Source organism: Ruminococcus sp. AM43-6 (assembly GCF_003461785.1).
Lineage (GTDB): Bacteria > Bacillota > Clostridia > Oscillospirales > Ruminococcaceae > Hominimerdicola > Hominimerdicola aceti.
Window position 1 is genome coordinate 57,672 of record NZ_QTXU01000007.1, and the last position, 44,514, is coordinate 102,185.

General features: G+C 44.2%; 34 protein-coding genes and 1 pseudogene (1 of these 35 cut by a window edge). 14 read left to right on the forward strand and 21 right to left on the reverse strand.

The features are described 5' to 3' along the window. From DW938_RS06105 to DW938_RS06145, 9 genes are all read left to right on the forward strand, one after another. A protein-coding gene (locus DW938_RS06105) for a hypothetical protein (protein WP_118124205.1) crosses the window boundary here: on the forward strand, positions 1 to 248 show its 3' portion. It extends 73 nt beyond the left edge of the window; only the last 248 of its 321 coding nucleotides appear in the window; the start codon falls outside the window, past its left edge; the stop codon is at positions 246 to 248. Then, positions 229 to 1,041, forward strand: coding sequence for a CD1107 family mobile element protein (locus tag DW938_RS06110; protein WP_118124206.1), 813 nt, complete (start codon positions 229 to 231; stop codon positions 1,039 to 1,041). Before DW938_RS06105 ends, DW938_RS06110 begins: the two co-directional genes overlap by 20 nt. Positions 1,042 to 1,059: 18 nt before the next feature. Next, on the forward strand, positions 1,060 to 1,332 hold the full coding sequence (locus DW938_RS06115) for a hypothetical protein (RefSeq protein ID WP_118124207.1): 273 nt from the start codon (positions 1,060 to 1,062) through the stop codon (positions 1,330 to 1,332). 84 nt (positions 1,333 to 1,416) lie between these two features. After that, a complete protein-coding gene (locus DW938_RS06120; RefSeq protein WP_118124208.1) occupies positions 1,417 to 2,511 on the forward strand; it encodes a DNA cytosine methyltransferase in 1,095 nt (364 codons plus the stop codon). Then, positions 2,504 to 3,526 carry a phosphoadenosine phosphosulfate reductase family protein gene (locus DW938_RS06125; protein WP_118124209.1) on the forward strand — a complete coding sequence of 341 codons (1,023 nt, stop codon included), beginning with the start codon at positions 2,504 to 2,506 and terminating at the stop codon, positions 3,524 to 3,526. The genes DW938_RS06120 and DW938_RS06125 overlap by 8 nt, the downstream gene beginning before the upstream one ends. Next, complete coding sequence (locus DW938_RS06130) at positions 3,519 to 3,938, forward strand: fibronectin type III domain-containing protein (RefSeq protein ID WP_242992410.1); 420 nt, start codon at positions 3,519 to 3,521, stop codon at positions 3,936 to 3,938. The genes DW938_RS06125 and DW938_RS06130 overlap by 8 nt, the downstream gene beginning before the upstream one ends. 42 nt (positions 3,939 to 3,980) lie before the next feature. Further along, positions 3,981 to 4,370: a hypothetical protein gene (locus DW938_RS06135; protein WP_242992411.1), complete on the forward strand. Its 390-nt coding sequence runs from the start codon at positions 3,981 to 3,983 to the stop codon at positions 4,368 to 4,370. A 20-nt stretch (positions 4,371 to 4,390) separates the two neighbouring features. Continuing rightward, a complete protein-coding gene (locus DW938_RS06140; protein ID WP_118124211.1) occupies positions 4,391 to 4,918 on the forward strand; it encodes a hypothetical protein in 528 nt (175 codons plus the stop codon). A 152-nt stretch (positions 4,919 to 5,070) separates the two neighbouring features. Beyond that, positions 5,071 to 5,301, forward strand: a complete 231-nt coding sequence (locus DW938_RS06145) for a hypothetical protein (RefSeq protein WP_118124212.1) — start codon at positions 5,071 to 5,073, stop codon at positions 5,299 to 5,301. A gap of 46 nt (positions 5,302 to 5,347) precedes the next feature. Here DW938_RS06145 and DW938_RS06150 read toward each other — a convergent pair whose 3' ends face one another. Next, complete coding sequence (locus DW938_RS06150) at positions 5,348 to 6,259, reverse strand: nucleotidyl transferase AbiEii/AbiGii toxin family protein (RefSeq protein WP_118124213.1); 912 nt, start codon at positions 6,257 to 6,259, stop codon at positions 5,348 to 5,350. Further along, on the reverse strand, positions 6,249 to 6,863 hold the full coding sequence (locus DW938_RS06155) for a DUF6088 family protein (protein ID WP_015558951.1): 615 nt from the start codon (positions 6,861 to 6,863) through the stop codon (positions 6,249 to 6,251). Before DW938_RS06155 ends, DW938_RS06150 begins: the two co-directional genes overlap by 11 nt. An 88-nt stretch (positions 6,864 to 6,951) precedes the next feature. On the opposite strand from DW938_RS06155, the gene DW938_RS06160 reads away from it, so the two are divergent. Continuing rightward, positions 6,952 to 8,967, forward strand: a complete 2,016-nt coding sequence (locus DW938_RS06160) for a DNA topoisomerase 3 (protein WP_118124214.1) — start codon at positions 6,952 to 6,954, stop codon at positions 8,965 to 8,967. A 53-nt stretch (positions 8,968 to 9,020) separates the two neighbouring features. On the opposite strand, the gene DW938_RS06165 is transcribed toward DW938_RS06160, so the two are convergent. From DW938_RS06165 to DW938_RS06180, 4 genes are all read right to left on the reverse strand, one after another. Further along, a complete protein-coding gene (locus tag DW938_RS06165) occupies positions 9,021 to 9,929 on the reverse strand; it encodes a radical SAM mobile pair protein B (RefSeq protein ID WP_038670735.1) in 909 nt (302 codons plus the stop codon). Next, positions 9,917 to 10,606: a radical SAM mobile pair protein A gene (locus DW938_RS06170; protein ID WP_118124215.1), complete on the reverse strand. Its 690-nt coding sequence runs from the start codon at positions 10,604 to 10,606 to the stop codon at positions 9,917 to 9,919. The genes DW938_RS06165 and DW938_RS06170 overlap by 13 nt, the downstream gene beginning before the upstream one ends. Continuing rightward, on the reverse strand, positions 10,603 to 11,040 hold the full coding sequence (locus DW938_RS06175) for a radical SAM mobile pair system MarR family transcriptional regulator (RefSeq protein ID WP_038670739.1): 438 nt from the start codon (positions 11,038 to 11,040) through the stop codon (positions 10,603 to 10,605). The genes DW938_RS06170 and DW938_RS06175 overlap by 4 nt, the downstream gene beginning before the upstream one ends. 125 nt (positions 11,041 to 11,165) lie before the next feature. Then, positions 11,166 to 11,495 (reverse strand): hypothetical protein, encoded by a 330-nt coding sequence (locus tag DW938_RS06180; protein WP_117923761.1) that lies wholly within the window; start codon positions 11,493 to 11,495, stop codon positions 11,166 to 11,168. Between the two features lie 126 nt (positions 11,496 to 11,621). Between DW938_RS06180 and DW938_RS06185 the strand changes: the two genes are divergently transcribed. The 4 genes from DW938_RS06185 to DW938_RS06200 all read left to right on the forward strand — a co-directional run bounded on the left by DW938_RS06185 (position 11,622) and on the right by DW938_RS06200 (position 26,318). After that, positions 11,622 to 12,134, forward strand: a complete 513-nt coding sequence (locus DW938_RS06185; RefSeq protein ID WP_117923763.1) for a hypothetical protein — start codon at positions 11,622 to 11,624, stop codon at positions 12,132 to 12,134. Further along, positions 12,131 to 12,826 (forward strand): hypothetical protein, encoded by a 696-nt coding sequence (locus tag DW938_RS06190; RefSeq protein WP_118124216.1) that lies wholly within the window; start codon positions 12,131 to 12,133, stop codon positions 12,824 to 12,826. Before DW938_RS06185 ends, DW938_RS06190 begins: the two co-directional genes overlap by 4 nt. An 88-nt stretch (positions 12,827 to 12,914) precedes the next feature. After that, positions 12,915 to 14,954 (forward strand): DUF4316 domain-containing protein, encoded by a 2,040-nt coding sequence (locus DW938_RS06195; RefSeq protein ID WP_118124217.1) that lies wholly within the window; start codon positions 12,915 to 12,917, stop codon positions 14,952 to 14,954. A 3-nt stretch (positions 14,955 to 14,957) separates the two neighbouring features. Continuing rightward, positions 14,958 to 26,318 (forward strand): YodL domain-containing protein, encoded by an 11,361-nt coding sequence (locus DW938_RS06200; RefSeq protein WP_118124218.1) that lies wholly within the window; start codon positions 14,958 to 14,960, stop codon positions 26,316 to 26,318. Between the two features lie 277 nt (positions 26,319 to 26,595). Here the strand turns inward: DW938_RS06200 and DW938_RS06210 are convergent, their stop codons facing one another. The 15 genes and pseudogenes from DW938_RS06210 to DW938_RS06280 all read right to left on the reverse strand — a co-directional run. Next, the gene (locus tag DW938_RS06210; protein ID WP_118124219.1) at positions 26,596 to 27,717 is read right to left on the reverse strand and encodes a cysteine desulfurase family protein; all 1,122 of its coding nucleotides are present in this window, start codon (positions 27,715 to 27,717) and stop codon (positions 26,596 to 26,598) included. Between the two features lie 8 nt (positions 27,718 to 27,725). Then, complete coding sequence (locus tag DW938_RS06215; RefSeq protein ID WP_117927143.1) at positions 27,726 to 27,935, reverse strand: hypothetical protein; 210 nt, start codon at positions 27,933 to 27,935, stop codon at positions 27,726 to 27,728. Beyond that, a complete protein-coding gene (gene brxL, locus DW938_RS06220) occupies positions 27,932 to 29,401 on the reverse strand; it encodes a BREX system Lon protease-like protein BrxL (protein WP_118124220.1) in 1,470 nt (489 codons plus the stop codon). The genes DW938_RS06215 and brxL overlap by 4 nt, the downstream gene beginning before the upstream one ends. A gap of 12 nt (positions 29,402 to 29,413) precedes the next feature. After that, positions 29,414 to 31,807: a BREX-4 system phosphatase PglZ gene (gene pglZ / locus DW938_RS06225; RefSeq protein ID WP_118124221.1), complete on the reverse strand. Its 2,394-nt coding sequence runs from the start codon at positions 31,805 to 31,807 to the stop codon at positions 29,414 to 29,416. Next, the gene (locus tag DW938_RS06230; protein ID WP_118124222.1) at positions 31,807 to 36,024 is read right to left on the reverse strand and encodes a hypothetical protein; all 4,218 of its coding nucleotides are present in this window, start codon (positions 36,022 to 36,024) and stop codon (positions 31,807 to 31,809) included. Before DW938_RS06230 ends, pglZ begins: the two co-directional genes overlap by 1 nt. Positions 36,025 to 36,041: 17 nt before the next feature. Further along, on the reverse strand, positions 36,042 to 38,408 hold the full coding sequence (locus DW938_RS06235; RefSeq protein ID WP_118124223.1) for a phosphoadenosine phosphosulfate reductase family protein: 2,367 nt from the start codon (positions 38,406 to 38,408) through the stop codon (positions 36,042 to 36,044). Between the two features lie 19 nt (positions 38,409 to 38,427). Next, positions 38,428 to 40,875, reverse strand: coding sequence for a hypothetical protein (locus tag DW938_RS06240; protein ID WP_118124224.1), 2,448 nt, complete (start codon positions 40,873 to 40,875; stop codon positions 38,428 to 38,430). Between the two features lie 370 nt (positions 40,876 to 41,245). Next, entirely contained in the window at positions 41,246 to 41,461 is a 216-nt protein-coding gene (locus DW938_RS06245; RefSeq protein WP_118124225.1) for a hypothetical protein, read from the reverse strand. After that, positions 41,451 to 41,633: a hypothetical protein gene (locus DW938_RS06250; RefSeq protein WP_118124226.1), complete on the reverse strand. Its 183-nt coding sequence runs from the start codon at positions 41,631 to 41,633 to the stop codon at positions 41,451 to 41,453. Before DW938_RS06250 ends, DW938_RS06245 begins: the two co-directional genes overlap by 11 nt. Continuing rightward, positions 41,633 to 42,040: a hypothetical protein gene (locus DW938_RS06255; protein WP_118124227.1), complete on the reverse strand. Its 408-nt coding sequence runs from the start codon at positions 42,038 to 42,040 to the stop codon at positions 41,633 to 41,635. Before DW938_RS06255 ends, DW938_RS06250 begins: the two co-directional genes overlap by 1 nt. Before the next feature lie 4 nt (positions 42,041 to 42,044). Then, a complete protein-coding gene (locus DW938_RS06260) occupies positions 42,045 to 42,749 on the reverse strand; it encodes a hypothetical protein (RefSeq protein WP_118124228.1) in 705 nt (234 codons plus the stop codon). Between the two features lies 1 nt (position 42,750). Then, entirely contained in the window at positions 42,751 to 43,701 is a 951-nt protein-coding gene (locus DW938_RS06265) for a ParB/RepB/Spo0J family partition protein (protein WP_118124229.1), read from the reverse strand. Beyond that, on the reverse strand, positions 43,698 to 44,042 hold the full coding sequence (locus tag DW938_RS06270; protein WP_118124230.1) for a hypothetical protein: 345 nt from the start codon (positions 44,040 to 44,042) through the stop codon (positions 43,698 to 43,700). The genes DW938_RS06265 and DW938_RS06270 overlap by 4 nt, the downstream gene beginning before the upstream one ends. Next, complete coding sequence (locus DW938_RS06275) at positions 44,042 to 44,266, reverse strand: hypothetical protein (protein WP_117923808.1); 225 nt, start codon at positions 44,264 to 44,266, stop codon at positions 44,042 to 44,044. The genes DW938_RS06270 and DW938_RS06275 overlap by 1 nt, the downstream gene beginning before the upstream one ends. After that, positions 44,260 to 44,514 (reverse strand): annotated as a pseudogene (locus DW938_RS06280) (hypothetical protein); the annotation flags it as partial. The pseudogene DW938_RS06280 and the gene DW938_RS06275, both read right to left, overlap by 7 nt.

Consider the following 44,514-nt stretch of genomic DNA (forward strand, 5'->3'; position numbering starts at 1 on the left):
ATACAGAGGAACGCAGACGGCTTCTCTCCGAAATTACAAGGCTGCGTTATCTCTCACTCTGCGAAAAGCTGAACTGTGATGGAGAGGAATTAGAAACCGTGCTTGCCAGAGAACATGAGCAGATTCAGAATATGAAAGCTCGTGGTCTGACCGATGATGAGATAGACGATCTCGGCAAAAGCGGCAAATACGAAGAACAAATGAGATTTTACTCTGAGGAGGACGATGATGAAAACAAGAATGATTAGTGCTGTGATGGCTGCTTTCATGCTTGCAACAGCAAGTATTGGCGGTATTACCGCTTCTGCCGAAGTAGGAACAGCAGAGACTACGGAAACAACCGCTTCTGAACCTGCGGACGAAAGCTCTGTTGATATGGAGAAGTTCCGTGAGGTCATGAGTGAGCTTGCCGAGGCAGATACAACCGATGTTGTTACCGACTATGACGGCGATCCCTATTACGATACTGACGGCAACGCCACCCTTATCAAGTCGGAGCAGATCATCTACAATACCGAGGAAATGCAGTTCATCGCTGTGACCACAAAAGACGGTCATGTGTTCTATGTGCTTATCAATTACACCGCAGACAATGGCGAGGACAATGTGTATTTTCTGAACAAAGTTGACGATTATGACCTGTATGCTTTGCTTTATGCCGGAACTGAGGATGAGGATGATGCCAAGAAGATCACTCCCGAGCAGGCAGCTCAAGAAGCAGAAAAGGCGAACGGCAGAGTGCAGTCCGGCGGCAGTGATAATACTGACGATGCTGAAGATCCCGCTGAGAACGGCGAGAAATCGTCTGAGTCAGCAGCTCATACAAAGAATGTTCCTATGAATAAAAACAGTATGATCCTTGTTTTTGGTGTGATTGTTCTGATCGGTGTTGGTGCCGCAGGCTTCTTCCTAATGAAGAAAAAGAAAGGCGGCAATAAGACTGCGGATCAGTTTGAGCCTGAGTATGACGATGATACAGAGATCACCGAAGAATCTGAGGACGATATGAAATTCTACGATAATCAGGACGATGAAAAATAAGAAAGAGAGGGCAAAAGAATGAGAAAGATGAAGAAGATCGCTGTATGTGCGGCAGCGGTGGCAGGGGCAGCCGGAATTGCAGGCGTTTCAGCAAGGGCAGTTGAGGGCGTGAGAAAGAAGTGGTTTCTTCGTGGATTTGAAGCAGGACAGTTTATCGGCGATTTGACCGCTGCGGAGAACTTCGCCCATGAAAAGAATGTTATCCAGAAGAAGTATGACAAGCTCTGCGAAGAGTTTGAGGAGCTTCAGGAGAACTATAACGATCTTTTTGATGACTACTACGAAGTATGATCAACTTTGAACCCAGTGGATTCAAAGTTCCCGACAACAGAACAGACAACATAAGACAATGAGAAAAGAGAGAGAATTTGTCTAATGAAGGTACTCAGCTTATTTGACGGCATTTCCTGCGGTATGCTTGCTCTGCAAAGGGCTGGCATTCCCGTGGAGTGCTATGATGCATTTGAGATCGACAAGTATGCCGTCACGGTCTCAAAGCGTAATTTTCCCGTAATCGTTCATCACGGGAATGTATATGACGGCGATTTCACGCAGTTCAAAGGATATGACCTGCTGCTCGGCGGTTCGCCCTGCACCTATTGGTCTATCGCCAAAAAGGACAGAGAGATCGACTGCGACGGAGAAGGGTTCAGGCTCTTTCAGGAATATGTGAGAGCCTTAGAGGAGTCGGGCTGTCAGTATTTCCTCTACGAAAACAACTATTCCGTACATCAGAACATCAAGGACGAGATCACAAGGGTTCTCGGTGTAGAACCGATCATGATAAACTCTGCACTTGTATCGGCACAAAACAGAAAACGCTGTTATTGGACGAATATTCCTTTTACTTCTTTTCCGAAAGATAAGGGCATTTTATTGAAAGATGTGCTTGAAAGCGGTGTCACTTGGCAGGACAAGTCCTACTGTATGACAGCACGTTACCCAGGGGCTGTTTTGTTCAACACGCTTGAACGCAAGCAGCGAACTATGGTCGCTGAACCTGTCCCGATCAATACATACTGCAACGGCGAAACAATGCCTATGGGAGCCGCCCAGCGTGGAAGATATGTTGACGGCGAAAAGACCGAACAGCATATCGAAATTCGTGAGGACGGTAAATCTAACTGCCTGACTACGGTGCAGAAAGATTCTCTTGTATGTTCTCCTGTTCGTATCGGACAGTATGGCAAGGGCGGACAGGGACAACGTATTTACTCCGTTGTCGGTAAATCTGTCACACTTTCCGCAAACGGCGGCGGTCAGGGGGCTAAGACAGGTCTATATAAGATCGACCTGCCTGACGGTGATTATATTATCCGTAAGCTTACACCCATTGAAGCGGAGCGTTTGCAGACACTTCCCGATAACTACACGGCAGGCATTTCCAATACCCAGCGATACAAGTGTATCGGCAACGGGTGGACGGTCGATGTGATCGCACACATCTTGGGAGGGCTTCACGATGTTTGATGAAGTCCTGAACAAGTGTGCAGAAAACAACAACTACACCATTTATACCAGTATGTGCAAAGCACAACGCATACTGATGCGGTCTTATGATCCTGTATGCAGTATCAGCGGCGGTTCTGACAGCGATATTGTCCTTGACCTGATTCACAAGGTCGATGAGGACGGCAAGGTCAAGTATTTTTGGATAGATACGGGACTGGAATACTCCGCTACAAAGGAACATCTAGACTATCTTGAACAGAAATACGGCATTACCATTGAGCGTGTCAAACCCGATAAGCCTATCCCGACCTGTGTGAAGCAGTATGGTATTCCTTTCCTGTCGAAATATGTTTCCGAACAGATGATGCGTTTGCAGGCTCACAGATTTCAGTGGGAAGACGAATCACTTGAAGTGTTGTTGCAGAGATATCCTCGGTGTAAGACGGCTCTGCAATGGTGGTGCGGAGAGCGATACTCTGATGAAGACGGTGTTCAGAAAATCAGCAGATTCTCGATTTACCGCAACCGTTTTCTGAAAGAGTTTATCATGCAGAATCCGCCGGATTTCTCCATATCCAACAAGTGCTGTGAATATGCGAAAAAGAAGCCCGCAAAGCGTATCGTCAAGGAACATGATGCAGACTTGGATATAACAGGTATCCGACAAGCTGAAGGCGGTATCCGTTCGGCGGCTTATAAGACTTGTTTTTCTGAGAGCAAGTCTAAGGGGTGCAACACATTCCGTCCGGTATTTTGGTACACGGACGGTGATAAAAAGGACTATGAGCAGTTATTCGATGTTCAGCACTCCCGATGCTACACGGAATACGGTCTGCGGAGAACAGGCTGTGTAGGCTGTCCGTTCAGCAAGCACATCAATGAAGAACTTGCAATCATCGAGGAACATGAGCCGAATTTATACAAGGCTGCCGTCAACATTTTCGGCAAGTCCTATGAATATACAGCGAAATACCGTGCTTTCGTGAAAGAAATGAAGGTAAAGGAAAAGGAGCAGAAAAAGAAAGATGTTTGATCCTGACATACAGAGGAAAGCGATTAGCCTTATCATGGGCTTTATTATGGAGTTTTCGGGAGTACCTTCCGAACCTGAACTGATTGAGCTGACAACAGATAACCTGAATGTATCGACGATTTCTGTTTCCTGCTTGAAAGTATCATGGGATTCTGAGCCTGACCGTGATTATTCTGTGAGCTGCACGGCTCATGATGATAACTATGCTTTCAGCGATAATATGTACTTTGTGTTCAAAGGCAATGACCTCTGCTACATAACAGGTCTGCGTGAGAATACAGAGTACACAGTGACAGTCGAACCTATTCTTTCTGCGGAAGAAACAGACGGATATTCCGTAACACCTTCAACCGCTGACGGCAAGACCGAAACGGTTGAGGTCATATATGACTTTCCGTATGAGGACGGCTAGACAAACTGCTTTGCAGGCGAAAGAGCTTCGGGGCTGACGGCTATGCCCAGTTCAGGGGCAATATACGGTTCAAAGGTCGATACCATAACAGGAACCGGAATACGCCGTGATGAGTACGGGGATTACTGTTGTGCAATGGGCGTATGGTACGGATACTGCGGAGATCGTTTCCTGATCAAGCTTGAAAACGGTACGCAGTTTACTACAAAGATATGTGACAGTAAGGGCTATGCCGATGATGGTGAGGGAAAATATCACAACTTCGGCGGCAGCGGTAAGTGTATCGTTGAGTTTATCTATGACGATCATCACTTACCGTTCTGCGTGGCATTTAGCGGTAGCTGTGGCTACTATAACTGGAACGGGCTTGATCTGAGTTCCAATATCAAGTCCATCAAGAAAATCAACTACGGTGAACCCGTGGAATACTGAAAAATGTGGAGGTTTCTATTATGAACGTAAAGAAGATCATCAAGGGAATTGTCGGACTCGGTGCTATGGCAGGTGTTGCATACGCTGCATATAAGTTCGGTGAAAGCAATGGCAAGATCAACGAGCGTTTCCGTGAGAAGTACGGCGATGACGAGGACGATATTGAGTTTGACGATAATGAGGACGAGTTCAGGTTTTATGACAATTACGATGAGCCTGACGATGCGTGCCTTGCACCTAAGACGGAGAATAAGCCTTCTTTCTCTGTAAGCATACATAAATTTGCTCCGCTTGATTCTGTTAAGGTTGAGGGCATTTCGGAGAAAGATATGGATATGCTTATCTATCATATCTCGCATGACAAATATACCTCGAACAAGCAGATTCGTGAGTGGCTTGAGGTTGACAAGGATACCGCTGCAAAGGTTATCTTTGCACTCAGAAAGACCGGATATATCGGGGACGAGTATTCCAACTATATGATTCCGGTCAACATCACAACTGAGGTGTATTTTCGACTCAGGTCGTACAACAATTCTAAAAAGTAAAAGCACACTCCCCCTATCAGGAAATGTGCTTTGATAATCAGATGCTTTTCTCCTATTTTGATATGAAATTTAGGAAAAAGGCGTTTATTTCCTGTTTCCCAAACTTGTGAATTTTTTAATTTTGGGAAATAAAAAAGATAGAAAGTCGATATATGTCAATTTTGATCGTTGGCGAAAAGCCCAGTGTAAGCCGTGCAATCAGTGCTGTGGTCGGAGCTTCCTCCGCACACAAAGGCTACACCGAAGGAAACGGCTATATTGTATCGTGGTGTGTCAGTCATTTGGTGGGCTTAAAGTTCCCGAATGATTATGGCAACGGGTGGGAACAGAGATTCAGACATAAGGTCTACATCAAAAATGTGGAGCTTACAAAGCTGATCTGAAAAAGACAAGGCACAGTTCTTGTCGGGCTGTGCCTGTATAACTATATCAGAGCTTTTCAAAAATGCCGTTGTGAAGAATACTCTCTAACGCTGTGATCGCTGTATCATAGGGAACGGTTTCAAACAGCAGAGGTGCGGTTATTGTATCGTAGTCCTCCTTATAGATCTTCTTATCAATGATCTCTCGGAGAATATCGGTGACATTTGCACCCTCTTGAACAGAAAGGCACATTTTATGCGGTCTACGCTCCTCAGCGACAGATAATGCAAGTTCTTTCAGCGTATCATCGATCGTTACAATCTCATACAGTTTGTAAATATCGTAGATGTGCCTTGAGTGTTCCGTTGTGGTATTTAGCAGATAATAATCTGCCAGAGCATACATCTTGTCAAGCATTGTTCGTTCTGCGGTCTGAACATTCAGCGTAAACGGCTCTAAATCATATTGCTTAATAAAAGCATCGTATCCGTTTTCGTGAAGATATTGATAGATCAGGCTGTCTGCTGTCATTATCTTCGTAGGATAGGCTCTTTGATAGATAGCTGTTTCAACGATAAGCTGTTCCTTCAGATAAGCAGCGGACAGTGACGAGGGATAGTCAATGATATATCGGTTGTAGTCTCTGCGGCTTTTGATCGAATCGGCATTGGTAAGCCCAAAATCTAAATCACTGATAATTTTCGTGATATTCGCTTTGAGCTGCTTTCTCTTGCTTTCAGACGGTTTCTTCTTGGACTGAACATTCAGGTCAATATCCTCAGAAAAACGCTTGATGATATGGTAGCACTTTGACAGTGATGTGCCGCCCTTAAAAACGATATCCGGCATAACAGCGGCGATCCGTTTCAGAAAAATGGTCACAAAATAGTCCTTCTCAACGATCTCTGCCTTGACTCCGAGATAGTCAGAGGTTCGCAGTACAAGCTGCTCAAAGGTATCCTTTTCATTATGCAACATAATAGATCACTCCGCTTTCTATGAGATTTCTCAAAGCCTTGTCAGGGAAAAACGGTGCATATTTTGTAACAAGCTCCTGAGAGATATTGCATTTCCTGATCCAGCTTTTGATGACAGCTTTTCTTTCATCGTCAAAATAACCTGACGAGGTACTATTCATCATTTCAAGGAACTGCAAAACAAATATATTGTCGTTGTCTATCTTGACTCTTGATTTTCGCAGGATCACTTCCTGATTTCCTACTTTCACTCTGCGGAGCTTTGAGTTTTCGTTATTCGTTTGTATCTCAGGAATGTTTGACATCTGTGTAGAAAGTCCTGCCTGCTGCAATGCCGTGATGCCTGTATAGAATCCGATACGATTTCCTTTTTCGGATAAATACTTTCGTTCGATGATCCTGTTGGGATTCAGAATGCTGTTTCCAAACGGTGTTTTAACAGGGATATAATAGATACCTCGTTCGTAGCGAATGACCTGACCGCTTTCACACAGCTTGGCAAGCTTCTTTTTGAGCCAAATATCAGAGTAGTCCTCATAATGAATATCCGAGAGAAATATCGGTTCATTCTTTCCAAATATTTCAAGAAGATAATCATACAGCATATTCAACACCTCCCATGTTGTACTGAATATATTATACCACATTTGACCTAACAAGTCAATAGTGATATATATCGAAAGGAGAAATTTTATGTCAATTTTGATCGTTGGCGAAAAGCCAAGTGTAAGCCGTGCAATCAGTGCCGTGGTCGGAGCTTCCTCCGCACACAAAGGCTACACCGAGGGCAACGGCTATATTGTATCATGGTGTGTCGGTCATTTGGTAGGCTTGAAGTTCCCAAATGACTATGGCAACGGTTGGGAACAGAAGTGGAGCTTTTCTCAGCTTCCTATGATCCCCGACAGCTGGCTGTTCCATGTCACGGACAGCACAAAGGCTCAGTACGATCTTCTGAAAAACCTTATGAATAAGGATGAGGTAACAGAGATCATCTGTGCGACTGATGCTGACCGTGAGGGCGAGTGCATTTTCCGCTATGTCTATAACATGGCGAACTGCAAAAAGCCAGTCAAGCGACTGTGGGTTTCTTCTCTTGAAGAATCCGCTATACGCAAGGCACTTTCTATTATGAAGCCAATGTCCGCATACGATAATCTTTTCAATGCAGGCTATGCCCGTGCCAGAGCTGACTGGCTTGTGGGTATGAATGGCTCTCGGCTGTTTTCTGTCCGATATGGCGGTAAGCTCAATATCGGCAGGGTGCAGACTCCTACTCTTGCAATGATCGTTCAGCGTGATGCGGAGGTCAATGGATTTATCAAGCAGAAGTATTACACGTCAGACCTCAACTGCGGTGGGTTCATTCTTTCTTCTGCAAGAATTGACGATGAAAATGCCGCCGATACGCTTGTTTCTGCCTGTGACGGCTGTACGGTCACAATCAGCTCGGTCAAGCGTGAGGTCAAGACCGATAAAGCTCCGAAGCTGTATGACCTGACAACCTTACAGCGTGAAGCAAACAAGGGTTTCGGGTACACGGCACAGCAAACACTGGACTATACCCAGTCGCTCTATGAGGGCAAGCTCGTCACTTATCCCCGTACCGACAGCCAGTATCTCAGCGATGATATGGCACAGACAGCTTTTGATGTTGCAAAGCTCTGTGATACCTATTTCGGGTTCGGTATCTTCCATACTCCCGATATTGCAAAGGTCATCAACAACAGTAAGGTATCGGGACATCACGCAATTATCCCCACAAGCGGTATCTCAACGGCTGACCTTTCTTCACTACCGACAGGTGAGAAAAATATCCTCACGCTGATCGCCACAAAACTCATCTGTGCAACGGCTCCGGCACACAAGTATGAAGCGGTCAAGCTGACAGGTATCTGCAACGGTACGGAGTTTACGGCAACAGGCAGAACCATTCTTGATATGGGTTGGAAAGCTTATGCAAAGCAATCCGACAAAAAGAATGATGAAAAGTCTCTGCCTGCGGTTTCTGAGGGACAGACCTTCATTGTAACTGCAAGCAAGGGCGAACACTTCACTTCTCCGCCGAAGCCCTACACGGAAGATACGCTGTTATCTGCTATGGAGAGAGCCGGAAACGAGGACTATGACGAGGACACGGAGAAAAAGGGACTCGGTACTCCTGCGACACGAGCCGCAACCATTGAATCACTTGTGAAAAACGGTTATGTGGAGCGTGTCGGCAAACAACTCAGGGCAACAGACAGAGGCAAGGAACTTGTCAAGGTCGTTCCCGATGAGGTGAAGTCCGCAAAACTGACGGCTGAATGGGAATCAAAGTTACAGCAGATCGAACACGGCAGCCTGCCCAAAACGGTGTTCATGTCGGGCATTCAGCAGTTTATCGCTGAGATGTGCCGTAAATACGGTGCGGTGGATAAGTCAGTTTCTCTTTCTGACGGCGGTCATGAGCCTATCGGCAAATGCCCGAAATGCGGTGCAGATGTAGTCAAGGGTAAATTCGGCTGGTACTGCAAGGGCAAATGCGGTATGAATATCGCAAAAGTGTATGGGATATCTCTCTCCGATGCTCAGATCAAGGGACTGCTTGACGGCAAGTCCACAAGCTACACCTCTAAGGGCAAAAAGACTATTGTCCGCCCTGAGACCGTGGAGAATCCGTACAATGGGAAGATGTACTATCAGTGGAAAACGGAGAGGGGTAAATAAAAAAAACAGCAAGGGTGTCCTTGCTGTTTGAGTGTAGTTCTACAAACTGGAAGTTAGCGATTTCTTTTTCCGGTATTCTCTGTCCCACGGATTTCCTCATGATAGAAATAATCTACGATCACCGGATGCCCCTGCGGGACTCTGCCATAAGGCATTTCATTATCCACAAAGGGACAATCATACTTCTTAGCCATTTCCTCAGCTTTTACTTCAAGTGCTTCAAAGTAGCTGCGGTTATGCTTGTTATAGATCTCATCGTAAAGCGGTACAAGATCAGGATGTTTTCCGGCGATATAATCCATAATCGTCTTCTTGAAACCGCCTCGAAGATTGAGATTTTCGAGCCAGAACAGATCGCACTGATCCTTTACCCGCTCAAAGATCGCTTCAAAGTCCGTGATACCGGGAAATACCGGGGATACGAAACAGACTGTACGGATACCTGCATCATATACCTGCTTCATAGCAGCGATGCGCCGCTCAATGCTCGAAGCAGAGTCCATATCGTTCTTGAAATTTTCATCCAGTGTGTTGATCGACCATGAAACGGTTACTCGTCCAAGGTCCTTCAGCAGATCAATATCCCGTACCACAAGATCAGACTTTGTGCAGATCAAAATATCTGCGTCACTGCCGATCAGCTGCTCCAGAAGTTTTCTGGTATTCCTGAATTGCTCCTCCTGTGGATTGTAGCCATCTGTCACAGAACCGATAACCACACGCTGTCCGGCATATTTCTTCGGATTTTTAATTTCCGGCCAATGCTTCACATCAAGGAAAGTGCCCCATTCCTCCGTGTGTCCGGTAAAGCGCTTCATAAAAGAAGCATAGCAATACTTGCAGGCATGTGTACAGCCTACATAAGGATTGACCGAGTAACCGCCTACCGGCAGACTGGACTTGGTCATGATGTTCTTTGTTTCCACCTCACGAATGAGGATTCCATCGATTACTTCTGCCATGATCTCTGCACCTCCAACACTTTGTTGAATTCCTCCGGCATTTCCTGAATCATATTTTCATTCCCTATGATAGGGACAAGGTCTTCCTTCATAAACACCGGAATGCCGAGTGCGTGTGCCTGATCCGTCAGAGACCATGCCCATTCCGGCTCCGTATGAATCTTCCTGCTCTGAGCTCCGGTCATGGTGCCGACAACGATCCAATTGATTCCGGAAAGGTCAACTGTGCCGGGATCGTCGAATAACGGCTCAAAGGTAACATGGTAATGTTTTGCTCTGACGTTTTTCCGAAGGGCGTCGATACGCCACAGTTCGGCTTTCCTCGTCACCGTAACGCCAAACCATGCGTTTTCCAGATCGGTATCAAAATCCAGCAGATCAGGTCGTTTGGTCAGAAACAGGAACTGATGCTGTGGATTTTCACGGATCTTTGCAAATACCTCGTCTCTCCATTCCGGCTCCCATCCGGAGAGATCGCTCATGCCGGTAAGAAGAAAGTTTTGCGGACGTTTCTTTTCCATCATCTTGAGCTTACCCGGAAAGAATTCAGGGTCAGCGAAGTCATCAATCATATGCCAGCGTTTCACGTTGTTGCGGGCATAGCAATATGTACACCCCACTGTGCAGCCAATGACGATATTCATGTTCTGAATCTGATCTTTGATACAAATACTCATGACTTCTGCCACTCCTCAAGATTCTTTCTGATGCGGTCGAGGCATTCCTCAAACCGGGTTATTTCTTCCTCTGAAAAACCTTTGTAGTAAACACTGCCCATCTCATCAGATACAGAATCGTACTCGCCCTTTAAGGCATGTGCTTTCTCAGTCAGAAACAGAAGGGTTTTCCTTTTGTCCGTTTCAGACTGAACACGGCTTATCAGCCCTTGATTTTCCATTCTTTCCAGCATCGTCGTAAGAGATGTTATCGCTAATCCGCATTTAGTCGAGAGTGACCTGATTGAGATACCATCCTCCTGCCACAGCACATAAAGAATGCGCCCCTGGGCTCCATTGAACGCATCAATATTCTTTTCGCTGAGAATCTTCTCAAAAATCCGGTCTCCAAGTTGTTTTATTTTGGTGACAAGAAATCCTCCATTCATTTCCATACAAAAGCTCCTATATAGTAGTTTATTAGATTATACTATATAGAAGCTTTGTTGTCAAGAGCTTATATGTCTTAATAGGTAAATTCCGTTTTTTTTAATTCTCCAAACTGGAAGTTGTTACTCAATCAAATTCCGTAATGAATAATCCATTTATTTTTGTCCAATGCCTTTTTTAACAGTTTTTTTAATTCGCACAATTCAGGAATATCAGCAATGCTATCAATAAACGCCTTTAATGAACAGGGCGGAACAAGTGTAACACCACAATATGCAAGCCCTTTGCCTTTAACAGAAAGTGTATGCCAATAGAAGTCAATGGATGAAAGTCTTTCAACAACACCTTCTAAATCTTTATTATCAACAGAAATGCATTCGTATTTCCACGGTTCATATTCGTCATATCGCTCGCTCTGCCGAGGAGTATTCATCATAATTCCAAACTCATGTTTTGCCATATACCATCACTTCCGCAACTTCCGATTTGTAGGGCAGTCGCCCAATCACTTATTTACTCTATTATAACAAACCGCCCCGAAAAAGTCAATCGCTTGCGGGGCTGAATCCAGAAAGGAGTGTTCTTTATGAACAATAACCAGCTTGCGGAAGTCGCAAAGATCCTCGGTGTCTCCGAAGACAGCATTTCCGTTATGAACGATGAAATCAAAAACAGTATGACGGCAGTTTTTGAAACTGTTGCTATCAGAAATGACGAGGACAAAAAGATAGTCTTTGAAGCACTGGACGATCTGTGGCAGAAAGGCTCGGTATATATCGGGCTTGATGAGGTTGCAAAATCAACTGGCATTTTGCTTGTGACACTTCGCAGCCTTGATTACGATACGCAGCAGACTATCGTTTACGAGTACATGATGGACAGCTCGCAAACAGAGCGTTTCTATGACCTTGTGAACAAGGCACTTGCAGTTTCAGAGCTTGGCAATGTTGCAAAGCTGATCGGTGTTCCTGTGCGTGAGCTGAGGCCACTCCCTCGCCGTATTCAGGAGAATATCTGCGGTGCGTACACAATGGAGTACGATGCCGACAGCACAAACACCGACCTGATCGATCATATCAGGGAGATGATCGCACCGTGACAGAGTTTTCATATATCGCAGGCATAGATGTTACTTCTATCGCCAACAAGGAGTTTATCCGCTTTAATACGGATAAGGCACAGGAGATATGCGTAGCCCTCGACAAAAGCGGTATTCCTTTTTCAGCCCGATACGGTGAAACCGAAATGGTGCTGACCTATGACGGCAGCTGCAAGGAACAAGTCGAGGATATTATCGCAAAAGCGGAGTCCGGCAACTATGAAGCATTGCTCCGTGAATTGCAAGCATACAGAGAACCTGACGGTTACTATCAGCTTTTGGGCGAAGTCGCAGAACTATTGAACACAACGATCGGTGCGCTGCAGAACCGTCCCGATGAGGTCCAGCTTGCCCTCTGCAAGACCTATGTGGATTTTTGGCTTTGCGATACTCCCACGCTTCAGCGTGAGCTTGACCGTGTGATCTCCGTGAACGGCAGAACGATGTCGGATATTCAGGAACATGAGAAAATCAAGGAAAAAGCGAAAGCACCTACTGTTCCTGAACAGCGTGCGGCGGATACAGTTCCGACTTTGAATGAGCTGTTTGACAATTATTTTCGCCGTAACAGTCATTCGCACTTTTCAAGAGAAAGACATCAACACTTAGCTGAAATCGCCAGTCGCAGACAGCAGAGTGAAGAGGAACGTAGCATTCAGAACGAAGAAAGAGAAAGGAAGTTCAGACCATGAAGAAGATCATTGTAATCGGAAGTGCCGTTGTTACCGCCGTGACCGCAGCGGTTATCATCATCGTGAAGTACACAAAGTGAGGTAGCCTATGCCAGTAAAGGATAATGACGATAAGAGAACCGCCGACCAGCCTGCGGTCGATGCGGAAGAACTGAGAAGAAAACAGGCTCAGTCTCGGGAACAGCAGCAGGACGAAACCAGCGTTCAGAAGTCGGGAAAACTTCTTCCTCTGCTGAATGCAAAGGCAGAACATCATCAGAGCCGTATCGACTCTCTTGATGAAAAAATCGCCAATCAGACAGATAAGATCGACCGCAACAAAGCGAAGATCGAAGCTCTTTCCGCAAAGGCTGATAAGCTCGAAGATACCAACCGTATGCTGAAAGCTACGATCGGCAATTTGCCGGGTATCGGTGCTGTTATTGCCCTTAACGAGAAGCGTATTCAGGCTATCCGTGAGGAGAAGATTCCTGAGCGACAGCAGAAGATCGACCAGGGGTGGAAGAAGATCGACAAATTTACAGTAAAGCGTGACCGTATCGAACACAAGCTCAACCGTGTTATCGCTCTGAACGATACGATCAAGAGCTTTTCTATCGGCTTTAACAAGGAACGCCGTGAAGCTTTTGCCAATGCAATGACAAGGTTGAATGGTGCAACTGTTGATTGCCTGAGCGATAAAAAAGCAACACTTGAAGCGAAAAAGCAGAAAATCCTTGATACTTACAATGATCCTGCAACAAGTGTTGTTGACAAATATAATCTCTCCGAACAGCTCAAAGATGTGAATGAGCGTATTTCAGCACTTGATGATAAGATCATGAAGCTTGCCTGTCCTGAAACACACTATGAGGAGCAGGTCAATGATCAGCTCGATGCTTCTATGAAGCTGACCGGAGATAAGCTCGGTGAAATGGTTCAGAAAGGCAATATTGATATGCCGACACTTGCTGAGAGTGCTGTTCAGGCGGCACAGAAGGTCGAAACGCTTGACCGTTCTAAGGTCGCTGAACTTGCAGATCAGTTGAATATTCAACCCCTTGCCAATGTGGAGATGCAGCTTGAAGATGATTACAACATAATCGACGGTATCATCAACAACGGCTCTAAGGAGGACATTGACAAAGCAAAGGCAGAGCTTGCGGAAGGTATCAAGTCTATGGAGAGCCTTGCAGAAAATCCATTTGTTCCGCAGAAAATGAGAGATAATGCAGTTGAGGAGCTTGCTAAAATGAAAAGTCAGCTTGAGCTTCTCAATATGCACGATGAAGTTGAGGTCGATAGCTGGCTGTCGGATATGCTTGATAAGGGTGATGCTGTTTTGACTGATGACGGCGGTTTCAAGGTGAACCCTGATTATTACAAGGAATTGCCTCGAAATGACCGTCATGTGGAGACTATGACGGAAATTCAGGCTGTTGAGGTCATGTCGGCTCTTATGTCGGCAGGCGTACAATTTTCCGCTGCTACTAAGGGTGAGGATAAGGTCGGAATTACCGTTTCAAAGACCGATGTACCAACCCTGAATGATGTGATGTATGCTTCTATCGGAAAGATCGCACATACCGAAGCAGCAAAGGAGAACGGCGGTAAGGGCGAAAAGGGCAAGTATGAGACAATCAACCCTGAATACTACGCTTCACTTGGCAAGGAGGATAAGCACACCCGTGTTGAGCCTATCGGCACTGCACGGAAGATCGTGGCAGAGCTGCAAAAGCAGAATATCCCGTATTCTGCGGTTGTCCGCAAGAATGACACGGTAGCGGTCACGGTATCTAAGGCGAATGCTCAGGCATACAAGCAGATTGAGAGTGCTGTCAAAGGCGAAAGAGCCGTGGAGTATGTCAATCCGGACTTTTTCAAGTCACTTCCAAAGCAGGAGCGTTTTACGCAGCGTATTGACGAGGGGCAGGCTCGGAAAAAGTCGGCAGAGCTGACCGCAAAGGGCGTGGAACATTCCGCTGTGTTCGGCGGTGAGAAGTCTGCGGTCACGGTCGCAAAAAAGGATTCCAAAAAAGCTTTCTTTTCCCGTGGCAAAATGCAGAGAGATGCCCAGCGTATCAGCGGCCGAGGCCAGCAGAAACCTCAGCAGACACCCAAAAAGAGAAATGATCAGGGGCTGGAATAACAGATGAGAATTACTGATGAGCAGAAAGAAAGGGCGAACCTCGTCAATCTTCCTCAGTTCCTCATGTCTCACGGCTTTGACCTGAAAAAGGTCGGCAAAGAGTATGTGTGGAAGGAACATGACAGCCTGCATATCAAGGATAACGGTCCGGGAGAACGTGGTCAATGGTTCAGGTTCAGCGAAAATAAGGGCGGCGATAATATCGGCTTACTCCGAGAATATATGGATATGTCCTTTCTTGATGCCGTCGAAGCTTTGACCGGAGAACACGTTGACCGCACCTATACTCCGTCCCGCACATACGAATCGAAACCTGTTCAGCAAACGGCAAGAGGGCTTTCCCTTGCCGAAGCTGATAATTGCAGGCGTGTGTTTGCGTATCTGTGCAAGACCAGAAGACTTGACTATGATATGCTTTCCGCACTTGTAAAGAAAGGCACTATCTCTCAGGAAGAAAAGACAGGCAATGTACTTTTCAAGTATTATGACGATCGGGGCAAAGTCATCGGTGCGGAAAAGGTCGGCACATCAACGGAGCATAAATTCAAAGGCATTGCAACAGGCTCGGCTGGCGGTCACGGATTTGAGGTAGTATGCGGCACTGGCGAAAAGGCTTTTTTCTTTGAATCGGCAATAGATATGCTTTCCTATCTGCAAATGCACAGCAAAGAGCTTGATAATTGCAGGCTTGTTTCCATGATGGGTGTGAAGCCGAGTATCGTCCTTGATACGATGCTCCGTCATAATATCGCTCCTGAGAATGTGTTTTTATGCTCCGATAACGATACGGCAGGTAACAAATTTGCTCGGCGTTTGCAGGAGCAGTATCCCGATATGAAGCGTATCGTTACTCCCGATATATATAAAGACTGGAACGATATGCTCAGGGATATTCCAAAACAGATAGAAGTAGAACAAGAGACTAAGACAAAGGAGGTTAACAGCGTGGCTGACATTATTACATACGGCAACAAAATGTGGAATAATGCGACAGACAACAGAGATAAGTCGCTGATATCAATGCATCTTGCAGACTTTCAGCGTGTGCGAGATACACTTGAAAGATCGGGCATCAATTACTATGCCTATGAAATGAACGGTACTGTTCGTATGGCGGTAAATGATAAAGACACCGACTGGCTGAGAAATATCCTCGGTAATGTCAATATTACAAAATCCAACAGACCTTATTCTCCGCCCGAAAAAAACATCTTCGGTAGTGCGGAGTATCGTTATATCTCAAACAAGGAGTATCTCTCCGCAGATCGTGACCTTGTGCTGAAAATGGCTGAGATCATGGCAAAGCGTGGTATGCAGTTTTCGGGCAGAGTCTATCCGTCCGGCAAGGGTACGCTGACTGTAAGTCACGCTGACCTCTTTGCTGTCCGCAACATCAGGGACGAAGTTGTGAATATGCGTAAGCAGTTTGCAAGTCCCGATAAGGCGCAGGAAGTCGGCAACCGTGACTATCGTGCGAATCGTGATACTCATTATTATATGAGCAAGCTCACACCTGAGCAGTTCAGAGAGGTCAAGCCGTTCCTCGAAACAAATGTGAGCTATCATGCTGTTGTCCGTGACGGAAAGGTCGCATTTGCGGTCGATAAGGAAAATGCTCTTGCATTTCACAGAGCTTTGGAGAACGCTGTCCGTGAGACGAATATGCTTCGCAAAATGGCTGACCTCGGTCTGCCTATGGAGCAGAATATCGCACTTTCACACGTAGTTCACCGTCTTGCCGTTGAGGATATGAAGCTTGACCTTGCTGATTTCTTTGACAGCAGATACGATGAAGCACAGTTCGGTGAGATGCTTTCGCTTGTGAACGCATATATCGCTCAGACACCGGCTGAACGATACGGCGAAAACAGCAAGCTGACCGATATGCTTGAAGCAAAGTCGAGCTTTGACCGCAGTATGGAGCTTTCGGACTTCTTTTCTCAGCACGACTTTTCCGATGAACAAAGGGCCGCTATTACGGCAATGTTCGTGGGCGATGTTACAAGAGGACAGATCGACAGTATTGACGAAACTTTCACGGCTGAGGATATTCAAGCGTATGATGAGATTCTGCATAATGCATTGCAGGAATCCGATGTTGCAGACTTCCTGACTGCCCATAAGCAGACGGTCATTGACCGTGAGAACGCAAACAGAATTCCCACTGAGGAAGAAGTCCTGTTTCCGAAGGCTGACCTTGCCCGTTTCCTTGCGGAGCATACTTTGTCCTCCGATGATTGGGAAAGCATGGCATATCCGCTGTTTGAACGGGGTTATCTTGAAAAGCACCAGCCCAGCGATAATTCTTCTTTCGGCTATCATCTGCCCGAAAAAGAGCTGTATGCACTTGCGGAGCGTTATCATCAGGGTGATGATATTCGCCGTGAGCTTGCGCTCGGTCTGATGATCCACGCTTCTGACAATATCGCTGACAAAGACAGGATAGAGTTTGTCTTTGAGGACGGAAAGATCTCTGACCGAACCTATTATTATGCCGAAAATCTCCGTCACTCTCTGCATTTGGAGATGACAGATGACGGCTACAACTGTTCATTCGGTGGTATGGAGCGCTTTGTTTCCTTAGAGGAGATCGGGCAGGCATTTCTTGACCGCACCCATGAGGAGTTCAATGACCTTGCTTTCTGGTGGGTTCGTGATGATATGCTCGATGCTATCCCCGATATTTCCGATGAAAAAATTGCTGACCTTCTGACAGCGTTTGACGGTGCAGCACTCCACGGCTGGGAGGCTGGCGATAATCAGCCTAAACTTAACCGTATCAAGAAGGCTCTCCATGATATTCTCGGTGATGAAGTTCAGACCGAAAACGCTTTTGCTATCATCGCAAAGGAAAAGTATAATGTTACTTTCGAGCCTGAAAGAAAGCCAGACAGCCTTGAATTTCAGTTCGGTTATTCTAAGGACGGCAATGACCGCTGGTTTACCGAAAGCGGTCTGCTGAGTGACTTTGCGGAGGAACACGGCGAGATCAGCTTTGCCTTTGCAAATGCTCTTATGGAGTATCTTGACGATAAACAGCATAAGGAGCGTATGATCCCCGACCTTAATGCAGGCTACTACAAGAAAACAAACTTTGAGATCAGGGCTGTTGTGGACGGACAGGAGTTCAATTTCTCCAATAGGTTTGATATCGGTGACGGCAAGGGTTCGGGCGGTGAAAGTCTCATTGACCATATCCGCACTATCTGTGAAAATGCCGTAGCTTCGACGAATTATCCCTACAATACACCTGAAAGCAAGGAAACTCCCCGAAATATGCTGAATGTCCTTGTTCCTTATCTGGAATCCCATTCTGCGCTTACCGCTGAGGAACATAAGATACTTGACGATTTCAAAGAGAAAAATCCTATCCGCACCATTGATGATGTGGAAAAGGCACAGGGTAAGTTTCAGATCTATCAGCTCCCAGGCGGTGAGAAGTATCACGGTGTCCGCTTTGAGGGGCTTGACAGGCTGAAAGCAGAGGGCGTACAGCTCAATAAAGACGATTATGAGCTTGTATATGAGGGCATTGTCGGAGAGTTTAGAGGGAATGCAACTATTGAGGGCATTTTTACTCAGTTCAACACCTATCACCCCGAAGATTTTCGTGGTCATTCGCTATCGGTTTCCGATGTTATCGTTATTTCCATGGACGATAAGGACACGGCATATTATTGCGACAGTTTCGGCTTTACGGAAATGCCCGAATTTTTCCTTGAAAAAGAAAGGACACAGGAAAAGTCTGCGCCGTCTGTTGCCGATCTCGTTGTCGGTGATATTATAATGTATGACGGAGCTCGTCGTGAGGTCGAGAAGATCAGCGAAAAGAGCATTTCTATGAAAGACCTTGATGCTCCCGACTATGGCGGTATTCTGCTCGGCACTTCCGATGTGCTTGCATATGACGGCTGGCAGCAGGATATGGAGGAAAAGGGCTTTGAGATTCTGTCTAAGGCTGAAAAGTCTGCGGTCGATTCTCCCGAAAAGGCAGAACCGGAGGATAAAGGTTCGGTATCGCTCCGCAAGGTCGGAGACTTCTATGAGATGTACGGCAAAAATGCGGAGATCGGTGCAGAAGTCCTCGGACTGCGTATGCTGTCAAAGAACGGTTCTCCTATGGTTGGTTTCCCCAATCATGTCAAGGACGAATACTCTGCAAAGTTGAGAGAAGCAGGATATACCGTCCTGATCGAACAGGCATTTGAGTTGAATCCTCCGAAGCGTGAGGCTGAAAAGCTCCAAACTCTGCAACAGGTGGTCGATAAGTTCTTCGGCACGGACTGTGAATCTGTGGAAACTGAGGGCGGTACATGGAAACTGGCTATTACTGACGGAGAAAAGGTCGGAGAGCTGTTTTACGGCGGTGAGCCTGTCTGCGGTATTTATAACCGTGGCGATAAAATGGAGATCGAGCCGTACCGTGAGCTTTCCACTTTTTCGAAGCTCCTGCAAACGGCTATGATAGAGCATAACCCTGACAAGCCCGTGGAGATCATGGACTTTCAGCGCACCTTTGAAACTCCGCTTGATAAGGCAAAGTGGCTTATCAATGATTTCTGTGAAGCGGAATACCGTGAGGGTGCTGACTTCTCCAATCTTCACAATGTCGGTCTTGCGTTTACCACGCTGACCGATGATGAGCTGCCCATTCAGGTGACGGCTGACCTCATTGACTATAAGATCACCTATGAATTTGACGGCGAGGTTTACAATACGGAGCAGTATGACAGTATCGAGCAGATGATCGAGAACGGTCTGATGGGACTGGACTTCTCCGACCTCGTTTCCGTTCCCGATGAAGTCATTGAGCGTCATACTGGCAAGGACGAACAGACGGTTGACCTTATGAGCGATGCTGCCGATATTTCCGATATTTCTTCTCCTGTCGATGATGTGCCTGCGGTCACGCTGAAATACAAGGGTGATGCTGAAAGCCTTGACGAGATCAAAGACAAGGCACTTTCCCTCGGTGCGACTGTTATCGTGGATAACGCTGAGTGTATCATTTCAATTGATACCTATGAGAATCACACGTCAGAGCTTAACTTGCTTGCTTATGAGCTGGGTGTTATGCGCGTTAATGATGCTTCTGCGGTGGAGACACCTGTTGAGGATACTGCGGTTATTGATAAACCTCTGTTTACCGATGAAACAGTCATTGACGAAATTCAGCGAAATGAGCAAGATGATGTGCCGTTTTGGGAGAATCCCGATATTGAGGGCGAACAGCTTTCTTTATTTGGCGATTCCGAACCGCTGACGGCTTCAAATACTGAAAAGGAAAAATCCAAATCCGAGTTTTCCAAAGGTCCGGTAGTTGACAGTGTTCAGGTCTATGAAGCTCTCGCAGCAGAAATTGACCGTGGTACAGGATTCGTTCACGGTAAGCTCCGTGTGCAGGACTTCTATGAGGAACAGCACCCGACTGTACAACAGTTGGCTGATTTTTTGAAAAAGGAGTACGGCACGGGCGGTCATAGCGGTGAGGGGAAAATCTCGCTTGTGGACTACAATTCACAGGGTATTACTTTCAGCTTTGAGAACGGCGAAAAGTTCCGTCATTCGTGGTACAATGTTGCGACAATGACCGAAGCACGGCTCAAGGACGATACCTATCTTTCGGCTGAACAGAAAGCAGAGAGGGCGACACTCAAAGCGGAGCAATCTGCTGAAGAACGTACCTCACACGATACTGTGGAAGTCGGTGACCAATTTCGTCACAAGATTACTGGCGAGGTTTCTGAGGTTGTATCGCTGACAGGTGCGTTGCCGTTCTATACGGACGATTGCACTGTCTCAAGAGAAAGCGGCGGCTTTGTTATTACGGAGAATATCTCCTATGATAAGCTTCTGAACAGCGGAATGTATGAGTATATCGGCAGAAATGATCCTGAAAAGGAGCAGCCTGCACATATGAAACCTGAGCCTGTTGCTGATGTTACACCCGAAACAGAAAAGCCCGATATTCCCGATGTAAAGAACCTGTCTCAGCTCAAAAGGGCTATCAAGCCGGGCATGATGTTTGAGATCAGTGATCATCTCCGTCCTGAGTGCGTAGGAGAACGCAGAATCGTTACGGGTGTAAGCACCGTTGATTTTACTTCCCGAAAGCTCAATGAAAACGGAGAGCCTGCGGGCAAGGATATTCACATGGAATTTGACCGTGCAAAGAACTGGACTTTCGACGGCGGCGAGCTGACCTCTCGGCTCGACAACGGCGATATGCTCATGTCATTCCATTTTATTGACGGCTTGGAGCGTACCAAAGAGCCGGAGCGTGAGACTATTACAGCAGAGGCTGTCAGTGCTGATGAACCTGTTGCAGAAGAAAGCACCACGCCTGCACCAACTCCCGATAAGGGCGATAACTTCACGATCACCGATGATAACCTCGGTGACGGCGGTGCTAAGATGAAGTTCAGAGCCAATGTCGATGCGATCAGAACGCTGAAAACGCTTGAAGCGGAAAAGCGTCCTGCAACGGCTGAGGAAAAAGAAATCTTGTCGAAATATGTAGGCTGGGGTGCTTTGGCTAAGGCTTTTGATAAGAACGATGAGAAGTGGGCCACAGAGTATAAGGAGCTTTCCGAGTTGCTGACTCCGCAGGAATATGCTCAGGCACGTTCAACGGTAAATGATGCGTTTTACACTAGCCCGACAGTTATCGACGGAATTTTTGAAGCTCTCGGCAATTTTGGCTTTGACGGCGGCAACATATTAGAGCCAGCAATGGGTATTGGAAACTTTTTCGGACGTATGCCTGAAGCTATGCAAGCTAATTCTCAGCTCTACGGCGTAGAGATCGACTCGTTGTCGGGCAGAATCGCTCATGCACTCTATCCCGATGCAGATATTTCGATTCAGGGCTTTGAAAAGAACCATTTTCAAAATGGCAGCTTTGATGTGGCTGTCGGTAATGTTCCGTTCGGTGAGCTTGGTTTCCGTGATACCGTCCATGATACCACGAAACTGCATGACTATTTCTTTGCAGAAGCTCTCTCAAAGCTCAAAGACGGCGGTATCATGGCATTTGTGACCTCGGCAGGCACACTTGACAAGCGTGACGAGACTACAAGGCAAATGTTGGCTGACAAGGCTGACTTCATCGGTGCGATCAGACTTCCGGGCGGTAAGAATGGTGCTTTCAAGTATAATGCAGGCACGGAAGTCACTACGGACATTATCTTCCTGAAAAAGCACGAAGGCAAGTCACTTGCCGAAATGTCCGATATTCCCGATTGGGTACATATTGGTGAAACGGCTGACGGTCTGCCGATCAACAAATATTTTGAACAGCACCCTGATATGGTGCTTGGCACTGTGGTCGAGGGCAACAAGCTCTACGGTTCAGGCACTATGGTGGTGGCTGAGGACGGCTTTGACTTGAAATCGGCACTCCATGAAGCAGTCGGCAAACTCTCGGCGGAGATCAGTCATGAGCGTGGCAGAGATGTATATGCAAAGACCGCTGACGGCGTTCAGGTACAGGTTTCGTCCAATCTGCGTAATTACAGCTTTTTTATGTCTGACGATCAGGTGTTCTTCAAGAAAAATAACGCTGCCTGCGAGTTCCGTTTCGATACGGGAACAGCACAGCACAAGCGTTTCAAGGCGTTTATCGAGCTTCGTGACCTCACCCGTGAGCTGATCGAAGCTATGGAGCTTGACAAGCCTGACAGCGTTATCAAGGATTTGCAGGCAAAGCTTAATGTGGCGTATGATGATTTCTACAAGAAGTACGGTATTATTCATTCTCAGACGAATAAGCGGTATTTCAGCGAAGATGTGTCATATAACCTTGTGGCAGGGCTTGAAAAGAGCTATGATAAGACAAAACTCCTTGCAAAGTCCGATATTTTCACAAAGAGAACGATCGTTCCGCCAAAAGCGGTCGATCATGTAGACACGGCACTTGAAGCACTCACGCTCTCCGTTGCGGAAAAGGCAAGGGTTGACTTTTCGTACATGAGTGGATTGACGAGTATGACGGAGGACGAACTGAAGCGTGACCTGACAGGGGCGATTTTCAAGATACCCCATACGGAGAACGGTTATCAGACGGCTTCGGAGTACCTTTCGGGCGATATTTGCAAGAAACTTCGTGAAGCTGAGGAGATCGCTGAGTACGATCCTGATTTCAATATCAACGTATCGGCACTGAAACAGGCTATGCCCGAACCGCTGAAAGCAGGAGATATTGATATTAAGCTCGGTGCAGCTTGGCTTGATCCGAAGTATTACGAACAGTTCATGTATGAGCTGTTGCAGACACCAGCGTATCAGCGGAGTGACAGTTCGTCTGCTCGGTGGAACAAGTCTGCTATTGTCGGCGTGGAGTATTCGGTTCACGCTAACTCTTTCCATGTCAGCAACAAGTCTTCCGACAGGTCGGTGCTTGCTACGCAGAAATACGGCTCTCACAAGATAAACGCTTATGACATCTTTGAACATTTGCTGAATCTGCAAGAGCCAAAGGTATATAAGACTATCGAGGTTCCGGACGGCTTGGGCGATACAAAGGAAAAGCGTGTAGTGGATATAGATGCTACCCGTGTCGTACAGCGTAAAGCCGATGATATTCGCAAAGCTTTCAAGGCGTGGATATTCAAAGATCCGCAACGCCGTGAAGCTATCGTAGAGAAGTATAACGAACTTTTCAACAGTATCCGTCCCCGTGAGTTCGATGGCTCGGCTCTTTCCTTCCCGATGATGACTTCGGATATTAAGCTCCACGACCATCAAAAGAACGCAATCGTTCATGCGATGTTTGGCGGTAATACGCTGTTTGCACACTGCGTGGGTGCGGGCAAAACCTTTGAAATGATCGCAACGGCGATGGAAAGCAAGCGATTAGGTTTGTGTACTAAGAGCCTGTTTGCCGTGCCGAATCATCTGACGGAGCAGATCGGTGACGATTTTCAGAAGCTCTATCCGGGAGCAAATATTCTTGTTGCTACCAAAAAGGACTTTCAGAAAGCAAATCGTCAGCAGCTCTTTGCTAAGATAGCTACCGGAAACTACGATGCAGTTATTATCGGTCATTCTCAGCTCGGTAAAATCCCTGTTTCTAAGGAAAGACAGGTCATGACGATCCAGAGCCAGATCGATGATATTCTCCGTGGTATCGAGGAGCTTAAAAAGAGCGAAGGCTCTAAGTTTCAGATCAAGGCTATGGAGCGTACCCGTAAAAGTCTGCAAAAGCAGCTTGATAAGCTCGAAAAGGCTAATCAGGACGATACGCTTACCTTTGAACAGCTCGGTATTGACAGGCTTTTCGTCGATGAAGCACAAGAATTCAAGAATTTGTTCGTGGCAACAAAATTGCAGAATGTAGCCGGAATCTCCAACTCCGCTTCTCAAAAAGCTCTCGATTTGTTTCTCAAATGCCGTTATCTCGATGAAAAGACTGGCGGCAAGGGCGTGATCTTCGCAACCGGCACGCCTCTCAGCAACAGCATTACAGAACTTCACACCATGATGCGGTATTTGGAGTATGACTTCCTGAACAATCACGGATTACAGCACTTTGACAACTGGGTAGCAGTCTTTGGAGACCAGAAAACCGATTGGGAGTTAAAGCCTGCGGGCAATGGCTTCAAGGAGCGTACCCGTATCGCCAATTATACAGGTCTGCCCGAACTGATGAGTATGTTTAAGCAGGTCGCTGACATTCGTACTGCGGATACGCTGAAACTTGATGTGCCTGACTGTGAATATCAGGTGGTTCAAGTCGAAGCCACTCCGTTCCAGCAGGAGCTTGTTCAAGAGCTTGCCGACAGAGCTGATGCTATCAATGCAGGCAATGTTGATCCCACGATCGACAATATGCTCAAGATCACGTCGGACGGTAGGAAGCTTGGTCTTGATCCTCGTCTGATTGATTCGTCATTTGAAGATAACCCCGATACAAAGCTCAACCGCTGTGTAGAGAATGTTGCCCGTATCCACGCTGAAACGGCTGAGGACAGGCTCACGCAGATCATCTTCTGTGATTTGGGCGTTCCGCACAAGGCAACAGGAGAAGCAGAGGCCGAGGGCGAAGATGCCGACGATGCTAAAGATAAGAAATCTATTGCTGAGGTTGAATCATTGGAGGAAGAATGCGATTTTTGCGTTTATGACGATATTCGTGACAAGCTGATCGCAAGGGGTATCCCTGCGGAGGAAATTGCATACATTCACGATGCGAAAACTGAACAGCAGAAATCCGATCTTTTTGATAAAGTCCGTAATGGTGAGATTCGTGTTCTGCTCGGTTCTACGGCAAAAATGGGTACGGGTACTAACGTACAGAAACGGCTTATCGCAGTCCATGACCTCGATATTCCGTGGAGACCGGCTGATCTGGAACAGCGCGCCGGAAGAATTATCCGTCAAGGCAATGAAAACAAGCAGGTACAGATCTTCCGCTATGTCACCAAAGGCACATTCGACGCTTATTCCTATCAGACTTTGGAGAATAAGCAGAAGTTTATCTCTCAGATCATGACGAGCAAAACTCCTGCGAGAAAGTGCGAAGATGTAGACCAGCAGGCTCTTACATATTCGGAGATCAAAGCTCTCTGCACGGGTGACGAGCGCATCAAAGAAAAGCTGATGCTTGAAAATGAAGTGAAAGAACTGAGGGTACTTGCTGCGGAACACCGCAACACGGTATTTGAAATGGAGGACAAGATCGCTCTGTTCCCTGAACAGGAACAGAAACTTACTGCGATACTTACTGATCTCCATACAGACCGTGAAGCACTCCGCAAGCTTCCAATTGATCCTGAGAGAAAACTGCCCGTATTCAAGATCACCGTTGGTGAGACAAAATACACCGACAGGAAAGAAGCAGCTAAGGCTCTCGAAGATGCTGTACTGGCTATAAAGTATGCCGATACGCCTGTTAAGGTCGGTTCGTTCCAAGGTTTTGACCTGACTGTTACAGTCAACAGCAATATGATGGGTGGTGGTATGTCGGCTTGCCTTAAAGGTGCCACTTCGCATACTACGAAGCTGATTGAGAGTTTTACCCATAATCTGAACCGACTTGAAGCCGCCTTATACAACATTGACAGCAGAATTGAGCGTACTCAGACTGACCTTGCAAAACTCAGGCTTGACCATGAGGAAGCCCAAAAGATCGTAGCAGAGCCGTTCCCTCAGCAGAAGGAGCTTGATACTAAGGAGCAAAGGCTGAAAGTCCTGACCGATGAGTTGAATCAGGCTGCTATCGAAGCAAAGAAGAATGCCCCGAAGCGTAATAAGACTTGCTACTTTGAGAGGGCGAAGATGAAGCGTGATGCTGCAAGGCTCGCTAAGAAGCCGAAAACTCCCAAGGACAAGGCTAAGGGCAGAGGTAAGCAAGGAATTGAATAAGCAACTTTGAACCCAGTGGATTCAAAGTGAAAGCGGAGGTGACGATAAAGTTCCTCCGCTTTTTTACTCTGATGTATTTTTATACTTAACAAAAGGGACTTGCTTGGTTTTAGCTCCAATTTTAATGCGTTTAAGGCAGAAAATCATGTCTGGAGTTCTATAGAAAAATCCTGTTCCCTTTAGCCAACTAATACCACATTCACAATGCTTTAGCCCTATAAACTGCTGCCGCATCTTTCTACCGCATTCAGGGCAAAATGAGCTGCTTTTCATTGCTTCATATCTTTGATAGTTTTATAAGCGTTTCGGCTATAGCTTTTACTTCTTCCTCGGTGTTGTGTTTGCCAAGGGTGATACGAATAGTCCCTTCGCAATAATCCTCCGGTACACCGATAGCCTGTATTACATGAGAAACTTGCTGATTATGACTGTCGCAAGCTGAGCCTGTAGAAACGCATATACCTTTAAGATCAAGCATATGCATCAGTCCTTCGCCACTTTTCCCTTTTATTGATAGATTTATATTGCCGGGCAGTCGGTTTGTTGGATGCCCATTAAGAATGAATGGGACATTTGATGCTTCTAATATTGAAAGTAATTCTTCTGATAAACGACGCAAGTGTTTTGCATTCTGTTCCATTTCAATTATGTTTTTCCTTAATGCAACAGTCATCCCTACGATTGCAGGAACATTTTCAGTTCCAGCTCTCATACCAAACTCTTGTGAGCCACCATTATGAAAAGGCTGTAATACCCTTTCTTTACAGTACAAGAAACCAATACCTTTGGGACCGTTGAACTTATGAGCGGATGCGGATAACATATCAATGCCCAGCACTTTTACGTCAATCGGAATATGTCCGACTGCCTGAACTGCATCTGTGTGGAATAAAGCACCATGAGAGTGTGCTATTTGAGCAAGCTCTTTGATTGGTTCTATTGTTCCAATTTCGTTGTTTGTTGTCATGACGGAAACAAGCCCTGTTCGATCTGATATGTATCTATTTAATGTATCTGTTGCTACAACACCTTTGCAATCTACTGGCAAGTATGCAACAGGGTGCTTAAGTCTTTCAATGTCGTAACAAGAATTGAGGATTGCGTGATGCTCGATTTGCGAAGTGATAACAGCTTTATAGTCATAATCAGAAAGAGCAAAGCCCTTAATTGCCCAATTATCGCTTTCTGTACCGCCAGAAGTAAAATAGATTTGTTCAGGTTCAGCATTAATGCATTCGGCAATCGTCTTGCGAGCTGCTTTTATAGCCTGTTTTGCTTTCTTTGAATAGCTATACGCTCCTGATGGATTAGCGTAGTTTTCAAGCAGAAACGGCTTCATCGCTTCAAATGCATCTGTATCTAATTGAGTTGTTGCCGCATTATCAGCGTATATCACCATACTTCACCTCACAAAAACAACGTACAGCCTTCTTCTTTGAATTCTTCAATCTTATCTAATATATCTTGAACACCTACATCAAGTACGCTTGCAAGGCAATCAAGACAGTAGAAGTTTTCTGTATCCTCTCCTATAAGTTTAAGATTGATACCAACTTCATCTTTTGATAGATCCTTTTTACCGCACGATATACATGGTGATGCCTTTACTTTTTTCATTCTTCGTCAAGTTCCTCTACATCAAAATCGGGAACAGTTTTCCCTTGTAACTTCTCGTCAGAAAAGCCCATTTGAATGCGGACTATCGCTCTCATATCCATTGCGGGCTTTAAGCAATAATTCCAAAAATCGCTTCTGCTAATGTCACTTGGTTTTCTGACTTTAGGGAATAGTAACTTCAAGAAGGCTGTGCAGATTTTCTTGATAGCTTCTGTATCTCTTGTATCAGAGTCGGGTGGCATTACGATAAGCTTATCGACAATGACTCTGTACGATGCATCATCACGAAGCTCGTGCATTATTGTTGCAAAGTATTCCGAGTTAAGCGCCCAGCCCTGTGCCTTCATATCATCTTTCATTCTTGGTAAATCCCAGCCCTTTATGAAGCCGTGAATTCTGTCAAGGAATTGTGGCTGGTGGAAAGGCTTCGGCAACTCTACACACATATTGACGTATTCGTTCTGCTTATCAGAAGATATATTACCAAGAAAGATGATTCCTGCATCGACATTCACTTCATGATTATCAGGAGCGCGATATTTACCGTTCTCCATAATTGCTTGAAGTGCAGACTGAATCTCGGCATCTTTCATGTATTCAGCTTCTCTTATCTCGTCCAAAGCGACATAATCTCTGAAAGCGACAACTCCTTCTTTTTTAGTTGTCAGATCATATATTAGCTTTGAACGTGTAACTTTTCCTGAAACAAGCCAACCATACCTTGAAATCTGACCAAACAGATAAGACTTACCCGTTCCAGGAGGAGCAAGTTCCATAAGGTTAACTCTTTTTTCAACGAAAGGCAGAAGACGCTGAACCATAGTGAGCTTTTGCTCAAAGGACTCATATCCTTCCGGATTATAGTCAACAGCAGAAAGTATAATGTCTACCCACTCTGTCAGAGAGAAGTCCTCGTTTGCAGACTTATAATCTTCCAATGATACTTCATAGGGACAAAAATCCTGATAGCTTACAAGTTTGATCTTGCCAGGATCTTTTTCATCTTCGGGCATATAGTATCCTATTTCAATAATGCCCCAATTCTCCTCGGATTTCAATAGCTCATCGCAACATTCATCCCAAACTTCTCTCGGAATAATTGTTTCTTTGAACTCAAGACCGAAATCCGGCAGCCTAAACGTGACAAGCTGATTCTTGATATTTATGTTTACAGAGATTTTTCCCAAGAATTTGACTGCCTCATGGAAATTCACAACACGGTTCAGAATGCTTTTCCATTCTTCTTTCTTTGGAATGAATTGCTTAATAAACTCACTCGCACCGTCTGTGTCTATCTCTCCATCTTCATCTTGAAAGCGCTTAATTACCCAATCACGCATAAATGATGGCAATTTGAATGAGGAAATGAAGTTGCTCTTTTTCAGGTCTTTATACAGAACCATTTCATCAAACGCATCTCGAAGTCTATCAATGAAGTCAGCACTCTGATATTCTAATTCGCTCATACAGACCTCCGATTATGAAAAGAAATCCTTTGCTGTGCCTACTGCTTTCTTTGTTTCAAACGTCATATCTTGTTGTATGAGTGAATCGCCATCATACAAATCAGCAGTAAATTTTCCACTACGTTTTATTTCAGGAATATCAAACTTGTAGTGTTTAGTATCGACATTTCCACTACAACTGCACTCACAGGAGAATGCAGGATTTGTAATGCCCTTGATTATCAGCTTTGGAGCTGCTATCATCAAGTTAGAATGAACCACAACAGAAACAATTTCTTTGTTATGAAACTCAATATATTTGCTTACGAAATAAATGTCCGTCTTTTCAGGCTTTAATGTAAGTTCAATGATAGGAACAACGGTTTCTTCGAGTGTTGCTCCGCCATGTACTTCAACATTTGCCGGACGACCGCCTTTGAAACGATCATAATTTGCAAGGATAGCAAAGCCATTCTCATATACACCCTCAGAAATGTTTGGATCAGAAGATGTCGGACAGCATCTTCCGCTATGACTACCGTTGCATTCTAAAGTGTGCATCTTACATTCTGATTGGTGTATTACAGATAACCTGCTTGCACCATGATCTGATATAATGATTATCTTCTTAAATTCCTGATTAATGAGCATCTCTTTGAGCTGTTTAAGTTCTTTATCAATAATCTCAAGCTCTAAAAACAGATGAACCGGCTCTTTACATTTTCGATAATCGAATTCTTTACTATGGTGCTTCAGCTCGTCAAGCTCCTTAGTGCCAGGTAGTTTTAGCTCTCCATTATCATCAGGAACAAGTTTGAAGAATTTCTTGAATTCAAGATTTTGTGATGTTATAGAGGGAAGCTCGCAGTGAGCTACATGAATGACAAACTGCAATCCATATGTTTTGCATCTATCAATGATAAATGCTAAGTATTCCACACCCAAAGCATCAAAGAAATGGATTTGAGCATCACTTTTATCAATATCATTCACGATGCTGATTCTTGGAAGTAATTTAGTAAATGGACGCATTACAGCGTTATTATCAACCACTTCCATGAACTCAGGATAAATCCTGTTTGTGACTTTTTGGAGTTTATAGTCATGGAAGTAGTCTGTGAGCATTGATAGCAAATCCGTATCATTTGACGGGTTAGGTGTGTTTCGCTCATCGAATTTAAACCCATTCAGGTAAACATATAAATCGTGGAAAGCATATTCGGTAACAGTACGAATCTCAGATTCAGTGTATGAATACTCTGGTTTTCCAAGATAGAATAAAAATGCTCTTTTTTCCTTATAGCTTAAATCTGTAAGATAATAGATAGCATTTTTTTCGTATTTTCCTACATGATCGCAGTACTCTTGCGTTAATACGCTATTATCGGGGAGCTTTTCTATGATTCGTTTCCTTTCTTTATACAAGGATACGAAATTTGAATCATCATGCTTATAATCCAACAGCATCATATAGACCAAATCTATAAGCTCATTTAAGGACTGACTTTTCTTTACAGCAAGGGAGAGATATGTGTTTTCCTTAACGCCAAATATCTTCATTGCAAGCCAAAGATACCATGCCTTCTCCGATTTCAGATCATCAAAGACATCATCTATCAGCATAGACAAATTAACGGTACTTCCTAATACAGTATCAATAGCAGCGGATAATGGACCGTGTTCTTTTAATATGTTTGATAAGCTCGTCCATTGTGCGTCAGTACCCCAGCTTTGCTCCAATGATGCCTTTATCTCCGGATGATTTCTGCACAAAATTGTGAAAATACCATTTATGGTATCCACAGGCATCATTGCATTTTTGAATAACGTAGATGAATAATGAGTATGAACAATAAGCTCGGATTTCAACGAAGAATCATTACAATATGACATATTCTCTAACATGGAAAAGAGTTTGGAAATTCCCTTTATCACCGAAGAATCCTTCTCTAATTCAGAGGATTGTGTCAATGTTATCTTAGGTAAACAGATTTGTGGCTTCTCTAATATAACCGTGCGGTGGTCAGGTCTTCCTCCGTCAGCACTAATAGCATTACTTAGAATGCTGCTACAACCGTAGATGATTATAACAACATGACCATGTACTGACATTTGCAGAAGTGTTGATACAGATTTCTTTAACGCCTGTTCTCCACGAAGCATATAATATGGCGATAATCCGAGGACAACTCCATTGTCAGCAGAAGCGACATGAGTGAGCAATTCACTTTCATTAGGAAGATTGTCCCCATTACAGTAGTCTGATACCCTAATAATCTTTTTATTACTGTCCGCTTGCATTTTAGAACAAATATCTTGCAATATCGTTGCATCATCTATATTAGCTATGAACGGATAACCACTTACCTCGGAATTAAAGTAAGCGATTATCTCGTTGAAACAGCTTTCTGCATCGTAACAACGCATTATTTACCATCTTCTCCTTTAAGAATCTGTATGCCGAATTCAGCATCTTCGTCAATTCTGCGTTTCAAATACTCTCGGAGTTGAGCGGTATCCATTCGATCAATTATCTGACTTGCCTTTTCGCTTCCTCGGAGCTTGTACTCCTTATCAACCATAGACTTCAGATATTTTTGGACTTCACTGCTGCCGAACCAATAGTAAGGCGACTCCTGCAATAGCTTGGCTCTGAGTTTACTTCTTATATCGTTGACATCGGTCAAAAGGACAGAATTTGTGCCTACAATAAGCTCCATAAAGAGTCTGTCTCTCTCACTGCCATCTGATAATCTATCATAAAAATCAGTACTATTCATAAACTCAATAGCAGCTTTTGCGTCATCCTCAGAGGGATTTGAACTCTTAATAATATCGAAAATTCTACGAGCAATCGGACGCTGTTCCTCTGAAACCATGCAGAGAATTGGTGTGTTATACTTTTCAGACCATTCTACAGGATCTTTGGTACCAGTCTTTTCATGCCAAAGTGCCTGCATTTTCTTCTTCCATTGGCTTAGGATATACTCGTCGATCTTACCCTGAACAAAATTATAATACTCGGTTTTACCTTTTGTGAACTGTCCGGCAGGCAGACTGTTATAAATCTCAGCAATTTCGTAATCACTCAGATCACTAAGTAAAGAGTTAGCGTCTGCCTTGAAATACGGAACTTGATCCTTATAGAAAGCATCGAAGTTTTCTCTTTGAGTGAGAAGCAGATCATAGAATTTCTGCTTATTCTGCTCTGCAATTGCGTTGTTTCTCTTAATAGAACTTAATTCCCAAAGGAAAAGTCCTAAATCGCCAACCTGCTTTGCCACAACCTCACAAGGCATCTTAATGTTGTTAGTACGTCTGTTCCACTCGGATATTGTATCCTGCAATGTGGCACAAGAGGAAAGGCTCTTGTTGCTTTCTCTGATGATCTTGTATTCAAGAATTACGCCTAAGATTTTTTCGTCTGCTGTTTGTGTACTCCACACCCAATTACCGTCACCTGCATTGAACTTTTTCTTCACTTCATCAATGTAAGCTCCGTTATCGTTGATTTCAGCAGCTAATTGTCTCAGTTCTCCGCCTTTATATTGTTCTATGTATGCAATCATACCATCTCTGCACTTGTTGTCACTCATCAAGCCTTTGAGGTCATCAATTATAGACGGCGATTCTTCAAAAGCCTCACCAATACGTTCTGCCAGTTTGCTTTCCGATTCCTGAGTGCCATTTGCAGTATTGGCTATTCCTGTGTAGCAATCGATCACTTCTTCGATAGTAGATTTCGGATTAGCAAGCTGTTCGTTATCAATAAGATACTTTACGCACCAGATCGGGAACTGTAAGTTTTTCATTTTAATCCTAACCTGATCTCTGGTCGCTTCAATAGAAGTACACATTGACTCAGGAATACCGAATATGGCAGAAGAACCCTTTAGGAAACTTCTCATGCTTGAGGTCATAGTAACGATAAATTCGTCTTTGTAGTTCTTTGACGGGTTATTCTTCTGATTCAGAGCGTTGGCAATCATAATTTTCATCTTGTCAACGGTCATAGTTTCGGTATTAGAATGGTTGCTCCAGAAATAATTTGAGGTAGCATATTCTTTAAGGCAGAAACCAAGTACAAATGACGTAATAGAAGTCGGCATAAATCCAAACGGTTGCTTCTCCATCTCGTTTAAAATGGTCATAATGCTGACTTCACCGTTATTGTTTTTGAAGCTATCCTCGATGATTTCTTCGATTCTTGTCTTAACCTTAACGATTACAAGGCTTTGCTTGGTGCTATCCTTCCAGTAATCATCAACTTTCCATGCTCCTGAAAGTGCATTTTCGATGCTCAAATTCTTATTTGCAACATGGTATGCACTCTTGGTTTCCTGCTTTATACCGAGTTCAGCACCCTGAGAAAGATTAAATGCACTGTACAGCGTAGCATTCAGGCTGTACTGCTCAAGGCAGGAAACGTATGTCTGAAAATCGTAGCGCTTCAGAGCTTCCTGTAAATCGGACAGGTTAGCTTTTCTCTCACCATTAGGATTTTGAGGAGTGAAGAACGTGAACGCTCCATTTGTGATATTCTGCTTCCATTGACGTAACACACCGTCAGCCTGATCTTGGAAATGCTTTGCCTGATTGCCGTCCTTTGTAGAGTAATACTTACTGAACGCAAGAGCTTCTATGTACTGATCATAGAGATCTTTTCCCATAGGGGTAAGTGTTTCGATAAAGAGAACATCATTATTTGGTGATGATACTGCTTTCAGGATATGATTTTTTACTTGTTGTGCTTCAATGTCATTCAAAGCGAATGTGATAATAATCTTGAATCGCTCCGTGTAGGAATGTCTTAGCTGATTATTCAATGCTGTCGTAAATCCGCTTTCCGATGCGAATTCGGGCTTGTATCTCATTTCTACAGGCTTAGGAATGACGACAGAGTCGGCTAATCCTGCGATAGTAATCAGGCTTGTTGTCTTTGTTTCAGCAATAGCCTGATCACGGTATTTCTTGATACCGTCGCCAACATTACCATTTGCAACGCAATATTCTTTTTTACCGTTCGCCATAGGTTTCTCGAAGATAAGCCCTTTTTCACGGAGTCCCTCAGCGATAGCCTTTGCCTTACCGACACTCCAATCCGTTCCTCTGAACGAAAGGTCAAGTGTTTCGGCATTAGGCGACAGCAAATCATCATTCGATATTCTTACCGATACTGCCTGTAAAATCAGGATTGTCTTTAATACTTTTTGTTCTTCCGGAAGAAGACTCTCGGATTTCAGACCGTCATAGCTAAGGAAAATTCCACGTACATCGTCACTAAGTCCGCTGACCTGTTTCCCACAGAAAAAGTCCCACAACATATCAACGGTCAAAATATTCATTCTATCGAAAGGGCTATAATTATTAATAAACCACTTAAACCCCTGTGAATCGCTGCTTTCATTGATGACGAAGTCAAACATACTGCGTTGATTAGAGTTAAACATACTCGCAATCTGACGGAGTATAAGGGCAGCATAAGGGTGAATAGGCGCAACGCCCTGAAGATCATCGTCCGTGAAAGTTGACTTCTTACTTGACGAAGCTCTTTCAAAACTCAGTATACGCTTTCTGACCTCAGACAATCTGCCATTAACAGCGGGCAGAATTTTTGTATTCCATTCCTCAGCAGGAACAGGATCGCTTGTGGTCTTCATTGCCTGATGCAAAAGTTTGAAAGCTGTATTCTCAGGCAGAGAAATTTCAACTGGCTTCTGGAATCTGTCAAGGAATTTCTTTGCTGCCTTAGAGTCAGCAAATACCTTTTCCGCTTCGTGTGTTACAATAATGAAGTAGAACGGGTGTGAATTGCTGATTTCAAGCAGAGTTTGGAAACCAGTAAGTCCCATAGGGTGATTTTGCAAAAATTCAGAAAACTCGTCCCACGCAAAAATAATAGCTTTGATATTGTTCTTTTCAATAATATCCTTGATCCAATCGGACATAGCATTGGTGTCTTTCAGGATACCATACTGACCAATATTCTTCATCACAGTCATTACCTTGCGGAGCATTTCCTCGGACTGCTTAGCATTATCACCAGTAATGATCCTCTCGACGTCATCAACGGACATCTCAGGAAATTCCCAGGCATAATCGTCCTCTTTGATAAGACTGTCAAAATATGTTCTGTTGATGGGTTTGCTTATATACTCAAGGAAGGAGTCCTTCATAGAAGCTGAACCCTGATTATCAATACCGTTTTCATCCAGAGCTGCCATTACGCTCTGCTGAACTGCAAGAACAAGGTCAGTTTCAGTTGTAATATCAGATGAACCAATTCTATGGATAGTGATGATCTTTCCACTGTTCTTCATAGCGATGAACTTATTGAGGAGGTCATTGGAAAGGTTCTGATCTGTAAAGTAATCAGTGATTTCCTCGTTTTTTGCTTTTAGCATAGAGATAAGGGTAAGCAGCAGATGTGACTTACCAGAACCATACGGTCCCCATGTAAACATTGAGAGAGGACTCAATCCGTTTACCATATCGCAAGCCTGTTTCAGAACAGCGATAAACGAATCGTTTGCAAAATAGTTCTTCCAATTAACCTTGCCCTCTTTAATGAGTGCTTCGGTTACCTGTGGAAAGTATTTAGGATCTATTTGAAAGTATTCTTTGTATAACTTTTTCTCAGCCATGTCAATACCCCTTTGTATTAAAACAGATTAAGCACATCCTCAGCAGACTTATCCTCTGAAAGCGTGATCGTTTCAAGGTCAAGTGTGAACGAAGCACGGATAAACTCAGGATAGTGTGTGCTAAGGTTGTTAAGAAGCCCGATCATCGTGTCTCTGTCAAGTCCGAACATACGGGAAGGGCTTATACCGTCTCTTTCAAGCGAATCGTCCATAAGCGTCGAGAGAGAGAACTGATAATATCCGTCACACGCTTCGGCAAACTTGAAAAGAGCGTAGAGGATTACTTCGGGGATCGGGTGCTGCCAAGTAGTACGCTGAATCTCAATGAGAACTCTATTAGAGCTTTTTTCTTTAAGGAGGCATACTCCTAATCCTAAAGCCTTGCCGAGAATCTCATTGGAAGCGAAAATATTCTTAAAAGCAGAGACAATGTGTTTCTGAGAGTTTTCAGAAGCTACTTTATCTGACAGCATACTCTGAAGCTGAACAGGAGTGTAGGTCATTCCACAAGAAGTATTCATAACCCACCAATTAAGCTCTGCTGTATAAGCAAGATTGCTGATAATGATACCCCATGCAGCTTCTGTCTCAATTCCGATGGTAGCTATTTTTTCGCCAAAAGGAGTTATCGTATTTTTCTTCGGAAGAGTAATTCCAGCATCCGACAAAAAACTTTTCATATTCTTGATTTTATTCGTTCCAAGTTCATTATCTTCCCAAAATCCGTCCTTCTTGGTAAAATAATCAACTACCCACTCATACTCAATGCCGATATTACCATAACGGTCTACGCTACCCATTTTCTTATCTCCTTTCGGTAATCTAAGTGAATTTGCAACTAAACAACCATGAAAAACGTCATGGCATTTTTTGCATTTTACGCACTTATTGTCAATTGTAACCTTGCCCTCGTGCATTTTTATGAACCCGTTAGGACAGTTTGCTTCGCATACATGACATCCGATGCAGTATGCTGATTTTCTGAATACGGTCTTCAATGCCGAGCCAAAGAATATATCCGTTTTTGAGTTATCACTCAAATCCACGGTGAAAACCTGTTGTTTGCCCTTGATTCTGCGACTGATAGTGTAGCTTTTTTTCTCATAAACGATCTCTATCGCAGAATCAGAGATACTTATTACATCTCCGATCGTTTTTATCCATTCACGCCAGTCAGTCCTTTCTCGGAGAAGGGTGATGGTCAGGATTCCTTTTTCAAGTGACTCATTGCAAAAATCCTCAGAAATATTGAGTTCTCGTCCACTTCTTCTCGCTTTCCAGCCACCAGTTTCCATGAAATCTATCTTGTCTTTTTCTGTTGCAAACACTTTAGATGTTGTTTCTAAAATAATGTCTGTATACATAGTGGTGGATAACCGTGATTTAGGATCTCCACCATACGATTGTTCCTTGAAAAAGAAATTTTTGTAAGCTGCCATAGGACATACAAGGCAGCCGGCACGACTATTTCCTTTTTTATATGTCTCATTTAATAGCAAGTCATTATCATAGATGTATAAAAAAACCTCGGCTGAACTCCAATTAAGTATGGCGTGACAGCTATATTGTCCTTTATGCTTTCCACCGTATGTCACATCATCATATTGGCTTCTTGACGAGCTTTCATCTGCTCTTATTCCGGTGAAAGCCATTCCTCTAAAAGAAGGATTGTTTGTAAGCTCTCTTAATGCTAATATTTGAGGAGCTGTCTTGTGTACACTGCAGCACCATCGCATAGTTTGAGATGGTGAACCAAATTCACGCCATGTAATTTCAGGCGGTTGCTCTGATTTAGAAACTATGAAGTTTATATTTTCTGCTGCACATAACTCTTTTTGTTTTTCGACCAAAGCGTATGTATCTTCAAATTCCATTTGAGTATCGCCAAAAAGAACAAGAAAGGAATCATGTGGTAATGCTCTTTGCACAAGATCAAGCGCTACTACGCTATCTTTTCCTCCGCTAAATGCAACGTAATATACATCTATCTTATTCCGATACTCCATATATGTATTGTAAATCTTTTGAATAGTTTCCTGAACGAGTGTTTCAAGTATATTCCTGTTCTTGTCGCACATCGCCTTTATGTCAACAAACTGGAGCATATCACCAGAAGGTTCGGGAGTATCAAGTATTACGATTTCAGGTTTAGTATATATAGAGCCGCCCTTTGTTTTAGCGACAAGTTTTCCACGGTAATAATAGTTGTTTGCTTCCGCCCACATAATCGGCGCAGAATCATCATGTGGATAATTCCAATGCTGATCGAAACCGAGAATGTCAAGCTCACGGGAGTAGACAGGACGAGGTTCTTTGCTGAATTTCGACTGATTTGTGGTCAGTAGTATTCCTCCTGTCTGATCGTCCCATATATATTCGTACATTGGTTACTTCTTCCTTCGCTTATATATTTGCTCGCTTTTGTCTTGCTGCCTTGACAATCGCAGAGATATTGCTATTTTTTGCCCTCTGCTGAAATTTTGCATCAACAAGGCATCTTAAGGCGGACTTTTCATCAGTCCAGCCTCCATTTTTTGCAAGCATATCTGCGGCAACATCGTTATAGCTCTCCAAATTAGATGTGCTTTTGAGCATAACGCCATAATAATCATCGTTAGATATGCTGACCTGAACTAATCTGAATTTCTTACTGTAGTCTCTCAGGTAGCTTTCAAGTACATATCCGTTCCAACGAACAGATGCAGCAGGCAATGACAAGAATAATGTTATATCTTTCAATGCTGTGTACTCATTTGGATACATCTTCTCCAAAGCATCGTCTACGGCATCAACATCAAACTGTACCTTATCCCTGCGGACAAGTTCCGTAGCGGAAATACGAACCATTTCCTTGAAAATGTCGTCCCAATATATGGGGAGACCGATGGTTTCTTGGAACTCCTTGATTTCTCGGAGAGAAAGCTGTTCGTGTTCGGCAGCGTAATTACGATATAACTGTCCAATATCCAACGGATTGCCTTTCTCCGTTATCACAGATGAACTGAAATCAAATTCATCTTGAAAGATTATCTTTAGAATATCTCTGATAGCATAGTCCTTTAGATACTCAGAGTCAAGAGCTGCCGACGGACAGGCTTTGTTGAATATTTCTCGTAAATTCTTGGCTACAAGATAACCGTTGCTGTAAATTGACGAACGCATAGCTTTTATCAAGGCAACCTTCTCGTCGGGCGAGATGTAGAAGTTCAATGCGTAGAGGTATGTACCTCTTTCAACACATACTGCTTCGGAAAAACGAGCGAGTTCCGACTTGATTCTATCCATAGGTACATACCAAAGTCGTTCTTTGAAATCCTCAAAGGTTAGCGGTGTATGGCTGCTCTGTAAAATCACCTTAATCTCGTTTGTTGTATCAGCACTTATTCCATTTTTTACGATAGCAGATCGCTCAATATGATAGTTTGCTTGAAAACGGCTGTCATTTTTCATTATGTCTCTTAATGCGTCAGCACTGTATATGTTCATCTCGGAAATAAGATTGTCCGTATATCTTTCGTAGATGCACTCAAAGAAAACTGCTGTTGCGCCGTTCTCAAATGCATTTTCCACAACCTCAAAGACTGAAGTGATCAAAGGAGTATCGTTATTGCCTTTACAGAATATACGCCCATCACGGATTTGCCCAATGTATTTCAGTAATTTGTCAAGCTCATCTTCCGTAATATCGAGTTCGCTTCCGAATGTATCTTCATAACAGGACAAGAAGCGCATTTGATGCATATAATCGCCAACCTGATAGCCGTCCTCAAAATCCTGACTGAGAATGCTGTTACAATTGTTTTGCACCTCATCAGATACAGACGGCTGATTGTTTGGTTGAACTTTCTTTGAGAGAGAAGAACTTGAAACAAAACCTGTATCCAAAGCGTAAAAATAGTCATGGTACTTTTTTAGGGCAGCTACAAGGTAATTATGCTTTATTTCGCTAAGTTTTAAGAACCCTTCATCATTCATAAGGGCATCGTATTTTACCACGAAATCATTATATGTCGTGCAAAGCGTTATGCTCTCTGAATAAAGCTGACTCTCAAAAGCATAAGCGTCGCAAGTGTTAAGAGCCGATCTGTAACTCCGTGCTGTTGCCGGACTCAATCCGGCGCACTGCGTAATCCAATCAGCAAAGCTAATGTTATCTGCTTGTTTATTTTCGTTATTCACTTGTTTTTCCTCGGCGGTATGATACTTTTCAGTTTCTTCACTACCGTTAGTGGCGACAGTATCGCCTGTATTCAATATAAACTTCTCCAATAGAGACAAAGCAAGTGCTGGATATTCCTGCAAGTTTTTATGTCTCACCATGAAGAATTTATGGTTAAGAACCTTTTTCCTGAGCAAAGATATAGTATCTTCTGATAACACATCAAAAAAAGAACAGGGCAATGCTTTAGTTGCTATCGCAAATTCGTCTATGCTTTTTATAGCGACAAGAATCTTATCTGCTTTATCAGGAACTTGTTCACGAAGAAACTTTATAAAGCTGTACTTCAGCTCGGATGTACCTTCAAGCATCTGCATTGCCTCCTCTATAAGTTTTGAATAAGAAGCAAAATCATTATGGTAAAGATCAGCTACTTCCATAAAAAGTTTAGAAGGGGCTTTCCCCATATCAGTTGCTTCAAAAGCGGATGCCATGCTCATTAGCTGAAAGTTAATGCCATTAGTGTTGCGAAAAACGCTATCTATTGCGACTCCCTGATTAACAGCTTTTTTACGCAGTTTATAGGAAACCAAAGTTATTACTTCACTTCTCGGAATACCTTCCTTAACTCTGAGCCAGCCATCAAGCAAAATGGCAGCTTCAAACTTATCCCACGGAACTCTTATTGACATAAAACCACAGCCTTCAAACAACATGGTATACACGATATAAGTATATCACAGATTGAAGAAAAAGTCAAGAAATCACGAGCCAAAATCACGGAAATCAATTTTGTTGCTTAAATGATTTGTTTTACAACATTTAACATTGTTTTTGATTACTTTAATATGTTTTTCAGATAATTTTTTCTTGTTTGAATTGTCAGAAATATCAAAAATTCTCACATTAAATTACTGAAATTTTGAAAATTGATTTGCGTGAACCAAAATAACATAAAACAGCAATGATACAAGACACGCCAAACGGATTATTCTTTTATGATTCAGCAAAATAATACACTCAAACACGGATAACCGTCCTTATCAGACGGCTATCCGTTTCTTATTCCGCATACCCACAATCCAGCACCCTGAGCTTTGTATGCTCGCTGTCCTGCGGATCAACAATATCATAGCTGATCGAGCTGCAACTGAGCTGACTGCAAAGCTCGGTGGCTCGTTTCAAGAAGTCCGGCGGGATCTCGGTAAGAGAGCCGTCGTTTTTTATGAGCTTTACGCCGTTTCTCCGCAAGTCCTCGATGAAGTCCTCACTCGTCATTGTCCTGTTCCTCGGTGGTTTCCGCACCCTCGCTCGTTTCAAGCGTGATCGTGTGGGTATAGATCATGTGATCATTCAGACAGTCCAGGGAGCAGTAGCTCTGATTGGTATCCTGATGCTTGTAATAACTCTTGCCTGCGGGAATTTCCTTGTAACAGTTCGCACAAAACATCATTCGTCCCTCCAAAGATAGATCATTGTATCGTACACGGCTCTCTGTGCCTGCATACGTAGCAGATTGCCGATTGAGCCAACCGCATTGAGATTGCCCGATTCAACGGCAATTTGATAGTCACGGCTCGACTGCATAAGCAAGTCGGTCTGACGATTAACTGCGTCCGTGACCTTTGTGTCAAGCTCGTCAAGGTGCTTGTAGATCTCGCCCTTGTCCACGATCTCCTGCAAGAGGTCAGGCCGCTTATCTTCAATGTGATGCAGATAATACCTGATTTGATCGGTGTGGAACACATAACGCTCTGTTTTGCCCGTCTTAGGGCTGCGATGACGAACCGTCTGTGTATCGGTATCGACTTCCCATACGGGAGCATCGTTTACTTTTTGTTTGCTTTGAAAAATCATAAGATCACTTCCGTTTTCTTGTAAAGTAGTAAGCTGCACCGCCAACTCCTGCGAGAGCTGCCACTCCTGCGATGATTGCAAGGGGATTTACCCCAGAACCGTCAGAATCGCCCTCAGAAACGTCTGACGGACTAACAGTGGCATCGTTGCCCTCTGCGGAAGAACCGCCCTCAGAAGCCGTTTCCGTTCCGCCTGTGACCTCTCCGATCACTCTCGGACTATCAGCTCCGTTATCGTTGATCTTGTAACCGCCTGCGATTTCGGATTCGTCTTCCTCTAAGGTGCTGAATGGTGGGAATGTGTCAACGGTATCACCATTTTTGTCTGTCATTTGCCACATACCGTTAAGCAGAGAAAAGCTGTAATGGTTGTCCTCGGTGCTGATCGTCCAGCCACCCTCATTATCGTCCTCAAAATCCCAATCTTCGATCAGACGACAGTAGTAGTCCTTGTATTCATATTGAAGCTCTCCGATTTCGGTCCAGTCATAATCTTCCGAACCATAGTTCTCGTCAAGCCACCTGTCAAGAAGATGATGCTTGTACGATGCTTCGGGAAAGTCAAGTCCATTATCGCCCTTGCCGTTCCACATATCCTCCCAAATCTCGGCTTCGATATCGTCACGGTCAAGGTTCTCGGCAGCATAGGTGGTCAAGCCGGAGCAGAGTGTAAGTGCGGTGCAGAATACCGTTGTAATGATCTTCTTCATATTATTCATCCTCCATATTCTTAAAGTATAGTTCAAGTGCCTTTTCAATTGTTTCCGTGATCTCTTTCGGCTTCTCGCCGTTGCTGAAATACTTGGTATAAATGTCATGGCTGATCTTTACGCTTTTGGGCTTCACTTTCGGCTCGGTGTCCTCGCCATAAAGAATAGCGTGAACGGTATTACGATCGATGTTGCCCTCGCTGTCGGCAGAAGCACGGAGCATTTTTGCAGATTTCATGTCAATCTTGCAGTCCTCAGCATATTCAGCGACAATAGCCTGTGTATCTTCTGACAGGAAAGAAAGCTCCACGCCTGTGCGGATTGCAATCTCTCCGCTGTCCACAAGGGCTTTCAGTTCATCAGTGAGCTTATTGATACGAATAAGCCTTACTACTGAGCCTTTGCTGACACCGTACTCATTTCCAATGCTCTCGCTCGTGTCTAACTTTGAACCCACTGGATTCAAAGTTGAACTGTCGATTTTGGCTGACGGATTTTCAAGGTGTGCAAGCTCCCTGAGAATGTCATTTCGCTTGCCCTGAGAGAACATTTCGCTGTGTCTGAGTGCAACAGCGGCAGCCTGCTCCGAAATTTTGAGGTTTTCAAAGCCTCTCTGCATAACATTCGACTCAATGACATACATTTCTGCTTCGTCCTCGGTAAGTCCTGCCTTGATAATCGCCGGAACATTCGGCAGTCCTGCGAGTTTAGAAGCATTCCAGCGATTATGACCGATGAGTATCTCATATCCGTCGCCGTCCGGCTGAACAATGATCGGAGACAGTACACCATTTTCCTTGATACTGGCTACCATATCTTCAAGTCTTTCCCCGGAGTACAGATCAAACTTGTGGTTGTGGTAGGGGTGAAGCTTGTCGCAAGGAATCTGCTGAACAGCGGTCTGCTGTGGTGTGGAGAGCATAGCACTCAGGTCAAACTGTGGTGTATTCATTGTTTCATCTTCCTTTCCATGTCCGCAAGCTGTTTGCGAAGCTCACGGTTCTCTGCGTCAAGCTCTATGATACGGTTTTTCAGCTTTTTTGCCGTCACATCTGCACGGACGATCATATCCGCAAACCGCAGGAGCGTGTATCTGTATCTGCGTTGATTGTAATTGAAGGTGTAGCAGAGCTTTCCAGAGAGCCTGTCACGGCTCTCAGAAAGATTTGCGATTACTTCCTGTGAAGTTTCTGCTATGACTTTGCTGTGGTCTGAGCTGAAAAACTCGTCCAGCTCTCCGTCACCGTGAGGAGTGAAAAGCCACGGTGTCCTGTCGGTATCAAACGGCTTCATCACTCGTCCTCCTCGTCATCTTCATCGGTGCAGCAGCTCAGTCCGTTCTGAAGCTGAATGAAGATGCAGGAGTATCGGTCATGCTCTGCACCGTCGCTATTCATCATCGCTTCAAGAAAATAAGCCTGAGCTTCTTCACGATCGTCCCACTCCTGCTTCTTGCCGTTGCAGACGGTAGTGACCTTGCGGTTCGGGTTCATTGCAAGTTCTGACATACTTAACATCTTGAAAACACCTCCTGAGCCAATTCGTCGTATTCCTGACCTAACTTGTGACCTGTGAGACAAAGCGGTATGCCATTTTCAGAGCTTTTGGCAGCTTCAATAGACTTGCTGATGCTTGTCCTGAACAGCATTTCTCCGTACTTTTCGTTGAGGGTATCGATCGCCGTCCTGCTGACCTTTGTGCGATCAACTAATCCTGTATAATAAAACTTGACACATACAAAACAATCAAAGTATAATAAAAACAA

Coding starts and splice junctions, on each gene's coding strand:
- DW938_RS06145 (WP_118124212.1), top strand. CDS start 5,071: ATGTCAATTTTGATCGTTGGCGAAAAGCCCAGTGTAAGCCGTGCAATC.
- DW938_RS06230 (WP_118124222.1), bottom strand. CDS start 36,024: ATGGCTGAGAAAAAGTTATACAAAGAATACTTTCAAATAGATCCTAAA.
- DW938_RS06125 (WP_118124209.1), top strand. CDS start 2,504: ATGTTTGATGAAGTCCTGAACAAGTGTGCAGAAAACAACAACTACACC.
- DW938_RS06180 (WP_117923761.1), bottom strand. CDS start 11,495: ATGGCAAAACATGAGTTTGGAATTATGATGAATACTCCTCGGCAGAGC.
- DW938_RS06275 (WP_117923808.1), bottom strand. CDS start 44,266: ATGTTAAGTATGTCAGAACTTGCAATGAACCCGAACCGCAAGGTCACT.
- DW938_RS06255 (WP_118124227.1), bottom strand. CDS start 42,040: ATGATTTTTCAAAGCAAACAAAAAGTAAACGATGCTCCCGTATGGGAA.
- DW938_RS06130 (WP_242992410.1), top strand. CDS start 3,519: ATGTTTGATCCTGACATACAGAGGAAAGCGATTAGCCTTATCATGGGC.
- DW938_RS06185 (WP_117923763.1), top strand. CDS start 11,622: ATGAACAATAACCAGCTTGCGGAAGTCGCAAAGATCCTCGGTGTCTCC.
- DW938_RS06165 (WP_038670735.1), bottom strand. CDS start 9,929: ATGGCAGAAGTAATCGATGGAATCCTCATTCGTGAGGTGGAAACAAAG.
- DW938_RS06210 (WP_118124219.1), bottom strand. CDS start 27,717: ATGGTGATATACGCTGATAATGCGGCAACAACTCAATTAGATACAGAT.
- DW938_RS06215 (WP_117927143.1), bottom strand. CDS start 27,935: ATGAAAAAAGTAAAGGCATCACCATGTATATCGTGCGGTAAAAAGGAT.
- DW938_RS06155 (WP_015558951.1), bottom strand. CDS start 6,863: ATGCTGTATGATTATCTTCTTGAAATATTTGGAAAGAATGAACCGATA.
- DW938_RS06135 (WP_242992411.1), top strand. CDS start 3,981: ATGCCCAGTTCAGGGGCAATATACGGTTCAAAGGTCGATACCATAACA.
- DW938_RS06235 (WP_118124223.1), bottom strand. CDS start 38,408: ATGTACGAATATATATGGGACGATCAGACAGGAGGAATACTACTGACC.
- pglZ (WP_118124221.1), bottom strand. CDS start 31,807: ATGCGTTGTTACGATGCAGAAAGCTGTTTCAACGAGATAATCGCTTAC.
- DW938_RS06140 (WP_118124211.1), top strand. CDS start 4,391: ATGAACGTAAAGAAGATCATCAAGGGAATTGTCGGACTCGGTGCTATG.
- DW938_RS06150 (WP_118124213.1), bottom strand. CDS start 6,259: ATGTTGCATAATGAAAAGGATACCTTTGAGCAGCTTGTACTGCGAACC.
- DW938_RS06265 (WP_118124229.1), bottom strand. CDS start 43,701: ATGAATACACCACAGTTTGACCTGAGTGCTATGCTCTCCACACCACAG.
- DW938_RS06200 (WP_118124218.1), top strand. CDS start 14,958: ATGAGAATTACTGATGAGCAGAAAGAAAGGGCGAACCTCGTCAATCTT.
- DW938_RS06250 (WP_118124226.1), bottom strand. CDS start 41,633: ATGTTTTGTGCGAACTGTTACAAGGAAATTCCCGCAGGCAAGAGTTAT.
- brxL (WP_118124220.1), bottom strand. CDS start 29,401: ATGAGCGAATTAGAATATCAGAGTGCTGACTTCATTGATAGACTTCGA.
- DW938_RS06175 (WP_038670739.1), bottom strand. CDS start 11,040: ATGGAAATGAATGGAGGATTTCTTGTCACCAAAATAAAACAACTTGGA.
- DW938_RS06110 (WP_118124206.1), top strand. CDS start 229: ATGAAAACAAGAATGATTAGTGCTGTGATGGCTGCTTTCATGCTTGCA.
- DW938_RS06170 (WP_118124215.1), bottom strand. CDS start 10,606: ATGAGTATTTGTATCAAAGATCAGATTCAGAACATGAATATCGTCATT.
- DW938_RS06195 (WP_118124217.1), top strand. CDS start 12,915: ATGCCAGTAAAGGATAATGACGATAAGAGAACCGCCGACCAGCCTGCG.
- DW938_RS06120 (WP_118124208.1), top strand. CDS start 1,417: ATGAAGGTACTCAGCTTATTTGACGGCATTTCCTGCGGTATGCTTGCT.
- DW938_RS06270 (WP_118124230.1), bottom strand. CDS start 44,042: ATGAAGCCGTTTGATACCGACAGGACACCGTGGCTTTTCACTCCTCAC.
- DW938_RS06245 (WP_118124225.1), bottom strand. CDS start 41,461: ATGACGAGTGAGGACTTCATCGAGGACTTGCGGAGAAACGGCGTAAAG.
- DW938_RS06240 (WP_118124224.1), bottom strand. CDS start 40,875: ATGTCAATAAGAGTTCCGTGGGATAAGTTTGAAGCTGCCATTTTGCTT.
- DW938_RS06115 (WP_118124207.1), top strand. CDS start 1,060: ATGAGAAAGATGAAGAAGATCGCTGTATGTGCGGCAGCGGTGGCAGGG.
- DW938_RS06260 (WP_118124228.1), bottom strand. CDS start 42,749: ATGAAGAAGATCATTACAACGGTATTCTGCACCGCACTTACACTCTGC.
- DW938_RS06160 (WP_118124214.1), top strand. CDS start 6,952: ATGTCAATTTTGATCGTTGGCGAAAAGCCAAGTGTAAGCCGTGCAATC.